Source organism: Bradyrhizobium sp. BTAi1, assembly GCF_000015165.1.
GTDB classification, from domain to species: Bacteria; Pseudomonadota; Alphaproteobacteria; order Rhizobiales; family Xanthobacteraceae; genus Bradyrhizobium; species Bradyrhizobium denitrificans.
The window spans coordinates 1,680,001-1,735,641 of the sequence record NC_009485.1 but is presented as its reverse complement, the minus strand read 5'-3'; the positions used below and the strand labels follow the sequence as shown (position 1 = coordinate 1,735,641).

The 55,641-nt window shown below is 65.4% G+C and carries 54 protein-coding genes and 1 pseudogene (2 of these 55 cut by a window edge); 30 read left to right on the top strand and 25 right to left on the bottom strand.

Features of this window, described 5'->3' with window-relative positions:
* A protein-coding gene (locus BBTA_RS07710; RefSeq protein ID WP_012041906.1) for an FAD-binding protein crosses the window boundary here: on the bottom strand, window positions 1–613 show its beginning. It extends 626 nt beyond the left edge of the window; the window shows 613 of its 1,239 coding nt (coding positions 1–613); it begins with the start codon at window positions 611–613; the stop codon falls past the left edge of the window.
* 25 nt (window positions 614–638) lie between these two features.
* Window positions 639–2,132, bottom strand: coding sequence for an FAD-linked oxidase C-terminal domain-containing protein (locus BBTA_RS07705; RefSeq protein ID WP_012041905.1), 1,494 nt, complete (start codon window positions 2,130–2,132; stop codon window positions 639–641).
* 212 nt (window positions 2,133–2,344) lie between these two features.
* Between BBTA_RS07705 and cycA the strand changes: the two genes are divergently transcribed.
* Window positions 2,345–2,740: a cytochrome c-550 CycA gene (cycA, locus tag BBTA_RS07700; protein ID WP_041750453.1), complete on the top strand. Its 396-nt coding sequence runs from the start codon at window positions 2,345–2,347 to the stop codon at window positions 2,738–2,740.
* Between the two features lie 112 nt (window positions 2,741–2,852).
* Here the strand turns inward: cycA and BBTA_RS07695 are convergent, their stop codons facing one another.
* Window positions 2,853–3,812, bottom strand: a complete 960-nt coding sequence (locus tag BBTA_RS07695; protein ID WP_012041903.1) for an alpha/beta fold hydrolase — start codon at window positions 3,810–3,812, stop codon at window positions 2,853–2,855.
* Window positions 3,813–4,064: 252 nt separating this feature from the next.
* Between BBTA_RS07695 and BBTA_RS07690 the strand changes: the two genes are divergently transcribed.
* Window positions 4,065–4,247: a hypothetical protein gene (locus BBTA_RS07690; RefSeq protein WP_012041902.1), complete on the top strand. Its 183-nt coding sequence runs from the start codon at window positions 4,065–4,067 to the stop codon at window positions 4,245–4,247.
* 34 nt (window positions 4,248–4,281) lie between these two features.
* Here BBTA_RS07690 and BBTA_RS07685 read toward each other — a convergent pair whose 3' ends face one another.
* The 3 genes from BBTA_RS07685 to ykgO all read right to left on the bottom strand — a co-directional run bounded on the left by BBTA_RS07685 (window position 4,282) and on the right by ykgO (window position 5,492).
* Window positions 4,282–4,530 carry a hypothetical protein gene (locus BBTA_RS07685; protein ID WP_012041901.1) on the bottom strand — a complete coding sequence of 83 codons (249 nt, stop codon included), beginning with the start codon at window positions 4,528–4,530 and terminating at the stop codon, window positions 4,282–4,284.
* Between the two features lie 121 nt (window positions 4,531–4,651).
* The gene (locus BBTA_RS07680; RefSeq protein ID WP_041750452.1) at window positions 4,652–5,281 is read right to left on the bottom strand and encodes a tetratricopeptide repeat protein; all 630 of its coding nucleotides are present in this window, start codon (window positions 5,279–5,281) and stop codon (window positions 4,652–4,654) included.
* A gap of 85 nt (window positions 5,282–5,366) precedes the next feature.
* Window positions 5,367–5,492 (bottom strand): type B 50S ribosomal protein L36, encoded by a 126-nt coding sequence (gene ykgO, locus BBTA_RS07675; RefSeq protein ID WP_006611362.1) that lies wholly within the window; start codon window positions 5,490–5,492, stop codon window positions 5,367–5,369.
* A 271-nt stretch (window positions 5,493–5,763) separates the two neighbouring features.
* Between ykgO and BBTA_RS07670 the strand changes: the two genes are divergently transcribed.
* The 3 genes from BBTA_RS07670 to BBTA_RS07660 all read left to right on the top strand — a co-directional run bounded on the left by BBTA_RS07670 (window position 5,764) and on the right by BBTA_RS07660 (window position 7,941).
* A complete protein-coding gene (locus BBTA_RS07670; protein ID WP_009028889.1) occupies window positions 5,764–6,648 on the top strand; it encodes a 4-hydroxyphenyl-beta-ketoacyl-CoA hydrolase in 885 nt (294 codons plus the stop codon).
* 89 nt (window positions 6,649–6,737) lie between these two features.
* Window positions 6,738–7,484, top strand: a complete 747-nt coding sequence (locus BBTA_RS07665) for a haloacid dehalogenase type II (protein WP_041751323.1) — start codon at window positions 6,738–6,740, stop codon at window positions 7,482–7,484.
* Entirely contained in the window at window positions 7,474–7,941 is a 468-nt protein-coding gene (locus BBTA_RS07660) for a YbaK/EbsC family protein (protein WP_012041898.1), read from the top strand. Before BBTA_RS07665 ends, BBTA_RS07660 begins: the two co-directional genes overlap by 11 nt.
* 23 nt (window positions 7,942–7,964) lie before the next feature.
* Here BBTA_RS07660 and BBTA_RS07655 read toward each other — a convergent pair whose 3' ends face one another.
* A complete protein-coding gene (locus BBTA_RS07655; RefSeq protein WP_012041897.1) occupies window positions 7,965–8,873 on the bottom strand; it encodes a LysR family transcriptional regulator in 909 nt (302 codons plus the stop codon).
* Window positions 8,874–9,000: 127 nt separating this feature from the next.
* Here BBTA_RS07655 and BBTA_RS07650 point away from each other — a divergent pair, with 127 nt between their 5' ends.
* The 3 genes from BBTA_RS07650 (at window position 9,001) to BBTA_RS40670 (ending at window position 10,581) form a co-directional block, all read left to right on the top strand.
* Window positions 9,001–9,699: a pirin family protein gene (locus tag BBTA_RS07650; protein WP_012041896.1), complete on the top strand. Its 699-nt coding sequence runs from the start codon at window positions 9,001–9,003 to the stop codon at window positions 9,697–9,699.
* Between the two features lie 36 nt (window positions 9,700–9,735).
* Window positions 9,736–10,335, top strand: a complete 600-nt coding sequence (wrbA, locus tag BBTA_RS07645; protein WP_012041895.1) for an NAD(P)H:quinone oxidoreductase — start codon at window positions 9,736–9,738, stop codon at window positions 10,333–10,335.
* Between the two features lie 78 nt (window positions 10,336–10,413).
* Window positions 10,414–10,581, top strand: a complete 168-nt coding sequence (locus BBTA_RS40670) for a hypothetical protein (RefSeq protein WP_012041894.1) — start codon at window positions 10,414–10,416, stop codon at window positions 10,579–10,581.
* Here the strand turns inward: BBTA_RS40670 and BBTA_RS07640 are convergent.
* From BBTA_RS07640 to BBTA_RS07620, 5 genes are all read right to left on the bottom strand, one after another.
* Window positions 10,568–11,167 carry a DUF1080 domain-containing protein gene (locus BBTA_RS07640; protein ID WP_041750451.1) on the bottom strand — a complete coding sequence of 200 codons (600 nt, stop codon included), beginning with the start codon at window positions 11,165–11,167 and terminating at the stop codon, window positions 10,568–10,570. The genes BBTA_RS40670 and BBTA_RS07640 overlap by 14 nt on opposite strands.
* 97 nt (window positions 11,168–11,264) lie before the next feature.
* Window positions 11,265–12,125: a D-amino-acid transaminase gene (locus tag BBTA_RS07635; RefSeq protein WP_012041892.1), complete on the bottom strand. Its 861-nt coding sequence runs from the start codon at window positions 12,123–12,125 to the stop codon at window positions 11,265–11,267.
* Window positions 12,126–12,248: 123 nt separating this feature from the next.
* The gene (locus BBTA_RS07630) at window positions 12,249–13,631 is read right to left on the bottom strand and encodes a M20 family metallopeptidase (RefSeq protein ID WP_012041891.1); all 1,383 of its coding nucleotides are present in this window, start codon (window positions 13,629–13,631) and stop codon (window positions 12,249–12,251) included.
* 832 nt (window positions 13,632–14,463) lie between these two features.
* Window positions 14,464–16,128 carry a thiamine pyrophosphate-binding protein gene (locus BBTA_RS07625; protein WP_012041890.1) on the bottom strand — a complete coding sequence of 555 codons (1,665 nt, stop codon included), beginning with the start codon at window positions 16,126–16,128 and terminating at the stop codon, window positions 14,464–14,466.
* Between the two features lie 147 nt (window positions 16,129–16,275).
* Entirely contained in the window at window positions 16,276–17,400 is a 1,125-nt protein-coding gene (locus tag BBTA_RS07620) for an alkene reductase (RefSeq protein ID WP_041751322.1), read from the bottom strand.
* Between the two features lie 99 nt (window positions 17,401–17,499).
* Between BBTA_RS07620 and BBTA_RS07615 the strand changes: the two genes are divergently transcribed.
* Both BBTA_RS07615 and BBTA_RS07610 read left to right on the top strand, forming a co-directional pair.
* Window positions 17,500–17,886: a winged helix-turn-helix domain-containing protein gene (locus BBTA_RS07615; RefSeq protein ID WP_012041888.1), complete on the top strand. Its 387-nt coding sequence runs from the start codon at window positions 17,500–17,502 to the stop codon at window positions 17,884–17,886.
* Between the two features lie 147 nt (window positions 17,887–18,033).
* Window positions 18,034–18,885, top strand: coding sequence for an SDR family oxidoreductase (locus BBTA_RS07610; RefSeq protein ID WP_012041887.1), 852 nt, complete (start codon window positions 18,034–18,036; stop codon window positions 18,883–18,885).
* Window positions 18,886–18,898: 13 nt separating this feature from the next.
* On the opposite strand, the gene BBTA_RS07605 is transcribed toward BBTA_RS07610, so the two are convergent.
* The 4 genes from BBTA_RS07605 to BBTA_RS07590 form a co-directional block, all read right to left on the bottom strand.
* The gene (locus tag BBTA_RS07605; RefSeq protein WP_012041886.1) at window positions 18,899–20,095 is read right to left on the bottom strand and encodes a hypothetical protein; all 1,197 of its coding nucleotides are present in this window, start codon (window positions 20,093–20,095) and stop codon (window positions 18,899–18,901) included.
* Window positions 20,095–21,099 carry a hypothetical protein gene (locus tag BBTA_RS07600; protein WP_012041885.1) on the bottom strand — a complete coding sequence of 335 codons (1,005 nt, stop codon included), beginning with the start codon at window positions 21,097–21,099 and terminating at the stop codon, window positions 20,095–20,097. The genes BBTA_RS07605 and BBTA_RS07600 overlap by 1 nt, the downstream gene beginning before the upstream one ends.
* 309 nt (window positions 21,100–21,408) lie before the next feature.
* Window positions 21,409–21,684 carry a YiaA/YiaB family inner membrane protein gene (locus BBTA_RS07595; RefSeq protein WP_012041884.1) on the bottom strand — a complete coding sequence of 92 codons (276 nt, stop codon included), beginning with the start codon at window positions 21,682–21,684 and terminating at the stop codon, window positions 21,409–21,411.
* A 52-nt stretch (window positions 21,685–21,736) separates the two neighbouring features.
* The gene (locus tag BBTA_RS07590) at window positions 21,737–22,435 is read right to left on the bottom strand and encodes a PspA/IM30 family protein (RefSeq protein ID WP_012041883.1); all 699 of its coding nucleotides are present in this window, start codon (window positions 22,433–22,435) and stop codon (window positions 21,737–21,739) included.
* Between the two features lie 101 nt (window positions 22,436–22,536).
* On the opposite strand from BBTA_RS07590, the gene BBTA_RS07585 reads away from it, so the two are divergent.
* The 5 genes from BBTA_RS07585 to BBTA_RS07565 all read left to right on the top strand — a co-directional run bounded on the left by BBTA_RS07585 (window position 22,537) and on the right by BBTA_RS07565 (window position 28,866).
* Complete coding sequence (locus tag BBTA_RS07585) at window positions 22,537–23,163, top strand: TetR/AcrR family transcriptional regulator (RefSeq protein ID WP_012041882.1); 627 nt, start codon at window positions 22,537–22,539, stop codon at window positions 23,161–23,163.
* Between the two features lie 339 nt (window positions 23,164–23,502).
* Window positions 23,503–25,143 (top strand): ABC transporter substrate-binding protein, encoded by a 1,641-nt coding sequence (locus tag BBTA_RS07580; protein WP_041750450.1) that lies wholly within the window; start codon window positions 23,503–23,505, stop codon window positions 25,141–25,143.
* A gap of 186 nt (window positions 25,144–25,329) precedes the next feature.
* Entirely contained in the window at window positions 25,330–26,472 is a 1,143-nt protein-coding gene (locus BBTA_RS07575) for a helix-turn-helix domain-containing protein (protein ID WP_012041880.1), read from the top strand.
* Window positions 26,473–26,565: 93 nt separating this feature from the next.
* Window positions 26,566–27,807 carry an acyltransferase family protein gene (locus tag BBTA_RS07570; protein ID WP_041750449.1) on the top strand — a complete coding sequence of 414 codons (1,242 nt, stop codon included), beginning with the start codon at window positions 26,566–26,568 and terminating at the stop codon, window positions 27,805–27,807.
* Between the two features lie 306 nt (window positions 27,808–28,113).
* Window positions 28,114–28,866: a Crp/Fnr family transcriptional regulator gene (locus BBTA_RS07565; RefSeq protein WP_012041878.1), complete on the top strand. Its 753-nt coding sequence runs from the start codon at window positions 28,114–28,116 to the stop codon at window positions 28,864–28,866.
* A 20-nt stretch (window positions 28,867–28,886) separates the two neighbouring features.
* Here BBTA_RS07565 and BBTA_RS07560 read toward each other — a convergent pair whose 3' ends face one another.
* Window positions 28,887–29,633 carry a Crp/Fnr family transcriptional regulator gene (locus BBTA_RS07560; RefSeq protein WP_012041877.1) on the bottom strand — a complete coding sequence of 249 codons (747 nt, stop codon included), beginning with the start codon at window positions 29,631–29,633 and terminating at the stop codon, window positions 28,887–28,889.
* Between the two features lie 176 nt (window positions 29,634–29,809).
* Window positions 29,810–30,028, bottom strand: a complete 219-nt coding sequence (locus tag BBTA_RS07555; protein WP_012041876.1) for a hypothetical protein — start codon at window positions 30,026–30,028, stop codon at window positions 29,810–29,812.
* Window positions 30,029–30,087: 59 nt separating this feature from the next.
* Between BBTA_RS07555 and BBTA_RS07550 the strand changes: the two genes are divergently transcribed.
* Window positions 30,088–31,596 carry a sensor histidine kinase gene (locus BBTA_RS07550; protein ID WP_244424387.1) on the top strand — a complete coding sequence of 503 codons (1,509 nt, stop codon included), beginning with the start codon at window positions 30,088–30,090 and terminating at the stop codon, window positions 31,594–31,596.
* Between the two features lie 139 nt (window positions 31,597–31,735).
* Complete coding sequence (locus tag BBTA_RS07545) at window positions 31,736–32,008, top strand: hypothetical protein (RefSeq protein WP_012041874.1); 273 nt, start codon at window positions 31,736–31,738, stop codon at window positions 32,006–32,008.
* 33 nt (window positions 32,009–32,041) lie between these two features.
* Here the strand turns inward: BBTA_RS07545 and galE are convergent, their stop codons facing one another.
* Window positions 32,042–33,037, bottom strand: a complete 996-nt coding sequence (gene galE / locus BBTA_RS07540; protein WP_012041873.1) for a UDP-glucose 4-epimerase GalE — start codon at window positions 33,035–33,037, stop codon at window positions 32,042–32,044.
* A gap of 292 nt (window positions 33,038–33,329) precedes the next feature.
* Here galE and BBTA_RS07535 point away from each other — a divergent pair, with 292 nt between their 5' ends.
* Genes BBTA_RS07535 through BBTA_RS39955 form a run of 3 tightly spaced genes read left to right on the top strand, consistent with a single transcriptional unit; the run spans window position 33,330 to window position 36,290 of the window.
* Window positions 33,330–34,463, top strand: a complete 1,134-nt coding sequence (locus tag BBTA_RS07535; RefSeq protein ID WP_012041872.1) for an HlyD family secretion protein — start codon at window positions 33,330–33,332, stop codon at window positions 34,461–34,463.
* Entirely contained in the window at window positions 34,450–36,087 is a 1,638-nt protein-coding gene (locus BBTA_RS07530; protein ID WP_012041871.1) for an MFS transporter, read from the top strand. Before BBTA_RS07535 ends, BBTA_RS07530 begins: the two co-directional genes overlap by 14 nt.
* A gap of 29 nt (window positions 36,088–36,116) precedes the next feature.
* Entirely contained in the window at window positions 36,117–36,290 is a 174-nt protein-coding gene (locus tag BBTA_RS39955) for a porin (RefSeq protein WP_244424386.1), read from the top strand.
* Between the two features lie 480 nt (window positions 36,291–36,770).
* Here BBTA_RS39955 and BBTA_RS07525 read toward each other — a convergent pair whose 3' ends face one another.
* Complete coding sequence (locus tag BBTA_RS07525) at window positions 36,771–38,246, bottom strand: M81 family metallopeptidase (RefSeq protein ID WP_012041870.1); 1,476 nt, start codon at window positions 38,244–38,246, stop codon at window positions 36,771–36,773.
* Between the two features lie 118 nt (window positions 38,247–38,364).
* Window positions 38,365–38,982, bottom strand: coding sequence for a TetR/AcrR family transcriptional regulator (locus BBTA_RS07520; protein WP_012041869.1), 618 nt, complete (start codon window positions 38,980–38,982; stop codon window positions 38,365–38,367).
* A gap of 189 nt (window positions 38,983–39,171) precedes the next feature.
* Between BBTA_RS07520 and BBTA_RS07515 the strand changes: the two genes are divergently transcribed.
* The 3 genes from BBTA_RS07515 (at window position 39,172) to BBTA_RS07505 (ending at window position 44,382) form a co-directional block, all read left to right on the top strand.
* Window positions 39,172–40,404 carry an efflux RND transporter periplasmic adaptor subunit gene (locus BBTA_RS07515; protein ID WP_041750447.1) on the top strand — a complete coding sequence of 411 codons (1,233 nt, stop codon included), beginning with the start codon at window positions 39,172–39,174 and terminating at the stop codon, window positions 40,402–40,404.
* Window positions 40,405–40,727: 323 nt separating this feature from the next.
* Window positions 40,728–43,910, top strand: a complete 3,183-nt coding sequence (locus BBTA_RS07510) for an efflux RND transporter permease subunit (protein WP_012041867.1) — start codon at window positions 40,728–40,730, stop codon at window positions 43,908–43,910.
* 250 nt (window positions 43,911–44,160) lie between these two features.
* Window positions 44,161–44,382: a hypothetical protein gene (locus BBTA_RS07505; protein ID WP_012041866.1), complete on the top strand. Its 222-nt coding sequence runs from the start codon at window positions 44,161–44,163 to the stop codon at window positions 44,380–44,382.
* A 77-nt stretch (window positions 44,383–44,459) separates the two neighbouring features.
* On the opposite strand, the gene BBTA_RS07500 is transcribed toward BBTA_RS07505, so the two are convergent.
* On the bottom strand, window positions 44,460–45,347 hold the full coding sequence (locus tag BBTA_RS07500) for an SDR family oxidoreductase (RefSeq protein ID WP_041750446.1): 888 nt from the start codon (window positions 45,345–45,347) through the stop codon (window positions 44,460–44,462).
* A 143-nt stretch (window positions 45,348–45,490) separates the two neighbouring features.
* On the opposite strand from BBTA_RS07500, the gene BBTA_RS07495 reads away from it, so the two are divergent.
* The 5 genes from BBTA_RS07495 to BBTA_RS07475 all read left to right on the top strand — a co-directional run bounded on the left by BBTA_RS07495 (window position 45,491) and on the right by BBTA_RS07475 (window position 50,390).
* Window positions 45,491–45,925, top strand: coding sequence for a helix-turn-helix domain-containing protein (locus BBTA_RS07495; RefSeq protein ID WP_012041864.1), 435 nt, complete (start codon window positions 45,491–45,493; stop codon window positions 45,923–45,925).
* 323 nt (window positions 45,926–46,248) lie between these two features.
* On the top strand, window positions 46,249–47,271 hold the full coding sequence (locus BBTA_RS07490; protein WP_085972683.1) for an ABC transporter substrate-binding protein: 1,023 nt from the start codon (window positions 46,249–46,251) through the stop codon (window positions 47,269–47,271).
* Between the two features lie 97 nt (window positions 47,272–47,368).
* A complete protein-coding gene (locus BBTA_RS07485) occupies window positions 47,369–48,466 on the top strand; it encodes an ABC transporter ATP-binding protein (RefSeq protein ID WP_012041862.1) in 1,098 nt (365 codons plus the stop codon).
* A 35-nt stretch (window positions 48,467–48,501) separates the two neighbouring features.
* The gene (locus BBTA_RS07480) at window positions 48,502–49,614 is read left to right on the top strand and encodes an ABC transporter permease (RefSeq protein ID WP_041751321.1); all 1,113 of its coding nucleotides are present in this window, start codon (window positions 48,502–48,504) and stop codon (window positions 49,612–49,614) included.
* Window positions 49,611–50,390 (top strand): ABC transporter permease, encoded by a 780-nt coding sequence (locus BBTA_RS07475; RefSeq protein ID WP_012041860.1) that lies wholly within the window; start codon window positions 49,611–49,613, stop codon window positions 50,388–50,390. Before BBTA_RS07480 ends, BBTA_RS07475 begins: the two co-directional genes overlap by 4 nt.
* Before the next feature lie 167 nt (window positions 50,391–50,557).
* On the opposite strand, the gene BBTA_RS07470 is transcribed toward BBTA_RS07475, so the two are convergent.
* The 3 genes and pseudogenes from BBTA_RS07470 to BBTA_RS41270 form a co-directional block, all read right to left on the bottom strand.
* Window positions 50,558–51,457: an NAD(P)-dependent oxidoreductase gene (locus tag BBTA_RS07470; RefSeq protein WP_012041859.1), complete on the bottom strand. Its 900-nt coding sequence runs from the start codon at window positions 51,455–51,457 to the stop codon at window positions 50,558–50,560.
* A 532-nt stretch (window positions 51,458–51,989) separates the two neighbouring features.
* Window positions 51,990–52,640 carry a glutathione S-transferase family protein gene (locus BBTA_RS07465; protein ID WP_012041858.1) on the bottom strand — a complete coding sequence of 217 codons (651 nt, stop codon included), beginning with the start codon at window positions 52,638–52,640 and terminating at the stop codon, window positions 51,990–51,992.
* 161 nt (window positions 52,641–52,801) lie between these two features.
* Window positions 52,802–52,931: pseudogene (locus BBTA_RS41270) on the bottom strand (IS30 family transposase); the annotation flags it as partial.
* A 557-nt stretch (window positions 52,932–53,488) separates the two neighbouring features.
* On the opposite strand from BBTA_RS41270, the gene BBTA_RS07460 reads away from it, so the two are divergent.
* Both BBTA_RS07460 and BBTA_RS07455 read left to right on the top strand, forming a co-directional pair.
* Window positions 53,489–54,766, top strand: coding sequence for a bacterial transcriptional activator domain-containing protein (locus tag BBTA_RS07460; protein ID WP_244424461.1), 1,278 nt, complete (start codon window positions 53,489–53,491; stop codon window positions 54,764–54,766).
* 202 nt (window positions 54,767–54,968) lie between these two features.
* Window positions 54,969–55,641, top strand: the 5' portion of a protein-coding gene (locus tag BBTA_RS07455) for a cytochrome P450 (protein WP_012041855.1). The gene runs 584 nt beyond the window's last position; only the first 673 of its 1,257 coding nucleotides appear in the window; the start codon lies at window positions 54,969–54,971; its stop codon lies beyond the right edge, outside the window.

The following is a 55,641-nucleotide window of genomic DNA, read 5'->3' as shown; positions in this document are numbered from 1 at the left end:
CGGCCGTCATGGCCCGGTTGGCCTTGAGGTCATCCAGCCCGCGCAGCACCAGACTGCGCTCGGATTCCGGGCGCGGCATCACCTTCAGCGTCACCTCGGTCATGACCGCGAGCGTGCCCCAGGAGCCCGCCAGCAGCTTGCAGAGGTCATAACCGGTGACGTTCTTCACCACCTTGCCGCCGGTCTTGAAGCTCTCGCCAAAGCCGGAGACCGCGTGGGCCCCGAGCAGGTGATCGCGGACCCCGCCAGCCCGGATGCGGCGTGGTCCGGCAAGCCCGACCGCGATCATGCCGCCGATCGTGCCCCTGCCAGGCAGTCCGAGCAGCGGACCGGTGTCCATCGGCTCGAAAGCGAATTGCTGGCTCTTCGAATCGATCAGCGACAGCAGGTCGGCCAGCGGCGCACCGGCCTGGACCGTGATGATCAACTCGTTCGGCTCGTAGGAGATCACCGCGTTGAGGGCGGACAGATCCAGCACGGCATTCGTCGTCGTGAGCTGGCCGATCTGCCGCTTCGACCCGTGGCCAATGATGTCGAGCGGCTGCTCGCTGGCAATCGCCGCGCGCACGACGTCCTCGACCTCGGCGGCGTTGGTGACTTTCAAATTGTTCACTGATCGATCCGTTCAGAAGCCGTCATCAGAACCTGGGCAGGTCGGGAAAGGCGAGCCGGCCGCCATGAACGTGCATGCGCCCGAGCTCGGCGCAGCGATGCAGCGTGGGGAAGACCTTGCCGGGATTGAGCAGGCCCTGGCTGTCGAAGGCGCATTTCACGCGCTGTTGCTGGTTCAGGTCGATCTCGGTGAACATGTCCGGCATCAGGTCGCGCTTCTCGATGCCGACGCCATGCTCGCCGGTCAGAACGCCGCCGAGCTCGACGCAACAGCGCAGGATGTCGGCGCCGAACGCCTCGGCGCGCTCCATTTCGCCAGGCTTATTGGCGTCGTAAAGAATGAGCGGGTGAAGATTGCCATCGCCGGCATGAAACACATTGGCGCAGCCGAGCTGGTACTTCTCCGACAGCTCGCGGATCCGCGCCAGCGCCTTCGGCAATGCGCCGCGCGGGATCGTGCCGTCCATGCAAAGATAGTCCGGCGAGATCCGGCCGACGGCCGGAAAGGCGGCCTTGCGCCCTGCCCAGAACAAGTTGCGCTCGGCCTCGGAGGTCGAGATGCGACATGTCGTCGAGCCGCAGCCATTGGCGATCGCCTCGACGCGGCCGATCAGTTCGTCGACCTCCACGCCGGGGCCATCGAGCTCGATGATCAAGAGCGCCTCCACGTCCAGCGGATAGCCGGCATGAACGAAGGCCTCGGCGGCGTGGATCGCAGGCTTGTCCATCATCTCCATGCCGCCGGGGATGATGCCGGCTCCGATGATGCGCGCCACGCATTCGCCGGCAGCTTCGACCTCGGAAAACCCGACCATCAGCGCCCGCGCCGTCTCCGGCTTCTGCAGAATCCGGACGGTCACCTCGGTGACCACGCCGAGCAGCCCCTCGGATCCCGTGATCAGCCCCATCAGATCGTAGCCGGCGTTCTCGGCGCACTTGCCTCCGATCCGCAACACCTCGCCATTGATCAGCACGATCTCGCAACCGAGCACGTTATTGGTGGTCATGCCGTATTTGAGGCAATGCACGCCGCCGGAATTCTCCGCGACATTGCCACCGATCGAGCAGGCGATCTGCGAGGACGGATCGGGCGCGTAGTAGAAGCCGGCATGCGCGACCGCCTGGCTGATGGCGAGGTTGGTGACGCCGGGCTCGGTCACGACGACGCGGTTGTCGAAGTCGATCTCGCGGATCCGCTTGAACTTGCCAAGCCCGAGCAGCACGCCGTCGGCGAGCGGCAGCGCGCCGCCCGACAGTGACGTTCCCGAGCCGCGGGGAACCACCTTGATGCCTTGCTCGTGGCAGTACTTCAGGACCTTGGCCACCTGTGCCGTGGTCTCCGGCAGCACCACGACCATCGGCGGCTGCCGATAGGCCATCAACCCGTCAGACTCGTAAGGGAGCATTTCGGCAGCGCTGTCGATGACGCCCTCTCCCGGTACGATCGCACGCAGTGCAGCAACGATCTGGTCACGCCGTGCCAACACCGCCTGATCAGCTTCCGGCATCATGATCGCCATCGCGCGCATCTCCTGAAAACGATTTGTGCCGCCATATCAATCACAACCACGGCGGTTTGGGTAGGCGGCCAAGCCGGGTTTCACTGTTTGCTGCCGCGCAAACAAGCCGACGATAATGCTGAACCGGAAGGGGACGAGCGACTTGTGTGAGGGCGGAGGCCATGCAACAAACCTCCGTACAAACCTTGTCTCGTAACCACAGAGCCTGATCCATGAAGAAACTGACTTTGACTGCGCTCGTCGTTATTGCCTCGTCGTCGGTGGCCTCTGCCGCGCTGGCGCAGGATGCCGCCGCAGGCAAGACCGCCTTTAACAAGTGCCTGCCCTGCCATGCGATCGGCGAAGGTGCGAAGAACAAGGTGGGCCCGGAACTCAACGGCCTCGACGGCCGCAAATCGGGCACTGTGCCGGACTACAACTATTCAGATGCGAACAAGAACTCGGGCATCACCTGGAACGAAGCCGTGTTCAAGGAATACATCAAGGACCCGAAGGCCAAGATCCCGGGCACCAAGATGACCTTCGCCGGCATCAAGAGCGAGAACGAGATCAACAACCTGTGGGCGTATGTGTCGTCCTTCGACAAGGACGGCAAGCAGAAGCAGTAATGGGCTGCTCCCGACCGGTTAAAGAGGATTCGAGCCCCGGCGTCCCGCCGGGGCTTTTTCTTGGGCCAGTTCCTCGGGCATTTCGTGGGCCACGTGCTTGACCAGCCCCCGGTCACGGCGTGGCCGCTTCGGCCGGCGCCACCGCCGCGACAAGGCGCTCGACCTCGCTGGCCACCAGATCGGGCACCGCATTCTGGACCATATGCCCCAGCCCGGGCAGTACGATCAGCCGCGTCTGGGAGATCGCCTGGGCAAGCGGACGGGAATGGATGGCGGTGGAGACGGTGGTGTCGGCGTCACCTGCCACGATGGTCACGGGCACCCGGATCTCGCTGTAGCGCGCCGCCTGCTCGGTCACCGACTGCTTCAGGGTGACGAGATCGCGCGCATTGGCGATGAATTCTTGCGGCCGCAACAGCAGCGGCGTTGCCGTCCGGTCCACGAAATCGTCCGGCATCTGCTGCGGCGCGAACACGCCGCGCGCCCCTGAAGCCATCAGCGCAAGGCCGAGCGGCAGGGTGATCGTGTGGGCCAGCAGCGGCCCAACCACCGGGGTCGTCACCGCCGCATTGTACTGGCCCACCCCACCGCGCCAGGGATAGGCGACCGGGGCCAGCATCACGAGCCCGGCCACCCGCTCGGGAAAGTCGAGCGCCATGCGCAAGCCGAGCGCCCCGCTCCAGGAGTGAACGACCAGGATCACCGGACCGATCCCCGCCCGGGCCAACGCCTCGTCCAGCATGCGGGCCTGCGCGGCAGGGGTGGAATCCTCGCTCCGCTCGCGCGGGCTCCAGCCGTGCCCGGGGCGGTCGACCAGCAGCACCCGATGCCGCTGCGCCAGCAGATCGCCCAGCGGCCTGCGCATCGCCTCCAGGTTTGAACTGGCGCCGTGGATCAGCAAAAGCGGCGGCCTTTGGCCGTCGCGGGGGCCGATATCCACAAGATTGATAGTTGCACCGTTAACAGGGATCGCCTGCCCTTGCGGCGGATAACGCCTTTCGACGATCGCCACACCGGCCCGCGTGGCGAGCGCCAGCGCCCCCATCGCACCCACGATTGCTATTGAAATCATTAGGTTTTTTCTGCGTGTCACCCGCTAGATACGGCGCCGCTTGGAGAGAGTTGCGCGAAGGACGGCACAATCTCACGTGCGGTCAAGCCGATTCCGTCATCATGGCGTCGTCGGCCTTTTTATAACCATGGTCGGGACTTTTCCTCGCAATCGGCCAATGGCCATGAATTACTTGCGGTCAAGTCAGGTCCCGCTGCGCACAGCAACGATGACCAGCCCTGCGTTAGTTTGTAGTTTTGGGAGGGGGTAACAATGAGTTTCCGTTCGAGCGAGGCAGCCATCGACGAGATCGTCGCCAGCTGCAATGGCGATCTCCGTGGTGCGCTGAAGGCCCTGCTGCTGGTCAACGAGCATCTCGAGGCCGAGATCGCGCAGCTTTATGCTGCCGCCGTCCAATACGGCCTGCCGGAGCGCCGCAGCACCGCTTTCCACTGACGGACCGACCCGGCTTCGCCGGATCTTGGGCCGATCAATCCTCGGACGTGATGTCCTTGTTCGGACACGCGTTAATGGTCGATCGCGCCAGCTTGGCGTCGTCCAGCGACTTGAATGGCCCGGATGCGAACCAGATGTCACCCATGATCGTGACGACTGGGTTGCTAGTCACGATTTCGCACTTGTTGGTAGCACGGTTGCCGACCACCCAGAACCTGTCCTCGGCCCAGGCGGCCGTTGCCACTGCCATCACCAGCGCTGCCGTCAGCACCGTACGGATCATTGCGCCCTCTCCTGCCGACCGGTCTCGGTCAAGCGGCAGTTAGGCTCGCGCGGGGTCAGCAGCAAGGCTGCCGATTCCGACACGGTTAATCGCACATTGAACGGGCGGGTCGATCGAACGGCTAGATATCGCGGCCTTCGACCTTTTCGGTCAGGGTCTTGACCAGGTCAGGCACCTTCTCCAGGTGAGGATTGACGTCGAGCGCCTTGCGGAAGGCATCCAGCGCCCGCTTCTCCTCGCCGAGATCCTGCATGATCATACCGAGGCCGGCCAGCGCGCCGAAATGCCGCGGCTCCCGCAGCAGCACCTGCTGGATGTCAGCGAGCGAGCGACCGTAGTCATTCTGCAGGTAATAGATTGTGGCGCGCCGGTTCCAAGCCTCGACATAATCGGGCCGGAGCTTGATGACGGAATCGAGCAGCTTCAGCGCCACCTCATTCTGCCGCGCATCCATCGCGGCCTTCGAGCGTGACATCAGCAAGGCGACGGTGTCGCTCGGGGTTTGCAGCCAGATTGCCCAGATCCGCGCTTCGACGTGCTTGGCGCTGACGTCATCCGGGGCCGCCTTGAGCGCGCCGAACAGGAAATCGAGCCCCTTGGTCTTATCGGCCCCGACCTTCGGCAGCTTGGCAGGAGCCTCGGGCGGTTTCGGCTTGACCCCCGCGCGAGGTTCAGCCTGCGCCTGCGCGAGGTGCGGCACCAAGATGACGACAGCGGCCAGCAGAGCCGCCCAGGAAGATCGTTTTGCCATGCACCAAGTCTAAACGCAGACAGCGCGTCCTGCAAAGCAGCACGCGCGTCAAAGGCCTGTGAGCAGGCGGCGCAGGCGACCGGAATCAGCCCTGGCGGGCCTTGAAGCGGCGCTGGACCTTGTTGATCACATAGACGCGGCCCTTGCGGCGAACCAGACGGTTGGCGCGATGGCGGCCACGCAGCGACTTCAGCGAGTTACGGACCTTCATGGGACATCCTGATGCGTTTGAAAGGCCGTGTTTGACAGGCCGAAAGTGGCAAATAGGAATGGATTTCCGCAAGCGACCAAGTCGCCCGGACTGGCCGGTTTCTAACCACCGGCCGGCCGGATGTCAATGATGGCAAGCCCGGCTTCAACAGCGACGGCCTACCATAGCCCAGACCGAGGCAGACAGTCCGGATGCCGATTTGGCGATTGCCAAATTTGTTATATCGTATAATCAATTTTCCAAAGCCAAGAACCAACCGCCGGGAACGCCCATGCCCAAGCTCGCTCTGCCCAAGATCGACGACGTCGTCGCCATCGACATCCACACCCATGCCGAGGAGCCCTGCGGCATGCATGCGGATGACGGCTACGACGATTTCCAGGCCCAGATGGCCGACTACTTCAAGTCGCCGCACAAGCATCCGCCGACCGTACCGGAGACGGCGGCCTATTACCGCTCCAAGAACATCGCCGCGGTGATCTTTCCGGTCGATGCCGAGCGCGAGACCGGCTTCCGCCGCTACAACAATTACGAGATGCTCGAAGTCGCCTCCGACCATCTCGATGTGCTGATCCCCTTCGTCAGCATCGATCCGCACAAGGGCAAGCTCGGCGTGCGCGAGGCGCGCAAGCTGATCGAGGAGTATGGCGTCCGCGGTTTCAAGTTCCACCCGACGATGCAGGGCTTCTACGCCAACGATCGCCTCGCTTATCCGCTCTACGAGGCCATCAATGATGGCGGCGCGATCGCGCTGTTCCACACCGGCCAGACCGGCGTCGGCTCGGGCATGCCGGGCGGCATGGGCATGCGTCTGAAATATTCCAACCCGATGTACATGGACGACGTCGCGGCCGACTTCCCCGACCTCAAGATCATTCTCGCGCACCCCTCCTTTCCCTGGCAGGAGGAGGCGCTGTCGGTCGCGACCCACAAGCCGAACGTCTATATCGACCTCTCGGGCTGGTCGCCGAAATATTTCCCGCCGATCCTGGTGCGTTACATCAACTCGATTCTGCAGGACAAGATGCTGTTCGGCTCGGACTGGCCGGTGATCACACCGGATCGCTGGCTGGCCGACTTCGCCAAGCTCGACATCCGCGAGGAGATCCGGCCGAAGGTCCTGAAGGCCAACGCGCGCAAACTGCTTGGCATCTGACAGCGCTCCTCAGCGAGGATCGTGCTATCATCCGCAGGCGCGGTGGCCATCAGCCATCGCGCCTGTTTCTTTATGACCAGGTGAGCGCCGTGCCATTCAAAGCTGTGGTCTTTGACGCCTATGGCACGCTGTACGACATCCAGTCGGTGGCGGCCGTCACCGAACAGGCCTTCCCCGGCCATGGCGACATCATCACCCAGATCTGGCGCATCAAGCAGCTCGAATACACGTGGCTGCGCTCGCTGATGCAGCGCTACGAGGATTTTGCCGTCGTCACCCGCGACTCGCTGATCTACACGCTGCGCATTCTCGGGCTTCCCGCTGATGCAGCCACGCTGGACCGCATCATCGCCAAGTACCTCGATCTGGATCCCTATCCCGACGCACGGGCCGCGCTTGCAGCGATGAAGCCTCACCGGCTTGCGACCCTCTCCAACGGCAGCCCCGCGATGCTCGGCGCGCTGGTCAAGGCCAGCGGTTTCGACACGCTGCTCGACGCCGTCATCAGCGTCGATGCGCGCCAGATCTTCAAGCCGAGCCCAGAGGCCTATGCGCTGATTGAGCAGACGCTCGGCCTGGCGCCGTCCGATGTGCTGTTCGTGTCGTCCAATCCGTGGGACGTGTGCGGCGCCAAGGCCTTTGGATTGAGCGTCGCCTGGATCGAGCGTGTCACGCCGCAGGCCATGGCTGCAGCCTGCATCAAGACCGAGTTGGTGGCGCCGCTGACCCTGTTCAAGGCGCTGCGCACCCAGATGGACGAGTTGGGTTTTGCGCCCGATTATCGTATTGCTGCGCTGTCCGACCTGCCTGAGATCGCAAGCCAGCATGAGCCTTGAATCCGTCCGCGCCTTCTTCGCCGAAAAAGCCCCCGACATCGACGTCCTCGTTTCCAGCCAGAGCTCCGCCACCGTGGCGCTCGCTGCGGAAGCCTATGGCGTGGAGCCTGCCCGCATCGCCAAGACACTCTCGCTTCGCGTCGGCGACCGCGTCATCCTGATCGTCGCCGCCGGTCACGCGCGGATGGACAACAAGAAGGTCAAGGCGCTGTTCGGCGGCAAGCCGAAGATGCTCGGCCTCGACGAGGTCGCCGACATCACCGGACACGAGGTCGGCGGCGTCTGCCCGTTCGGCTTGAAGTCCCCGCTGCCGGTGTATTGCGACGTCTCGCTGAAGGCCTTCGACATCGTCGTACCGGCCGCGGGCTCGACGCACAGCGCGGTGAAGATTACGCCGGACCGCATGGCGGAGCTGACGGGAGCCGAATGGGTCGACGTCTGCGAGGTGCAGTCCTGATCGGCTGACGTCGGCCGGCGCGATCATCGCTTCTTCCCCCTTGCGAGCTCCTTGACCAGAAACTCCGTCAGCACCTCAACCCGCGCCGGCCTCGGGCCACCGGGCGGCATCACCAGATGCATCGCGCCTTCGGGCTGACTCCAACCTTTGAGAATCACCTCGACCTCGCCCGAGGCGATCGCATCAGCGATGATGAAATCAGGCAGGTCGGCGATCCCAAGACCCGCGATCACCGCTGGCAGCACCGCCTCGCCATTGTTGACGCGCAGCTGTCCCGCTGGCCGCACACTGGCCTGCTCGCCGGCCGCGTTGCTGTAGTGCCAGACGCCGGCGGTGGAGAGATAGGCGTAGCCGAAGCATTTGTGCTCGGCGAGATGCATCGGATGCGTCGGCCGTCCGTGCCGCTTCAGATAAGACGGCGCCGCCACCGTATAGCGCGGCATCGGACAGAGCCGGCGCGCGACCAGTGACGAGTCCGGCAGCCGCGCGATGCGCAGCGCGAGATCGAATCCCTCTCCGATCAGATCGACGGTCGCGTCGCTCATATGCAGGTCGATCGACACCTCCGGATATTGCTCGAGAAAGGCCGGCAGCAGCGGTGCGATCTTCTTCACACCGAAGGTCATCGGCACCGCGAAACGCACCAGCCCGCGCGGCGTCAGCGACTGCGCCAGCGCCTCAGTCTCCGCCGCCTCGCCATCGGCGAGCAGCTGCGCGGCCCGCTCCGACAGGCGCTGCCCGGCATCGGTCAGCGCCAGCCGGCGCGAGGTGCGGTTGAACAACCGGGTGCCCAGCCGCTCCTCCAGCCGGCTCACGGCCTTCGACACCGACGCCTTGGACAGGCTCAGCTCCTGGGCGGCGCCGGCGAAGGAGCGCAGTTCGACGACCTTGGCGAAGATCGCCATCGCCTCGAAATCGGGAAGTCGCGCCATCGGCATGGTCTCATTTTTAGAAACAATAGGTTTCAATAGTTTCTATTTATATACCCAGCCTCCCAGCCTATTCCAAGGCCCAACAGCACGGCGGCGCGCGGCCGGCGTACGACAACGGAGCAAACCCATGATCGAACTGAAGCCCTTTGCGGCGCTGGGCGGCGCCGACCACGGCTGGCTGAAGGCCAAGCACCATTTCTCGTTCGCGAACTATTACGACCCCAGCAATATGGGCCACGGCGCGCTGCGGGTGTGGAACGACGACGAGATCGCGCCGAACACCGGCTTCCCGGCGCATCCCCATCGCAACATGGAGATCATCACCTATGTCCGCGAAGGCGCGATCACCCATCAGGACAGCCTCGGCAACAAGGGCCGTACCGAAGCCGGCGACGTCCAGGTGATGAGTGCGGGCAGCGGCATCCGCCACTCCGAATACAATCTCGAGCCGACCACGACGCGCATTTTCCAGATCTGGATCGAGCCCGCCACCGATGGCGGCCAGCCGACCTGGGGCGCCAAGCCGTTTCCGAAGTCCGACCGCTCCGGCAAGCTCGTGACGCTCGCCTCGGGCTTCGCGGACGACACCGACGCCCTGCCGATCCGCGCCCAGGCGCGCGTGCTCGGCACCACGCTGAAGGCCGGCGAAACCGCCGAATACGCGGCCGACAGGGCGCGGCACCTCTATCTCGTGCCGGCCGCCGGCAGCGTCGAAGTCAATGGCGTGCGCGTCAACGCCCGTGACGGCGCCGCTATCCGCGACGAGGCCACGCTGAAGATCACCGCGCTCGAGGATTCCGAGCTCGTGCTGGTCGACGCCGCCTAACCATTTCTGCTCACCCTCATCCCCACGGAGACTGCCATGACCAAAGTTCTCGTTCTCTACTACTCCGCCTACGGCCACATCGAAGCGATGGCCAATGCGGTCGCCGAAGGCGCCCGCGAGGCCGGCGCCACCGTCGACGTCAAGCGCGTGCCGGAGCTGGTGCCCGACGATGTCGCCAAGGCATCGCACTACAAGCTCGACCAGGCCGCCCCGATCGCCAAGATCGAGGAGCTCGCCAACTACGACGCGATCATCGTCGGCACCGGCACGCGCTTCGGCCGCATGGCCTCGCAGATGGCGAACTTCCTCGACCAGGCCGGCGGCCTCTGGGCCAGGGGCGCGCTGAACGGCAAGGTCGGCGGCGCGTTCACCTCGACCGCGACCCAGCATGGCGGCCAGGAGACCACGCTGTTCACGATCATCACCAACCTCTTGCATTTCGGCATGACCATCGTCGGCCTCAATTACGGCTTCGCCGGCCAGATGAAGCTCGATGAGGTCACCGGCGGCTCGCCCTATGGCGCGACCACCATCACCGGCGGTGACGGCAGCCGCCTGCCGAGCGAGAACGAGCTGGCGGGGGCGCGCTATCAGGGCCGCGTGATCGCCGAAACCGCCAAAAAGCTGCATGGCTGATGCGACTGGGGCGGCACTTCCGCAAACGAAGTGCCGCCCCATCTCGCAAATATCGGAAAGTAGGAAAGGGAGTCCGCAATGCCCGCCATGCTCGAACTGATGACGCTGGCCCGTCTGGCCCGCCATCCGCTGCAGATGATGGCGCGCCGCTGGTACTGCAAGAGCCTCTACCGGGCGAGCCGCGGCCAACGCCGCTGCCCGGAATGCTCGGCCGGGACAGCGGCCACGGCCGCTACAGCGGCTTGATCTGCACCTTCTTGAACTTCACGACGCCCGAGCCGTATTGCAGGGCGATCGGCCCCGCCGCATGCTTGCTGTCGTCGACATCGGCGGTCTTCTCGCCGTTGAGGATCACGGTCAGCCGGGTGCCCTTGGCAGTGATCTCGTAGGTATTCCACTTGCCGCCCGCTTTCGGCATCGGATCGACCTTCGCCACGTCGACGATCGCGCCGGTGCCGTATTTCGGATCGGGCCGCTTGTCGAAGATGTTGACCTCGTAGCAGATGTTGGAGTCGATCTTGTCCGACTGGTCGCAGCGGATGAAGATGCCGCTGTTGGCGGCGTCGTCGACCCAGAACTCGGCCTTGATCTGGAAATCCTTGTAGCTGGTCTTGGTGACCAGATAGGACGGATCCTTGCCGTCGAGCTTGTCGGCCGAGAGCGCGCCGTCCTTGGCTGCCCAATTGGCCTTGCCGACCTCGGTGAACTCGACCTTCTTGTCGCCGTCGACCAGCGTCACCCAGCCGTCATCGGCCGACGCCGTCCCGATCCCATTCAACGCGGCGCCCGTCATGACCAGTCCGGCCGCAAGCACGCCCCAGCGATAACGCATCGAAACTCCTCCCTGACATTTTCTGTTGCTTGGCCACGATAGCAAAGCGCCGGACAATGCAAACGAGTTTCGATGCTGCACCTGCTCTGTCGCTGAACTACACCGCCGTCGCCCGGGCAAAATCGACATAGATCTCGCGCAGCCGCGTCGCGACGGGCCCGACCTTGCCGTCGCCGACCGGCTTGCCGTCGATCGAGACCACCGGCTGCACGAACGAGCTCGCGCTGGTGATGAAGGCCTCCTTGGCCGCGAGCGCTTCCGCGACCGTGAACAGCCGCTCCTCGACCTTGAGCTGGCGCTCCTCGGCGAGCTTCACCACCGCCTTGCGGGTACAGCCCGGCAGGATGGCGTTCGAGTTCGGCCGCGTCACGATCACGTCATCCCGGGTCAGGATGAAGGCCGTGGACGAGCCGCCCTCGGTGACGTGACCGTCCTCGACCATCCAAGCCTCGCTCGCGCCGGCGGCGGCAGCCGCCTGCTTGGCCAAGACCTGCGCCAGCAGCGCCACGCTCTTGATGTCGCGCCGCTCCCAGCGGATGTCAGGCACGGTGATGACGGCGATGCCCGCTTTCGCCGAGGGCGCATCGACGATGGTCTTGGCCGTCACGAACATCACCAAGGTCGGCCTGACGTCGCCCTTCGGAAACGGGAAGTCGCGGCCCTTGTCGGCGCCGCGCGTGACCTGCAGATAGACCATGCCCTGGTCGAGCTGGTTGCGCGCAACCAGCTCCTTTTGCAGTTCCTCGATGCGCGCGAGGCTCTCGGGCAATGCCAGCCCGATCTCGCCGACCGAGCGCTCCAGACGGGCGAGATGCGATGCGCTGTCGACGAGCTTGCCGTCGAGCACCGCCGCCACCTCATAGATGCCGTCGGCAAACAGGAAGCCGCGATCGAGGATCGAGACCTTGGCCTCGGACAGGGGCACGAAGGCGCCGTTGACGTAAGCGATGGGCTCCAAGGAAGCATTCTCCTATTGGGTACGACGTCTGCAGAACGAGGTGCTGCAGGATCGTCTCTGGTTCACCTCGCGGTTGGCGAAGAACATCTCACCTGCAGCGAGCGCTCGTGCGCCCATCCCAGCTCACAACGGCTTCCGCAACTCGCCGAGATCCCAGAACAGTCCGGCCATCAGCCCGAGCGCCTCTTCCGTCACATCCAGCAGGATATGCTCGTCCGGCGCATGCTGCGAGCAGCCGGGATAAGAGTGCGGCACCCACATCGTCGGCATCTTCAGCACGTCGGCAAACACGTCGTTGGGCAACGATCCGCCGAAGTTCGGCAGCACCGCGGGCGCCTTGCCGGTGCTCATGCGAATCGAATCGGCGGCCCATGTGATCCAGGGGCTGTCGATGTCGGCGCGCGAGGCCATGAAGCCCTGCGCCTTGCTGACCTCGATCATCGGGAAGCCGTGCGCGGCGAGATGGGTCTTCACATCGTCGACGATGCTGTCGACCTTGGTGCCGACCACGAAGCGCAGTTGCAGCACGGCGCTCGCGCGGCCGGGAATCGCATTCGCCGGCTTGTCGATATTGCCCGAGGAGATCGCCAGCACCTCGAGCGTGTTCCAGGCGTACAGCCGCTCCGCGGGGGAGAGGCCCTCCTCGCCCCAATTGTCCGACAGCGCCGGCTCGTCGGCGGTCGGCTCGACCTTCACGTCGGCGAGGATGGCGCGGATCGCATTGGTGAGGCGCGGCGGCTTCAGCGAGTCGAGCTTGATGCGGCCATGGCCGTCAACCAGCGTCGCAATCGCATTGGCGAGGATGGTGGCGGGATTGGCGAGCACCCCGCCCCAATTGCCGGAGTGATTGCCGCCCTCGCGCAGATTGACGTCGAGATGCAGCCGGATGCCGCCGCGGCAACCGAGAAAGATGGTGGGGCGCGACGTCGACAGCCGCGGGCCGTCCGAGCCGATGAAGACGTCGGCCTTCAAGGCGTCGCGATGCAGGTCGGCCACCTTGGCGAGATCGGGCGAACCGATCTCCTCGCCCATCTCGATGATGAACTTCGCATTGAAGCCGAGCTTGCCGCCGCGGGCCTCGCGCACCGCGCGCAGCGCCGCCATGTTGATGCTGTGCTGGCCCTTGTTGTCGGCGGTGCCGCGGCCATAGAGGCGGTTGCCCGCGGGCGTCACCGCCCATGGATCGCGCCCGTCGCGCCATTCGTCGGCCATGCCATCGACGGTGTCGCCATGGCCATAGCTCAGCACGGTGGGCGCGCTGTCGCTCTCGTGATAGGTCGCAATCAGGAACGGCGCGCGGCCGCTCGGTGAGGGCACGAGTTCGGAGGTGAAACCGAGTGCGGTGAAGGACGGCGTCAGCTCGTCGGTCAGATAGGCCGCGAGTTCGGCCTTGCGATCGGGATTGAGGCTTTCGGTCCGATACGCGACCCGGCGGCCAAGCTCGGCCAGAAAGTCACCGCTCGTCAGGGCCTGACGGGCTCGGGCAATTGCATCAATCCTGGTCATGGCGTTTTTCCAGTCACAACAACGCCGGGGTCATATCGGGATCATGTCGCGAGCGGAAGAGGCTCGCTTTGAATTCAGTGATATCAGCCACGTCCCGGATTCCGGAACCTCGCAGAGATCGATCATGCGCGGGTGTCGACATATATGCGATGACTCTCGCGGCGCGCTGGGCGTCCGAGGCCTGCCGGTGCGGTGCCCTCGCAACGACGGAGGGCGCGGGGAATGCCGGGTGAAGGCCTCACCCATGGCCCGCAAGCTATAGACAAAAAAGCAGGCGGCAGTCACCACAGGTGCAGCCGGACTCCGGCATTCCCCGCGCGACGGTGTTCACGTGTATAGCGCGCTCTTGGGGACCGGCTTGATAGCCACCGTCGCCAGCGGGATCATCACCCGCCGACTTGGCGCCAGCATCGGGGCGCCGGGATCAGACGCCTTTACGTCCGCCACCTGCCGTTCGTCGGCGCGGGTCTCCCCACGCTGCGGCACGTCAGCGGCCATCGCTCCCCGCGCCGCGTGTCGTCACGATCGCGATGCGCCCCTCCGTATCGAGGCGGGATTTCGGAAACAGAGCGCGTCTTCGGATATTCGAAAATTGTTCCTGGGCCGTTCCTCGTGAGGACCTCATTCCGGGACATCCAAGGGCGGGACCGCGAAGCCGTTCTGCACTTGGATGAGCCCGGAATCCATAACCACGGACCGTCACGAGGAAACACGGCAGGTCATGCCCAGTTCGCATCACGACATCCGCCTGTGAGTATGGATTCCGGGCTCACGCGGGTCGTAGACCCGCGTGCCCCGGAATGACGACGGCGGGGAGGAAACGGCGTTCCCTTCAATTCACCGCATTGCTCACCATTACCTCGATCAGCTTGGCGCCGGGCCGCCGGAATGCGTCCGTGAGCACAGGCTGCAGCTCACTGGGATCGCTGATGCGCAGTGCCTCGCAGCCGAGCGAGCGAGCCAGCCCGGCAAAATCCACCGCCGGGTCAGCGAAATCCATGCCGATGTAGTTGTCATCGCCGTGGAACGACAACAGCCGCTGCTTGATGATGCGGTAGCCGCCATTATTGACGATGACCACCGAGAGCGGCAGCTTGTGATGGGCCGCGGTCCACAGCGCCTGGATCGAATACATCGCACTGCCGTCGCCGGAATAGCACACCACCGGACGGTCGGGATTGGCGAGGCTGACGCCGACCGCGGCCGGCAGGCCCCAGCCGATGCCGCCCGAGGCGAGGCCGTGATAATTGTAGCGGTCGCGATAGGGAAACAGCGCCGTCATGTAGCGTGCCGAGGTCAGGCCCTCGTCGACCAGGATGCCGTGCTCCGGCATGGCCTGCGCGACCTGCAAGGCCAGATAGTCGGGATCGATCGGCATCCGCTCGCGCGCCGTCTCGATCTGCGCCGCGAGCGTGCGGCGGCGCGCGCTCCAGTTCTTCGATGCCAGCTCAGCGGTGCGCGCCTGCGCCGTGGCCTGCAGGGCCGCACCGCCGCGCTCGCGTAGCAGCGGCGTCAGTTGCAGCAGCGTCTCGCGGACATCGGCCTTGATCGCGATCTCCGCGCCAAAATTCTTGCCCAGTTCCCAATCGACGAGGCCGATCTGCACGATCGCCAGGCCGTCGGGCAGCGGTTCGATCTCGCTGTGCACGGACATCCGCAACGGATCAGCACCGAGCACGATCATGAGGTCATGCGGCGCCAGGAGATCCCGCACCTGCTTCTGGATGCGCGACAGCGAGCCGATATAGCAGGGATGCTCGGAGAGAAAATGCGCGCCATAGGGCGCAGATTGCTGATGCACCGGCGCGCCCAGCGCGGACGCAAAATCCGCCGCGGCTTGCAGCGCGTCGCTCTTGACGATCTCGTCGCCGGTGATGATCACCGGCCGCTGCGCCCGCAGGATGCGCTGTGCCAGCGCCTGCAAAGCATCAGCGGACGGCCGCACCCGCGCATCGACCCGCGTGCTGCGGCCGAGGTCGATACCGGCCTCGGCGTTGAGGATATCGCCGGGCAGCGAAATGAACACCGGCCCGGTCGGCGGCGTGGTCGCGACCTTGGCGGCGCGCCTGACGATGCGCGGCAGATCCTCGAGCCTCGTCACCTCGACCGCCCATTTCACCAGCGGCTCGGCCATGCGCACCAGCGGGCCATAGAGCAGCGGCTCCATCAGGCCATGGCCCTGCTCCTGCTGGCCGGCGGTGAGGATCATCGGCGTGCCGGTGAACTGCGCGTTGTAGAGCGATCCCATCGCATTGCCGAGGCCGGGCGCGACATGGACGTTGCAGGCGACCAGCCGTCCCGAGGCGCGGCTGAAGCCGTCGGCCATCGCCACCACCAGGCTCTCCTGCATCGCCATGACGTAGGTCAGATCCGGATGGTCCTTGAGCGCGTGCATGATCGGCAATTCGGTGGTGCCGGGATTGCCGAACAGATGCGTGATGCCCTCGTCCTTGAGCAGCGCCAGGAAGGCCGAGCGTCCGGTGGTGCGGTTCTTCATGATGAGGTTTCCTCCGGGCGCGGTCTTGATTGTTAACGTGAGCTCTCTCCCCGTCATGGCGAGCGAAGCGAAGCAATCCAGGGCGGCGCACGCGACTCTGGATTGCTTCGTCGCTACGCTCCTCGCAATGACGGCACAGCGAGCGAGCTATGCCGTTACCGTCGCGTCATACACTGGATAATCCGTGTAGCCCTTCTCCTCGCCGCCATAGAAGGTCGGGCGGTGATAGGGCGTCAGCGGCCAGCCGTGCTGCAGACGTGTCGGCAGATCCGGATTCGAGATGAAATAGCGACCGAAGGCGATCGCATCGGCATGGCCCGCCTTGATCGCCGCTTCCGCCGGCTCGCCGGTGAAGCCGCCGGCGCCGATCAGCACGCCCTTCCAGACCGGCCGGAACAGCTGAATCGCCGACGGCACGTTCTGCCAGTTGACGTCGGCGCGGCCGGCGCCGGAGGAGCGCGGCTCGATCAGGTGCAGATAGGCGATGCCGAGCTTGTTGAGGGCCTCGATCGCGTAAGTGTAGAGCGGCATCGGCTCGGCCTCGCCGGAGCCGTTGGCGATGCCATAGGGCGACAGCCGCACACCGACCTTGCCGGCACCGCAGGCATCGATCACGGCTTCCGTCACCTCGAGCAGGAAGCGGCAACGGTTTTCGATCGAGCCGCCATAGCGATCGGTACGCTGGTTGCTGCGGGTCTGCAGGAACTGCTCGATCAGATAGCCGTTCGCACCATGCACCTCGACGCCGTCGAAGCCCGCCGCCATCGCGTTGCGTGCCGCCTGGCCATAGGCGGCGACCAGGCCGGGGATCTCCTCGGTCGCGAGTGCGCGCGGCGTCTCGTAGGCGGCGGCCTTGCCGTCCGCGGTCATCGCCTTGAGATCGTCGCCGATTGCGATCGCCGAGGGCGCCACCGGCAGCGCGCCGCCGGGCTGGAACGAGGAATGCGAGACACGGCCGACATGCCAGAGCTGCAGGAAAATGAGTCCGCCCTTGGCGTGGACCGCGTCCACGATCTGTTTCCACCCCGCAACCTGCGCCGCGCTGTAGATGCCCGGCACATTCGGGCTGCCCGTGCCGGTCGGCAGCACTGGCGACGCCTCGGCGATGATCAGCCCGCCCGGCGTGGCGCGTTGCGCGTAATAGTCGACGTTGAGCTGCCGCGGCGCCAGCGTCGCTCTGTCGGCGCGCATGCGGGTCAGCGGCGCCATCACGACGCGATGCTTGAGGTGATAGGGACCGATCGTGAGCGGCGAAAACAGCGCAGGCAGCATTTCTCCCCCGGAGTCGTTGTGATTGTCGATTGCGGTCATCTTGTTCGCAAAACACGATGGTGGCAATGTCCGCCCGACTTCTGTGCGAGCAGACCCTCCATGCCGAAACCGAACGCCCTTCCCTCCCTCAGCCTGCGCATCGACCTCGATGACGGCAGCCGCATCGGGCCGGGCAAGATCGCGCTGTTGGAGCATATCGAGAAGCACGGCTCGATCTCGGCGGCCGGCCGCGCCATGGACATGTCCTACAAGCGCGCCTGGGACCTCGTCGACGAGATCAACCGGGTGTGCCGGCAGCCGGCGGTGGCGCGGCAGACCGGCGGCAAGAATGGCGGCGGCGCGGCGCTGACCGCGTTCGGCGCGCAGCTGGTCGAACGGTACCGCCGCATCGAGCGCGATGCGGCCTCCGCGGTCAGGAAGGATCTCGCGGCGCTGCGCAGCGACATCGCAAGACCGAGAAAGACCCGCGGCAAGGCCGCGTCGTAACCGTTCCACCCCGATCGCGCGCGGACGCAACCGGACCGATGCGCTCCGCGTTGCAGCCGCGAACACCTGTCATGCCCTGGGCCGCATGATCTTGCGGCCGCGTCCAAACGTCTTAGACCATCCCTGTGTCCTGCCGGAGAACCGCTTGTGCCCCATCCCGCCTTGTCTGCCGACCACACCGCCGTCGTCACCGGAGGCGCCTCCGGCATCGGCCTTGCCGCCGCGGGGCGCTTCGCCGCTCTCGGCATGAACGTCTGCATCGCCGATGTCGACGATGCCCGACTGCACGCGGCGGCCGCGAAGCTCGCCCCTTTGGCCAAACGCGGCGAGGCCATCATGACCGCCAAGGTGGATGTCAGCCGGCGCGACAGCGTGGTCGATCTCGAAGCCAAGGTACGGCAGCGGTTCGGCGCGGTCGACGTGCTGATGAACAATGCCGGCATCCAGCCGGGCAGCAAGATGTTCGGCCCGGAGGACAATTGGCAGCGCATCCTCGGCGTCAATCTCTGGGGCATCATCCACGGCTCGCAGGTGTTCGCGCCTGATATGATCGCGCAAGGGACGCCCGCGCTGATCATCAACACGGGCTCCAAGCAGGGCATCACCACGCCGCCGGGCGATCCCGCCTACAATGTCTCCAAGGCCGGTGTGAAGGCGTTCACCGAGGCGCTGCAGCACGAATTGCGCAACACGCCGAACTGCAAGGTCACGGCGCATCTGTTCATCCCCGGCTTCGTGTTCACCCCGCTCACCGCCAATGGCCGGGTCGAGAAGCCCGCCGGCGCGTGGACGCCGGAGCAGACGGTCGACGTCATGCTGGACCGCGTCTCGGCCGGGGACTTCTACGTGCTGTGCCCGGACAATGACGTGCCGCGCGCGCTCGATGAGCGGCGTATCCTGTGGGCTGCCGGCGACATCGTCGAGAACCGGCCGCCACTGTCGCGGTGGCATGCCGATTACGCGGATGCATTCGCGGCCTTCGTCAAGCAATCGTCCTGAGACGGTGTGCCGATCAGGACGCCTCCGGCGCCTGCACCAGCAGGCGCCGCACCAGCGCCAGCGCGGTCTCCGTGGCCGGATCGGCTGAGATCACGGACACCGCCAGCACGATGAGGTCGACCGGATCATGCGACAGCACGATCACATGCGTCGCATGGCGCGCTGTCATCAGCGCCACCATGCGCTCGACAGCGGGATCGGTCGCAGCCAGCCCCCAGGGCGCGTCAGCCCGGCGCAGCACGCGCCGCGCGGCGAGAAAGTCGCGTAGCAGCGGCGGATCATAGGCCGCGAGGTCCGCCTCCCGATAGCGTCGCGCGCTCTCGAAGATCGGCTGGCGCGCGAGCTCGACGATCAGCGCGTCGCGCGTGGTGGCGGCCGATGCGCCGATGGAATCGAGCACGCCCGGCTGCCGGGCCTCCAACACCGCGCGCAACGCGTCGCCCATCAGGCCGATCGCAAGCACGCCCGCCACCGCCACTGCGCAATGGCGCATGAGCTGGGCCGCATCGACATCCGCCGACAAGGCGGCTGCGGCGGCGCCGAGCAAGGCCGCCCCGACGATCCGCAGCACGGTGAGCAGCACGCCTTGGCGCTGCGTCTCGTCATTCGCACCGGCGATCAGGATCGCGGTGACCGCGAGCAGCGCGCCGAGCGCGCCGAGCCGCACCGGCATGTCCGGCGCCAGCACGCGGAAATCGGTGATGATGAAGGGAATGACGAGGACCGCGCCGAAGGCGACGCGGTCGATGGCGCGGTTCTCCCAGGCGAGCAGGTCGGCGCGACCGCGTCCGATCAGCAACACCGCGCAGACGGCAAAGCCGGCGAGCTGAAATGCCGAGAGCATGGCGGTGTGGACATTTTCGAGCTCGACCGGGCCAAGCGCCCCGGCCAGTGCGAGCACCCCGCCGCCGACCAAAGCGGCCACCTTGAGCCGGCGATGCGCATGCCGGCGCAGCAGGCCTTCCGTGACGATGAGCGCGCCGAGCGGGATCAGCGCCGCCGGAATCAGCGAGATGCGGTCGAGCGTGCTGTTGTCCGTCCACCAGGCGATGCCGCGCAACAGGAACAGGGACGCCACCAGCGCCAGCAGCGCGACGAGACGGGCCGTCTGCGGTCCCCTGGGGTCGCGCCGGTGCAGCATCACGGCGGCCACCGCAAGCCCGATGGCGCCGCACAGATTGACGACGGAATCGGCGACGACGCTCGGCATCATGATGCGGTCCCGCCCGACGGGAGGCGCGGACGCAGCGTGCCGAACGGACGCTTGTCGTCGAACCAATGCAGCAGCGGCAGGATCATCCGCTGCAGCGCCAGCACGGCCGACGCCGCCAGCAGGGCCGGCAGCGAGCCGGAGGGAATTTCGCGCAGGAGATAGCGGCGGGCGGCGGCGAGATCGATGCGCCCGAGCTGCAGCAGATCGTCGCCCCTGGCGTAGTCCAGCTCGCGCGCGCAATAGCCGTTGTAGAGATCGTCGCGGTGCTTGGGCGCATCGTCGAAGGTCTTCTTCAACGCATCCGAACCGCCAGTATAGGCATTGGTGATGACGAAGCGCGTCTCGTCGAAGCCGGCGTCTTCACCGACGCCGAACACCGCCCGGTGCGCCCGCATGATGCCGCGCGCGAGCTGAAGATGCGCGAAGCTCTGCCGCGCCTGCGGCAGCGGCGAGGGATAGACGTCGGAGAAGGTCTCGCAGACCATGCCGGCCACCGCCGGCACCTGCGTGACGTTCGAGATCCATTTCGGGCGCAGGCCGTCACGGATGAACAGCAGCAACGTGGTGAGGCCGTAGAGCACGCCGGACAGCCCTTTGCCCCGCGCCTGCGGATCGACCATGACCAGCCCGAGATGGATCACCTCCTGGGTGTCGCCGTCGCGCGCGACCTGCATCACCGCCAGCGCATTGAAGGCGATCGGCTGGCCGCTGGTCGCATCGGACACCAGCGTCACGATCGACCGGGCGAGCGCCTCGCGCCGACCGGAGAATAATCCATAGGTCAGATCGCCGGCAGGCAGCGTCTTGCCGGCCACAATGCGGAGGTCGGCAACGAGCGCGGCCAGCGCCGCGTCGTCCAAGGTCGTGCCCGGGCTCTCGACGATCCGCGTGCGCAGATCCGCATGCGTCCGCAGCGACAGGTCCATCGCCTCCTGTCCCAGCGCTGTCACCCAGAAGCCGATATTGCGTCTGATACGCCTGGCTGCTGCGACGATGCTCATTCCTTCATCCCACCAGCTCGACACGATGCGCTCGCCGGCATTGCGCCCTGCACGACTAGCCTGCCGCCGTTAATTCGTGATCATGACGCGGGACGGAGCGTCGGCAAGGTAAATGCCGCTTGAACGGGCGCGCGCCCCTAGAACGACATGGATGCCCGGGCCTTCCCGCCGCAGCGGCCTCGGCCGCGCCGGCGGGACTGAGCCCGGGCATCAGGACCAATCATTGAAGGCCGTCTCTCTGCAGCAGGCCATGTGTCGCGTGATGCGAGCGTCCTGCTGCAGGCCGCTAAGGAGAAGAGGGCCGGCGGCTCACGCCGCCTTCGACACCTCCATCAGCAGGCGCTCGGCGCGGGCGTCCTCAATGCGGTTGACGAGCTTGCTGCTCTCGTGGCGGTCGCGCAGCGTCTTGGTCAGAGTGACGCAGGTCTGCACCAGCATGACGATGCCCATCGTCAAATAGCCCTTCATCCAGAGATCGATCGGCATGAAGAACACGCCGAGTGCGACGAGGAAGGCGGACGCAGAGAACGAGACGTAAGAGAAAGTGACGAAGGCACCGCTATGGGGCTGGGCGTTCTGGTTCATGATCGGCTCCTATTGATGAGAGAGATGGTTGGATCGGTTGGTTGGGACGTAATCAGTTGGCCGGAGCGGTGCGGCCGGCCTTCAGCCGCGCCAGCACGTCATCGGCGGTGGTCTTGATGCGCGGGCCAAAGCCCTGTTCGGCAAGCTTTTCGGCCGTGGTGATCGGCCCCGTCGCGGCGTCCAGCTCCATCAGCGCCTCGTCAGCGGCCTGTGCCTCCATCTGCCGCTCGCGCAGCCGCTTCAAGGTCGCTTCGGCTTCCGGCAGCGTACATTCATAGGGCCGCGCCGCCTCGATGCCGCCGCGGCGCAGATTGCGCACGGCCTCTGCGGCACGCGCGATGCGCCGGCCCCGATCAAGCTCGGCGATGCGCGCCTCGGCGCCCGCCACATGCTTCTTCAGCCGGGTGATCTCGGTGGCGAACAGCGCCCGTGCCGTCTTGGCTGCATCGCGCTCGGCCTCCAGACCCGCGATCGCCTGCGCCGCCTCGCGGGCCAGATCCTCGCGACCGCCATCGAGCGCGGCGGTGGCGCGCACCTCGAGATCGGCAATCCGCGTCAAGGTCGCTTCGAGGCGCCTGCCCTCCTGCTGGTCCTGCGCAATCGCCAGCGCCAGCGCCCGCTTGCTGCGCTCGACGGCAGCGGCGGCGTCACGCATCTGCTGATCCAGGATCACCAGCGCGGTCCGATCCTGCAGCTCCTCTTCCGCCACGGCGACGGTGCCCCGAAACAGCGTCAGAACAGTCTTGAACATTGTGAACTCCCTGCTATGAGCATCGCTCATGAGATTGTTCTAGCGCAATCATGAGCACCGCTCAAGAACTATTTGAGCGGCGCTCAGAGAAATGGTGAACGATGTCTAAAACCTTGGAACGACGCGCCAAGCAGCGCGAAGCCCTGATCGAGGCGGCCGAGCGGGCGATCGCCGCGAAGGGCCTGTCCGGCCTGAAGACGCGTGATCTGGCCCAGGAGATCGGCGTCGCCAACGGCGCCGTCTACAACCTCGTCGCCGATGTCGACGAGCTGGTGCTGATGGTCGGCTCGCGCACCCTGGCCCGTCTCGACGCCGAGCTGTCGGCGGCCGAGAGCGCCGGCTCGCCTGGCCCGGAGGCCGCTTTGGTGCGCATCGCAGTCGCCTATTGTGATTTCGCCGCCCACAATCTCGAATTATGGCGCGCGCTGTTCGAGCATCGCATGGCGGCCGAGAAGACCCTTCCCGATTGGGCGATCGCGGATCAGATGCATCTGTTCCGCCACATTCACCAGCCGCTCGCGGCGCTGTTTCCGCAGCAATCATTCGACGAGATCAGCGTGATGGCGCGCAGCCTGTTCTCGGCCGTCCATGGCATGGTCGCACTCGGGCTGGAGCAGAAGCTGATTGCCGTGCCGCTCGCTTTGCTCCGCGAGCAGATCGCGACCATGGTGAAGGCGATGGTCTCCGGCCTGGTGGCCAATTCTGCCGAGCAGCGATCATCCCCTTAAGATGACGGTCTGACACAATCCGACGTCACGTCCGTCTGCCCCGACATATTGATGTCCCAACAGGGCACAGGCTTCATCCGAGTTCGGCCAAACTCGACGAAGACGACAAACTACTGCCGCATTGGCTCGTGAGGATTATGATTATGGCTCGCACGAGCGATCGTGCGGGATCCTGACGACGATCAACAACTAGCAGCGATCGGCGATGTGAGGGCGGAAGGATATGCGCAACTCAGCGCAGGGCCGCCGCTTCATGGGCCTGCAGCATCGGTGATGCGCAACCCGCGATCCAACAACAAACTCCAGTGACGGCAGGACGCACGACCCAAGGGGGAATTCGTGAGACATTTGCACGCGCAGAACAATGACCAGGAAGATCCGCCGTTTCCGCCAAACTTCGACGATGCACGGCCCCCTTTGCGCGATCAAAACTGGCGCAGCGAGCACGAGCGACCGCGGCCGTCGGAGTTCATTTCGCGCCTGGGCATGCAGGAGGTTCCCTCGCCGCCACGCGAGCGGCGATCCATCGGCTGGATCAGCCTGCTGGCCATTCTCGCCTTTGCGGCAGCCGCCGGTTATGCCGCGACCAAGCTGCCGGCCCATTGGGTCGGAGTGATCACCGCCGACAGTCGCGCGGCTTCCTCGGTCACCGCTGCGGTCCCGCCAGCGCCGGCCCCATTGCCGCCAGCCGCCGCACCATCGCCGGATGTTCCGGCAACGGGGACGACCGCAAGCGTCGCTCCTGCGCCGGCCGCAGATGCGAGCACGCGGCTGCGCGAGGAGGACCATCGGCCCAAATTCGATTCACGGGTGGCCAACGCCGTCCCGGCTCCGCGGGAGGCGGCGACTCAGTCATCGGTGCAGGGCGTGACCGACACCGAGATTCGCTTCGGCATGGCGGCGCCATTCTCCGGTCCGGCCAGGGAGATGGGCCATCAGCTCAAGCTGGGGGTCGACCTCGCCTTCGCTCAGGCCAATGACGAGGGCGGCGTGCATGGCCGACAGCTCAAGCTCGTCACCGCCGACGACGCCTACGAGCCGAACCGTACGCTGAACGCGATGAAGGAGCTCTATGAGCAGCAGAAAGTGTTCGGCTTCGTGGAGAATTACGGCAGTCCGACCGCGCTGATCTCCGTCCCTTTCGCGCTTGAACGTCATGCGCTCTATTTCGGCGCCTTCAGCGGTGCGCCCTCGTTGCGGCGCGACCCGCCCGACCGCTACGTCTTCAACTACCGGGCAGGCTATGCCGAGGAAGCCGACGCCATCGTGCACTATCTGGTCAGGAACCGGCGCCTGCGTCCGCAGGACATCGGCGTTCTCACCCAGCAGGACGCCTATGGCGAGGCCGGCTGGGAGGGCGTCACCAAGGCGATGCGCACGCTGCGCGGCGGCGTCCCCGGCGAAGTGTTTCGGATGAGCTACAATCGCAACACCGTCAATGTCGACGAAGCCATTGCGCAATTGCGCCGGCAGCGCCCGGCCATCAAGGCCGTCGTGCTGGTCGCCACGTTCCGCGCGGCGGCGAAGTTCATCGAGAAGACCCGCGACCTCTATCCCGACATGATCTATGCCACGATCTCGGGCGTGGGCAGCACGGGCCTCGCCAGCGAGCTGATGGTGCTCGGGCCGCATTACGCGGACGGTGTCATCTGCACGCAGGTCACGCCGGCGGTGGACGGCTACGCCACGGTCACGATGAAATACAAGAACGCGCTCGCCAAGTACTTCCCGGGAGAGCCGGCGGACTATTCCTCGCTCGAGGCCTATCTCACCGCGAGCATCCTGATCGAAGGGCTGCGGCGCGCCGGCCCCGCCCTCGATACCGAATCGCTGGTGAACGTGCTGGAGAGCATGCAGAACTACGAACTCGGGCTCGGTCCGAAAGTGAGCTTCGGCCCATCCGACCATCAGGCTCTGCACAAGGTCTGGGGCACCCAGCTCGACAAGTCCGGCCAGTATCACGCCATCGATCTGGAGTGAGCGGGGGCCGATCCCTCCGTGATCGAGCAAGCATGATCGATCAACCGACGCTGGGCGCGACTGCTACAGATGATCCTGCGCTTGCCGCATCGGAATACGATGTCGGCCGCCGCAGACATCCAGCGGGGCTTGTTGGCCGCACGCTCAGGATGCAGTATCTCTCTGCTGAAGCGGGGCTCGCATCACGTGCACGACATCGGTCTCACGGCGCTGGATCTCGGGCTGCGTGGTGCGGCCAGCGGCCTGTTCACGATGATGGTGCTCGTTCTGATCAGGCTCCGCCCGGCCAATCCCCATGCCGTGCTCGGCCTGGTGATGTCGGCCGGCGGCGCCGGCTTTGCGATCGCGACCGCGCCGTTCATTCCGACCTCCACATTCTGGTGGACGCTGCCGCTGCTGTCGGCGCAGCCGGTCGTGTTCTGGCTATGGGCACGCGCCGCCTTCGACGACGATTTCGCGCTCCGGCCCTGGCATGGCGCGGTCTGGCTCGCCGTGGTCGTGCTGGGCTTCACAGCCTCGCTGAGCTGGCCGATATGGCCGGCTGTGACCAAGGCCTGCGCCAAGGGCCTGTCGGTCCTCGCGCTCGCGTTCGCGCTGCTCGCCATCCTCCAGACGGTGACGACCTGGCGCGACGATCTGGTCGCGCGACGACGGCTGCTGCGCATGGCAGTCGTGATCCTGAATCTCGGCTTCATTACCTTCGTCGCCGGCCCCGCCCTGCTGCCGCTGCCCGGCGCCGTGCTCGGCGCGGCGGCCAATAGCGGCGGCCTCGGCAGCTTCATCGTCGCATTCACGCTGTGCATCCTGGCAATGCTGGCGAGTTGGAACCTGTTCGGCGCCAACGCGGTTGCGGCATTGCCGACGCCAGCAGTGGTGGCAGCCAGCGTGGTCGATCCGCCGCAGGACACAGAGCCTGGATTGAGCGAGCGGCCGGCGGTCGCGCCGCTGCTGCTGCGCCGGCTCGATCATCTCATGCGGGTGGAGCGCATCTATCGGCAGGAGGGACTGTCGATCGGCGGGCTGGCCGCCCAGCTCAACGTGCCTGAATATCGGTTGCGGCAGGCGATCAATGAGGGGCTCGGCCATCGCAACTTCAGCGCGTTTCTGAATCGCTACCGGCTCGACGACGCCAAGGCGGCATTGTCGGATCCAGGCCAGCGCGACGTGCCGATCCTGACGATCGCGATCGACGCCGGCTTCCAGTCGATCGGTCCATTCAACCGCGCCTTCAAGGCCGCCACGGCGATGACGCCGAGCGAATTTCGCCGGCAGGCCCTCGTGGCGACGGCCACGGAGACCGAGAATCGCAGAATTCGGCAAGCCGATTGAAGAAATCGGCTGACCGAATTCGTGATCCGGCACGCCGGACGCAGCCCGCGCAGGCACAGAGCAAGGCATCGCCTCTCCTGCGTCGAGGACCCAATGACCACCGCGAACGCCCCCTCCGAACGCCTGCACGCCCTCGATGCCGTCCGAGCCTTTGCCCTCCTGCTCGGCATCGTCCTGCATGCCGCGATGTCGTTCCTGCCGTCTCCCACACGATTCTGGTTCATCGAGGACACCCATCAGAGCCTGGTCCTGAGCGGCGTCACCTTCGCCATCCACGTGTTTCGGATGACCACCTTCTTTCTAATGGCCGGCTTCTTCGCCCGCATGAGCTTTCACCGGCGCGGAACGCCGGGGTTCATCAAGGATCGCCTGCTTAGAATCGCGCTGCCGCTGGTGGTGGCGTGGCCGATCGTGTTTGCGCCGATGGCCGTGTCGGTGATCTGGGCAAGCCAGTTTCCGCATGGCGGACCGCTGCCCGGCGCGGCCGGCTGGCCGCCGGTCCTGCCGCGCTTTCCGCTGACCCATCTGTGGTTTCTCTACGTGCTGATCGAGCTCTATGCCGCCGCGCTGCTGCTGCGCACCGGCGTGGTCACGATCGACCGCGCCGGCCGGATTCGCATGGCTATCGATCGGCTGTTCGCGGCGATCATGACAAGCCGGCTTGCGCCCGCAATCCTTGCTCTGCCGATCGGGCTTGCGATCAGCCTCGATCCGAAATGGGTCGGCTGGATCGGGATCCGTACGCCGGACCAATCGCTGATCACCAACGGTCAGGCCTGGATCGCCTATGGCAGCGCCCTTGCCGTGGGCTGGCTGCTGCACCGGCAGATCGGGCTGCTGCGCCAGCTGGAACGGCGCTGCCTGCTCAACACCGCCATGGCGATTGGCCTGATCGCGCTGAGCTACGGGTTGGCATTCGCCGTGTCGATGGTCGCGACGCATGTCGTCGCGGCGCCGGTCAGTCTCCCCATGATCAGGCTTGCCGGCGCCATCGCCTATGCGCTGGCGATCTGGACGACGAGCTTCGCCGCGATCGGCTTGGCGCTGCGCTTCATGGCCGGCTTCAGCCGCACGCGGCGCTACCTCGCCGACGCATCCTATTGGCTCTATCTCATCCATATGCCGATCGTGATGGCGCTGCAGTTGGCGGTCTCGCAGTTCGACTGGCCGTGGCCGGCCAAATACGCGCTGATCCTGCTGGTTGCGATGCCGCCGATGCTGGCGAGCTATCACCTGCTGGTGCGCGGCACGATCATCGGCTGGCTCCTGAACGGCCGGCGTCCCCAGCCCGACGGCGCACCGCGCAACGCCGCAGCAGGGCCAGCATCGGGTTGAGCCGTGTCCCGGATCTCCGACGTCCGCCGCGGCCCTTGAAACGTCTAAGTCACAAGCTCAGGGTCGAACTCTATCGCCGCGAAGCGTTGTCGCCGACCGGCTTTTCCGGATAGCGTGCATTAACTAAGTGGTCCCCCCGCCCGATCACCGGAACCCTAAACTACCGCGTGTACCAGCGCCGGGATAGTATCGCCGCGCTATCAAGTGGTCGACAAAGGCGCTATAATTACATTCACGCCTGCGCCACTCCGACGCCGCGGTCCGGCCTTGGAGTCACCAGCACTCGCGTTTCACCCGGGAGAACGCATGGCGAAACAACTCATTGCAAAATCGCCGACGGCCGCAAAGCCGTCGACCAAGCCAAAACTCACTTTCGATCCGTCGGTATTTCTGAAAACCGATGGCCCAGGCCGCACAGTCGGGAAGTATCGCAAGGACCAGCCGATCTTTTCGCAAGGCGCCGCAGCGGATGTGCTGTTCTACATCGTCTCCGGCACGGTCAAGATCGTCGTCCATTCCGAGCAGGGCAAGGAGGCGGTCATTGCGCTGCTCGGACAGGACGACTTCTTCGGCGAGGGGTGCCTGGCCGGCCAGTCTCACCGGCTCTCGGCAGCGACGGCCATCACGGACAGCGAAATCCTGCGGATCACCAAGCCCGTCGCGCTGAAGACCCTGCGGGAGCAGCCGGCGTTTTCCGAGGTGTTCGTGTCGCACATTCTCGCCCGCACGATCCGCGTCGAGGCCGATCTCATCGATCAGTTGTTCAATTCGAGCGAGAAGCGCCTCGCGCGGGCCCTGCTGCTATTGGCCAATTTCGGCAATGACGGCAAGCCGCAGCGGGTCATCGCGAAGGTCAGCCAGGAGATGCTGGCCGACATGATCGGTACCACGCGCTCGCGCGTTAGTCATTTCATGAACAAGTTCCGCAAGATGGGCTTCATCGACTACAACGGCCACCTCGTGATCCACAGTTCGCTGCTGAACGTCGTTCTGCACGACCAACCGCATATTGCGGGCGTGAAGTCGGTGGAAGGCAAAGGTGCGCTGAAGGGCTTATGATTCATCCAGCGCCACAATCATCATAGCAACTGATTCCGTACTGCCGACGCCGGTGGTTTCAGGAAGGCATCGAAACGTTGCTTGACGATGGCATAGCATTCGCACGACGCCTGCTCGAGACCGCGCCGGTCTAACACCTGGATCGTGCCGCGACGATAGCTGATCAGTCCGGCCGCCTGCATGGATTGCGCGGCAAGCGTCACGGACTTGCGATTGGCTCCGAGAATCTGCGACAGGAACTCGTGTGTGTAAGGAAGCACCGCGCCTTCGGCCCGGTCGTGCATCATCAGCAGCCATCGGCAGATGCGCTCTTCTGTCGCATGCATGGCGTTACAGGCGACCGTCTGCTGAACCTGGGACAGCAGCGTCTCCGAATAGCTGACAAAGAGATTGCGCACGTGCTCGCTGTCGTCGAACTCGTGCTGCAGGAGCTCGATCGGACACCGGACGGTATGGCCCTCGAGCTGCACGATGCAGCGGTTAAACGAGGTCCGACTGTACATGGCGGCGAACAGGCCGAACGCCCCTTCGCGACCGATATTGGCGGTCTCGATGGCATCGCCGTTCTCCAGCACGGTCAACAGCGACAGCACCGATCCTCTTGGGAAATAGGCATGCCGGAGCGGTCCACCGGCCTCGCAGACCGCGGCGCCGAGCTTGAAGTCGACGGGCTCGAGGTGTGGATCGATACGGCGACGGCTCTCCGGCGCCAGGGCATCGAGCAGCTGATTGCTCCGGAGATCGCGGTCGGTTTGCGCTTTGATCATTCCAACGTTGCCAGACAGCCAGGAAGGGACGGAGACCACGGCGCCGAGGCGGCACCGCACGTCGATCCCCCTGTTTGAGCGCTCTCGTCCGGCAGATCTGAGCACAATTGCTCACAAGCCGACGATCGCAACCGGTATTCTATTCTCGATTCGCGCCTTCCACCTCCGTGTCGATATTATTGCGCCGGATCGTCGGAGCCGTCGCCCGGTGTTCCGGCCGCCCGGTCGGTCCAGAAGGCGGCCATACGCAGGCAATGCGTCTGCAACTCCGGATCGAGCGAATCACGCGCAAGCTGCGTGAATTCCGCCGCCAGGCGCAGGCATTCCCGGCTGAAATTGAGGTCGTTGACGGATCTGGACAGGAATGCCCCCCTTCGACGGGTTCCATCTGTCACATGGCTCGCCGCTCGCTGTCGGTGGGCCACACCACCGAGCAGCGCAAAATCGTGCCTCGATGATCGGCCGCGACACATCCGTCCGCACGGACGACCAGCACCCGCTCCCCTGCTTCGGCGCGGGGTTCCACAAAATTCGGGGCTTGTCCGCTTTTGCTCAGACTCCACAAGACGCCGCCAACAGAATGCGCGCACGCTGTCAAAGCGTAATCGCCAGCCAGCAACGAGGGATCTCTGAATCGGGGTGCGTTCCTTTTGGGAGACTACGCGTGTTGAAACATTCGAGCCAAAGCTCCGCCTTTCCGGTTTTTCTCGAGCGCGCAGGCGGTCGCAACGAACTCCGCGACGACAGGCTCACGAAGCAATCCGTGCTCGCCGAACTCGCCCGCATCGCGTTACAGACCCGCGACATCCACATCCTTCTTCAGCGCGTCATCGCGCTCTGCGCCAGGGGCCTCGACGCACCGTTCGCAACGGCGATGGAATTCATGACGGCCGATCAGAGACTGTTGGTGCGTGCGGGACACGGTTGGCCGGGCTCGATCAAACAGGTCGCGTTCGTCGTGGATAGCAGGTCATCGGCTGGACGCGCCTTCGAGACAGGTGACGTCATCATCAGCAATCGCGCCTCCCTCGATGGCCGCTTCGAGACCCCTCAGCTTCCGGTCGATCGCAGCATCAAGAGATCAATCAGCGTCCGGATCGAACGCGGTGGACAAGGTGGCGGCTATTTCGGCGTGCTCCAGGTCGGCAGTCCGGACCCCGGCCGCTTCGATGAGGCTGACGCCGCCTTTCTCACCCGAGCAGCCGACATCGTCGGGATCGCCATCGAGCGCCTGCACGAGGAAGCCCGGCTTCGGGAAGCCCTGGATCATCAGGCCATGCTGACGCGCGAAATGAGCCATCGCGTCAAGAACAGCCTCGCCTCCGTCGTTGCCATGCTCCGCGTCCAAGCGTTCGGGGCCGGCTCGGTCGAAGCCAAACAGGCCCTCGGCGAGGCAGGATCACGCGTGGCGGCCATCGCCCAGGTTCATGACCATCTGTCGCGGGCGTCCCGGATCGGCTCCATCGACGTCGACGTGTTCCTCACCGACTTCTGCAAGCGGCTGCAACTTGTGGCAGGAGCGCATGTCCTGCGCTGCGACGCCGACCCGATCCGGCTTCCCGCCGATCTTGCCGTGCCTCTCGGCCTGCTGATCAATGAGCTGGTCAGCAACGCCGTGAAACACGCCTACCCTGGCCAGGACGGGCCGATCGATATCTCCGCCCGTGACGTCGGCGGTTGCCTGCAGCTCAGCGTGGCCGATCAGGGTGTCGGACTGCCTGCTGGTTTTGATATCGATCAGACACGCACGAGCCTCGGATTCCGGATGATCAACGGGATGGTCCAGCAGCTCCACGGCTGTCTCAAGGTCAGCGCGAACCAGCCGACCGGCACGCGCGTGCTGTTCGAACTACCGATCGTCCACCAGGCCGCCGCTGGTGCTCCGGCGGAACCCATCACCGCGGAGGCATCGTCGGAAGATCCCACGCTCCTGGCACCGTCGCGGGGACAGTCCAATGTCTAGCGTCGACCTCAGCAATTCCACCTGGAAGGAGACCACAGCGCCGCGCGCCGTTGTGCGCGACATGGTCACGCCGTAGCGCCCGCGCGCCGGCGCCTCGGCATTTACCGGGCGGAAAGAGTTGCTGACGTTGAATGCGAACATGGCACAGTTGCGCATGGAAGTTCGCGATTCGGCCGGCACCAACCTGCCGGGCTATGGCGACGCATTCTTCGACCTCAGGCTCCCCGGCGACCATTGCCGCGTGGCGCAGAACCTGCTCCGGATGATTCGCGGCGACGATGTCCGCTCGCCGGTCCACAGCATCCATTTCTTCCGCGATGGCGCCGAGATCGGCCGCTGGTCTGTCGACGACGAGCACGCGGAGATGGGCTTCATGGACAAGCGCGCGCATACGCCGCCAGCGGCGGCGTAAGGCCGCGCCAGCCGGCGCTCAGCTCGCCACCGCTCACGCGATGCGCGGATGCGCCTTCTGGTGCCAGGCCCAGGCCGAGCGGATGATATGGCCGAGATCGGATCGGCGGGGTTTGAAGCCGAGCTCCTGCTCGGCGCGACGCGGGTCGGCCACCAGCACCGGCGGATCGCCGGGACGGCGCTCGCGATACACCAGCGGCACCTGCTCGCCGGTCTCGTTGCGGATCGCATCAACGATCTCACGCACCGAATAGCCGCTGCCGGTCCCGAGATTATAGGCGCCGCCGCGATGCCCCTCCATCAGGCGTCCGATGGCCGCGATATGGGCCGCCGCCAGATCATCGACATGGATGTAGTCGCGCACCGCGGTGCCGTCCGGCGTCTCGTAATCGGTGCCGAAGATCGCGAAATCGGGCACATGGCCGAGGATCGCCATCAGCGCGCGCGGAATGAGATGCGTCTCGGGGTCGCGCAGCTCGCCGATCGCGCCTGAGGCGTCGGCGCCGCAGGCATTGAAATAGCGCAGGGCAATCGCCGAGAAGCCATAGGCGGCGCGATAGTCCGACAGGATCTGCTCGATCATGTATTTGGAGCGGCCATAGGGATTCACCGTCGGCCCCGCCGCGCTTTCCGGAATCGGCTCGCGCCCGGCATTGCCGTAGACCGCGCCGGTCGAGGAAAACACCAAGCGGGTGCAGCCCGCCTCGCGCATGCCCTGCAGCAGGCCGAGCGTGCCGGCGACGTTGTTGAGGTAATATTTCTGCGGGTCGGCGACCGATTCCCCGACGGCGCTGGATGCCGCGAAATGCATCACAGCCTGGACGTCGTATTGGCGGATCGTGCTGGCGACCTTGATGCTGTCGGCGATGTCGCCCACCACCAGCGGCCCCCATTGCACGAAGCTGCGGTGCCCCAACGTCAGATTGTCGTAACAGATCGGCGTAAAGCCTGCGTCTGCGACCGCCTTGCTGCAATGAGCCCCGATATAGCCGGCCCCGCCGGCGATCAGGATCGCGCCCTTCGTACCCATAACTCTTTGTATCCTTAATCGAGGCGCGGAAAACCTGCCGGCCCCGCGAAATGCCGGACAGTAGAACAGCCGCTCGCCAGCACCAAGTACAGGTTGCGCGTGTCGTTAATCTGCAAGCCCGGATCGGCTTGATCAAACGTCCAATCGCCCGCCGCGCGCACGGGTTCCAATCGCGCAGGCTGGGCTGTTTGAACTTTCCGCGCATGCCTCCCAGCCGCGCGTAAAGGTGGCACGCGGCGCAGAATGGGCTACCACTAGCGGGACGAGCATTGGACGGCGCGGGAGGCATGTCGTGAGCGAAACATCGAGCAATGTTGACGCGGCATCGCGCACGGCATCGACACCACCGTCCTCTGCCGCGCCGACGGCAGGCCTATGGGCGCGTCTGGCCATTCCGCTGCTCGCCGTGATCGTCGCGCTGGCCTTCGTGGCGCTGGCGACCTTGCGCTGGAACGCCTGGACCGGCACTGCCACGACCCAGACCACCAACGACGCCTATGTCAGGGCCGACCTCACCCAGTTGTCGAGCCGCGTCGCCGGCGAAGTGCTTAAGGTCGCGGTCAGCGACTTCCAGCGGGTCAAGGCCGGCGACCTGCTGATTCAGATCGATCCGGCCGATTACGAGGCCCAGGTGTCGCAGGCCGAAGCCACCGTGGAAGCGGCGCAGGCGGCGCTCGACAATCTGAGCAATCAGATCGAGCTGCAATATGCGACGATTGCGCAAGCCGAGGCGCAGCAGGTGTCGGCCGGCGCCGCCGAGGTGCAGGCGCGGCAGGAGGAGGAGCGCCAGCAATCGCTGTCGCAGAGCGAGGCCGGCACCCGGCAGCGGCTGGAGCAGGCCACCGCCGCCTATGCCAAGGCGCAGGCCGACGTCCGCGCGAGCCGCGCAGTGATTGCCGCGCAGCGCCATCAACTTGAGGTGCTGACGGGCACCAAGAAGCAGCGCGGCGCCGACCTCGCCGGCGCCAAGGCCGCGCTCGCCGCCGCCCGCCTCAAGCTCGGCTATACCAGGATCACCGCGCCGTTCGACGGCGTCGTCGGACAGCGCCAGGTGCAGGCCGGCGACTACGTCAATGTCGGCAGCAGCCTGATCGCGGTGGTTCCGCTGCCGCAGGTCTTCATCGTCGCGAACTACAAGGAGACGCAGCTCACGCATGTGGCGCCGGGCCAGCCGGTCGACATCACCGTCGACACGTTCCCGGGCGAGCAGATGCATGGCCGCGTCGAACGCATCGCGCCGGCCTCCGGCTCGCAATTCGCGTTGCTGCCGCCCGACAACGCGACCGGCAATTTCACCAAGGTCGTGCAGCGCATTCCTGTGCGCATCGCCCTCGATCCGAACCAGCCGCTGTTGGCGCGGCTGCTGCCGGGCATGTCGGTCGTGACCCATATCCACACCGCTGGCCGCACCGATGGCGCCAAGTGAGAATGCAGGCGAGGCGGACCGCGGGCCGCTGTCGCGCGGCGGGCTCGCGGCGCACCCGTTGTTCGCGGTCGGGGCCGTCCTGCTCGGCTCGTTCCTCGCCAATTTCGACAGCCGGCTGACCTCTGTCGGCCTGCCCGATCTGCGCGGCGCGTTCTCGCTCGGCTTCGACGAGGGCGCCTGGCTGTCGACGGCCGCGATCGGCTCGCAGATCCTGATCGCGCCGGCGGTGGCCTGGCTCGCGACCGTGTTCGGCCTGCGCCGCGTGCTCGGCGTCCCCAGCCTGGTCTATGCCGCGCTCTCCCTGATCATCCCGTTCGTGCGCGACTATCCGACCCTGATCGTGCTCGCGATCCTGCACGGCATGCTGCTCGGCACCTTCGTGCCGGCGACCCTGATGATCATCTTCCGCAACCTGCCGATCCGCTGGTGGCTGCCGGCCATCTCGATCTATGCGATCCGCGTCGGTTTCGCGCTGGACACATCAACCTCGCTGGTCGGCTTCTATGTCGAGCATCTCGGTTGGCAATGGCTGTATTGGCAGAGTGTCGTGCTGGCGCCGCTGATGGCGCTGATGGTGTATCTCGGCACACCCGCCGAGCCGGTCAACCGCACGCTGCTGCGCAACGCCGATTGGGGCGGCATGCTGCTGCTCGGCAGCGCGGTTTCGATGATCTATGCCGGGCTCGACCAGGGCAACCGGCTCGACTGGCTGCAATCCGGCACCGTGGTGGCGCTGCTCGGCGGCGGCGCCGTGCTGTTCGTGCTGTTTCTCGTCAACGAGGCGCTCTCCCCGCAGCCATGGGCGCATTTCAACGTGCTGTTCTCGCGCAATATCGGCCTGTCGCTGGCCGTGATTCTCTTGTACACGCTCACCAGCCTGTCGAACGCCTCGCTGGTCCCCAATTTTCTCGCCACGATCACGCAGCTCCGTCCCGAGCAGAGCGGCTCGCTGCTGCTGGTCTACGGCGCGCTGCCGCTGATCGTGCTGGTGCCGCTGTCGATCTGGATGTTGCGCCATCTCGATCCGCGCATCGTGGTCGTGCTTGGCCTCGGCGCCTTTGCCGCCGCCAATCTGCTCGGCACGCAGCTCACCCATGCCTGGGCACGCGAGGACTTCATCGTCATCGTGCTGTTGCAGTCGTTCGGCCAGGCCTTCACCCTGCTGCCGATCATCATCCTCGCGCTGTCGAACTCCGACCCGGCGCGCGCCACGTCGTTTGCGGCCTACATCCAGATCATGCGGCTCGGCGGCGCCGAGATCGGCGTTGCGCTGATGGGAACCTGGCTACGGGTGCGCGAGCAGGTGCATTCGGCCTATCTCGGCCTCAACATCCAGAGCGGTGATGTCGACGTCGCCCGCGCGCTGCAGCGGCTGACCGGCTATTTCGCGAGCCACGGGACAGGACTGGCCAAGGCCCGCGCGGTCGGCACCCTTGCCGCGCAGGTTCAGCGCGAGGCCAATGTGCTCGCTTATCTCGATGCGTTCTGGCTCTGCTTCTGGCTGGCGATCGCCGCGCTGGTGCTGACCGCCCTTATCACACGCGCGCCGCCCGGTCCGTTCTCACCGACGCCGTTGGGCCTCAGGACGAATTGGCTGCGGCGCTTCCGGGTGAAATTTACATAGATAAGTTCCAAGGCCGTGAGTCCTCTCAGGTGATTGCCGCGCGCATCGCCGCTGACCGACAGAATATCCACACCGCTGGCCTCAATTGGTATGTCAGCGGCGACATCCGTTTCATGGTCGCACGGCAGGCGCGCGCGACGAGCGCGGTCAACACCGGCCCGAAGTTCGACGCGGTCGGCTTCCGCACTCAGGTGGCGTTCTGAAGCCCGCTTGCGTCCGTGGCACGACAAGCCTCGCCGACAAAAGGCCCAGCACAAGCCGGGCCTTTGCGTTTACGAATGGCGGGCCGCAGCCATCGTGGCAGCGCGTACGTCCGCTGGATGTAGTGAGCGCTCGCCGCGACGTACGACATCTGGCCGTGAACGAAACGGGCATCATGAGTCGCAGCCGATTCGGACGCGGTTCGTTCCGGCCGCGTTCCGGACGTTAACGTCGCAATCCGCAGCGTTGCACGATGGGACATCGTCCCATGAGCGCTGCGGCAGGCCGTCTTAACCCTTTGGCGACCGGGCCAGACGCAGCTTTCCCTCGCAACGTCTGGATATCGTAGGTCGCAACGGTATGCCGCGACATCTAGCCGTGAACAAACGCCATACCGTGATGCGCAGCTGATTCGGGCGCGGTTCGTTCCAGTCGCGTTCCGAACGTTAACGTCACGGTGGGCAGCGTCGCACTGTGGGACATCATGCGCGTGTGGGTTGCGGCAGCTCATCGAGCGGCCATTTCGGACGCTTGATCTTTCGGTATGGCAACGTCGTCACGTCGCGCGCGACCACGCCGGGCGCATCGACCATGATGATGTCGGCCGCGATCGGCGCAAAGGCGGCGCGAAAATGCTGCGCGGACTTCACCACGACGAGCTTGCGCGTCGCCGGATCGCAGCCGAGCTGGGTCAAAAAGTCTCTGCCGAAGGCCTGGCAGCGGAATGTCGTGATGACGACCTCGACGCCAGCGGTCGCGATCAGCGCGCAATCACCGAGCTTGGCCGGCGTGCCGGCGAGCCCCGTCATCACCATGTTCTCCTTCAGCGCCTTGATCTCCCAGGTCGCATCCACGGGATCACCGGACAGCGGTCCGATCTTGCCGCCGATGCGCAGTGGCAGTTTTGCGCCGATGCCGGCATCGAAGGCGATGCGCACCGCGATCGGGTCCCACATCGGGCCGACGCAGACGTTCTCGATCTTTCGTTCGAGCACGCGGCGCAGGATGAAGGTGGAATCGCCGGGCGCGCCGCCGCCGGGATTGTCGCTGGCATCGCCGAGCACGATGGTGCCGTCTTTGGCCAAGGCCTGGTCGAGCGCGGCGTCGACGCCCGGCATGCGTTCGGTGACGGCCTCGCGCATGCCGATCAGCTCGTCGGCGAGCTTCCGTGCCAGCGCCTGCGCCCTCGCGCCATCGGGATCGACGGCGGCATCGCTATAGACCAGCACCTTGGTGCCCATCGCAGGCGTGTCGCCCCAGCCGAAGCCGTGCACGATCGACACCGAGACGATGCCGTCCTTGCCTTCCAGCGCGGTGAGGCGGTCGACGAAGCTGCGCACCGGCTCGCGCGTCGTGTGCAGCGTCACGATCATGTCGGTATCGACCAGCGCCGATCGCAGCTTGAGCCGCTTCTCGGCCAGCTCTGTGCAGAGCTTCACCAGGTCCTGCGCGCGCTCGAGGATGTCGGTGTGCGGATATTCCTTCCAGCAGATCAGGAGATCCGCGCTCTTGACCATCAGCTCGCTCATATGGACATGCGGATCGAGCGTGGCGCCGATCACGACATCAGGGCCTGCGATCTCGCGGATGCGCGACAGCAGCTCGCCCTCGCAATCGTCATAGCCGTCGGCGATCATTGCGCCGTGCAGGCCGATCAGCGCCATGTCGATCGGCAGCGCCGCCCTGAGATCGGCAAGGATCTGGTCGCGCAGCGTCTCGAAGGCCGCGCGGGTGACAAGCCCGTTCGGGACCGCGGCAGCCACGAGGCCCTCGATCAGCGTCCAGCCTTTCGACGGCCCGACCTGCCGCGCCGCCCACAGCGGCCCGCCATGCATCTGCATCTTGTCCGGATGCTGCCCGGCCGGGAAATACGCGCGCTCATGGAAGGTGGCGAGCCCCGTCGGCATCGGCGCAAAGGTGTTGGTCTCGGTGGCGAGGGCGGCGGAGAAGACACGCATGAAGAATGGCTCTTGGTTCGCGCAATGACGATGAATGCGGCCGCAGGGGATCGCATCGCGTCCAGGAGCACAAGACAGCGCGACGGCAGAGCGCCCGTCGCCCAGCGCATGAGATCAATCAGTTCGCGGCGATGGGGGCGCGTACCGACTGCTCCTCCACCGACCTGATCGCCACTTCGGCCACCTGCGCCAGGGCCTCGCGGTCGGCGCCGGAGGACGCCATCACGCTCATGCCGGTGATGACGGCGGAGACGTAGCGGGCGAGCGCGGCGGGATCGGCGGCTTCGGCCAGATCGCCTTCGGCCTTCGCCCGTTCGAATCGGTGCCGGAGCTGCTCCTCGGTCTGGGCGCGGCGGGCAGCAAGCTCGAACGGCACGTTCGCCGAGCCGGAGCCGCAGGCGAGGCCGCCCTGCACGAGCAGGCAGCCGGGCGGATTGGACGGATCGGTCTGCTTCTCGGCCACGCCCATCAGCATCCGCGCGGTGACCTCGCGGGCGGTCGGCGCGCTCAGCACCTCTTCCATCCAGGCCTCGCGGCGCGCGGTGTAGCGATCGAGCGCGGCCTTGAGCAGGGCCTCCTTGCTGCCGAACGCGGCATAGAGGCTGGGCGGGTTGATGCCCATGGCCTCGGTGAGCTGGGCGATGGTCGCGCCCTCATAGCCATGCCGCCAGAACACCTCCATCGCCTGGTCCAGCGCGGTGTCACGATCGAATGTCCTCGGACGTCCGATGGCCATTTGCAAAACTCCTGTTCCCGTCGCCGCCCCACCAGATTTTTATCTATTTGCGATTCCTAGCCATTTCTTTGATCTGTCGCAGTCGCCAAAGTTCCATCTAGGATTTTCGTAGCATCCGATACATAAGTCTCTTGCGAACGAGTTGCCAGCGCCACATTTGTAGCGAGCACTACAATATGGAGCGCGCCAATGCCCTCGTCCGAAATTCGTTCCCCTGGCCGTCTAAAGCGGTGGCTGAGCACCGTCGCCGCAGCCGGCATGGTGATCGCCGCCGGCTCCTATGCCGGGTCGCATTACTTCAACATGAGCCCTGCGCCACAGGCCGCCCGCGCCGCCGCGCCGGAGCAGGCGGTCGCCGTGACAGTCGCCGTGGTCGAGCCACGCAAGGCGAGCCTGTGGGACGAGTTCTCCGGCCGGCTGGAAGCGGTCGAACGCGTCGAGGTCCGGCCGCGCGTCGCCGGCGCCATCCTCTCCGCCAATTTCACCGAAGGGTCGCTGGTGAAGGCCGGCGACGTCCTGTTCAAGATCGATCCCGCGCCCTACGCCGCCGAGGTCGACCGTGCCCAGGCGCAGCTCGAGGCCGCGCGCGCCCGCGCCGCCTTCGCCGCCAATGAGCTCGAGCGCGGCGCGCAACTGGTCGGCAATTCGATCGTGACGAAGCGCGATTACGACCAGCGCGACAACGGCAACCGCGAGGCGATCGCCAACGTCAAGGCAGCCGAAGCGAGCCTGCAGACCGCGAAGCTCAATCTCGACTACACGCAGGTGCGCGCTCCCGTCGACGGCCGGGTCGGACGCATCGAGGTCACCGTCGGCAATCTCGTCGCCGCGGGCTCGGCGTCGCCGGTGCTGACCTCGCTGGTGTCCGTCAACCCGATCTATGCGAGCTTCGACGCCACCGAAGAACTGGTCCTGCGCGCCTTGAGCGCGATCTCCGACGGCTCAGGCAAACGCGGCAATCTCGATCGCATCCCCGTCGAAATGACGACGTCGGGCGGCATCACGGCCTCCGGTCACATCCAGCTGATCGACAACCAGGTCCAGGGCCAAACCGGCACCATCCGCGTCCGCGCCGTATTCAAGAACGAGGACGGCCGGCTGATTCCCGGTCAGTTCGCCCGCGTCCGCATGGGCCAGCCGCAGCAGCAATCCCTCGTGCTGCTCGACGAGCGCGCCATCGGCACCGACCAGGACAAGAAGTTCGTGATGGTGGTCGGCGACGACGAGCGCGCGGTGTACCGCCCGGTGACGCTCGGCGGCAGCGTCGACGGCCTGCGCATCATCTCGGCCGGCCTGAAGCCCGGCGAGCGCGTGGTCGTCAACGGCCTGCAGCGCGTACGGCCGGGGGCGTTGCTGAAGACGCAGGTCGCCGCAATGGGCGCGCGCGATGGCGCCGACGCGACGCAACTGGCGCAGCGCTGATCATGATCGGCCGACACGGTCACCGCGCGCGCCATGCCCACCCTGCCCTGGAGGGGGAGGGTCGACGCGCGCACAGCGCGCGGCAGGGTGGGGTGACAGCGGTAGTTGGACGAAACGCACTCGCATCATCCCAGCTCTTGCATGACGCGGCTTGGACACGATTGAGCACCGCATGCGCGGAGGGTCTGCCACCCCACCCCGTCTCGCATGTCGCTTCGCTCATGCGAGCCGACCCTCCCCCTCCAGGGGAGGGTGAACACCGCGCATGCCGAACCTACCCGTCAGACCACAACCACTGACATCTCCCGACCACGGGGCCTCCCATGAACCTCTCCAAATTCTTCATCGACCGGCCGATCTTCGCAGGCGTGCTGTCGACCCTCATATTTCTCGGCGGCCTCATCGCGCTGTTTGCGATGCCGATCTCGGAATATCCCGACGTGGTGCCGCCCTCGGTGGTGGTGCGCGCGACCTATCCCGGCGCCAATCCGAAGGTGATCGCCGAGACGGTGGCGACGCCGATCGAGGAGCAGATCAACGGCGTCGAGAACATGCTCTATATGAGCAGCCAGGCGACCACCGACGGCGCCATGACGCTCACGGTCACCTTCAAGCTCGGCACCGACCCGGACAAGGCGACGCAGCTGGTGCAAAACCGGGTGCAGCAGGCCGAGCCGCGGCTGCCCAATGTCGTGCGCCAGCTCGGCGTCATCACCAAGAAGAGCTCGCCCGACCTGACCATGGTCGTGCATCTGATCTCGCCGAACGGCCGCTACGACACGACGTATCTGCGCAACTATGCGGTGCTCAACGTCAAGGACCGGCTGGCGCGCATCGACGGCGTCGGCGACGTGCAGCTGTTCGGCGCCGGTGACTATTCGATGCGGGTGTGGGTCGATCCGCAGAAGGCCGCCGAGCACGGCCTGTCCGCCTCCGATATCGTCAAGGCGATCCAGGCGCAGAATGTCGAGGCCGCTGCCGGCGTGGTCGGCGCCTCGCCGAGCGTCAAGGGCCTCGACCTGCAGCTCTCGGTCAATGCCGAGGGCCGGCTGTCGAACGAGGACCAGTTCGCCGACATCGTCGTCAAGACCGGCGCGCATGGCGAGATCACGCGGCTGCGCGACGTCGCCCGCATCGAGCTCGGCGCCTCGGAATATGGCCTGCGCTCGCTGCTCGACAACAAGCAGGCGGTGGCGATCCCGATCTTCCAGGCGCCCGGCTCCAACGCGCTGCAGATCTCCGACAATGTCCGCGCCACCATGGCGGAGATCGCGAAGACGATGCCGGAGGGCGTCGAGTATCACATCGTCTACGACCCGACGCAGTTCGTGCGCTCCTCGATCGAGGCCGTCGTGCACACGCTGTTCGAGGCGATCGTACTGGTCGTGATCGTCGTGATCCTGTTCCTGCAGACCTGGCGCGCCTCGATCATCCCGCTGCTGGCGGTGCCGGTCTCGATCGTCGGCACCTTCGCGGTGATGCACCTGTTCGGCTTCTCGATCAACGCGCTCAGCCTGTTCGGCCTGGTGCTCGCAATCGGCATCGTCGTCGACGACGCCATCGTCGTGGTCGAGAATGTCGAGCGCAACATCGAAAGCGGATTGTCGCCGCGCGATGCCACCTATCAGGCGATGCGCGAGGTATCGGGTCCGATCATCGCGATCGCATTGGTGCTGGTCGCCGTGTTCGTGCCGCTCGCCTTCATCTCCGGTCTGACCGGGCAGTTCTACAAGCAGTTCGCGCTGACGATCGCGATCTCGACCGTGATCTCGGCCGTCAACTCGCTGACCCTGTCGCCGGCGCTGTCGGCGCTGCTGCTCAAGGGCCATCATGATCCGAAGGACCGCCTCACCCGCTTCCTCGACCGCGCGCTGGGCTGGTTCTTCCGCGGCTTCAACCGCACCTTTGTCCGCGCCTCCGACAATTACAGCGGCAGCGTCTCCAAGGTGATCACCGGCAAGGCCGCGGTGATGATCCTCTATGTCTTGCTGATCGGAGCCACCGGCCTGCTGTTCAAGCAGGTGCCGGGCGGCTTCGTGCCGGGCCAAGACAAGCAATATCTGGTCGGCTTCGCCCGCCTGCCGGACGGCGCCACGCTCGATCGCTCCGAGGAGGTGATCCGCAAGATGAGCGACATCGCGCTGACTCAGCCCGGCGTCGAGAGCTCGATCGCCTTCCCGGGCCTGTCGATCTCCGGCTTCACCAACTCCTCTAATGCCGGCATCGTGTTCTCCGGGCTGAAGCCGTTCGACGAGCGCAAGGACCCGTCGCTCTCGGGCGGCGCGATCGCCCTGCAGCTCAACAAGAAATACGCGGGGATTCAGGATGCGTTCATCGCGATGTTCCCGCCGCCACCCGTCAATGGCCTGGGCACGATCGGCGGCTTCAAGCTGCAGATCGAGGATCGCGCCGGCCGCGGCTACGAGGCGCTGAACGACGTCACCGCCGCCTTCATGGGCGCCCTGCAGAAATCACCGGAGATCGCCGGTGCGTTCTCGAGCTTCCAGGTCAACGTGCCGCAGCTGTTCGCCGACATCGACCGCACCAAGGCGCTGCAGCTCGGCGTTCCCGTCACCGAGGTGTTCAACACGCTGCAGATCTACCTCGGCTCCTACTACGTGAACGACTTCAACAAGTTCGGCCGCACCTATTCGGTGCGCGTGCAGGCCGACGCGCCGTTCCGTGCCCGCGCCGACGACATCCGCCAGCTCAAGGTCCGTTCTTCGTCCGGTGAGATGGTGCCGCTGTCGGCGCTACTCAACGTCCGGCAAAGCGCCGGGCCTGAGCGCGCCATCCGCTACAACGGCTTCCTGTCATCGGACATCAACGCCGCTGCGGCCCCCGGCTTCTCCTCCGGCCAGGCGCAGGCGGCGGCCGAGAAGATCGCAGCAGAAGTGCTGCCTCCTGGATTTGCCTTCGAATGGACCGACCTGACCTATCAGGAGTTCATCGCCGGCAATTCCGGACTCTGGGTGTTCCCGCTCGCGATCCTCCTGGTGTTCCTGGTGCTGGCCGCATTGTACGAGAGCCTGACCCTGCCGCTGGCGATCCTGATGATCGTGCCGATGGCGCTGCTGGCAGCGATGGCCGGCGTCTACATCTCGAAGGGCGACAACAACATCTTCACCCAGATCGGCCTGATCGTGCTCGTCGGCCTCTCCGCCAAGAACGCGATCCTGATCGTCGAATTCGCGCGCGAGCTCGAATTCGCCGGACGCTCGCCGCTGCGGGCCGCGATCGAGGCCAGCCGTCTCAGGCTGCGGCCGATCCTGATGACGTCGATGGCCTTCATCATGGGCGTGCTGCCGCTGGTGCTCTCGACCGGCGCGGGCTCGGAGATGCGCCGCGCGATGGGGGTGGCCGTGTTCTCCGGCATGATCGGCGTCACCGTCTTCGGCCTGTTCCTGACGCCCGTTTTCTACGTGCTGCTGCGGACGCTGACCGGCATGAAGCCCCTCACCCAGCATGGCGGCCACGGCACCGTTGCCGCCCAGCCCGCGGAGTAAACGGCGATGTGAACGCGCGTGATGTCGGATCCGGACAACGCGATCGTCTCTTGATCCGTATGGGCAAGGGACGGTTGGCGTCCTCATCACGCACCACCAATGATCCGGCCCACGATCACATCTGATCGACTGTGAACCGGATCACAGACCAGCGCAGCGAAATGGAGGACGCCAACTCCAGCACGTTGCGCCGACCCGGCGGCCTGTCCCGCACCAGGCCGCCGGGTCATCTGACCGAAGGAGTTGCAACATGGATTTTTTGAATCAAATGGTCGCAGCCAGGTTGATGAAGACCGCCGAGGGATTTCAGCGCATCGGCGCACACGCTGCCTTTCGTCGGCTGCCGGGCCCGCATGGCGCTGCTGCGAGCCAGCGCCCGGCGGTGGGCCTGGTCGTCGACAATTCCGCAGGACACGATACCGCGCTGTCGCAGATCTGCCCGGAGCGCGATGGCTGCAGCGCCGGTCTCTAGACCGGCGCTGATCTCATGCGATGCCAACAAGCGGCTCGTGGCGTTTCACAGAGCCTGCCACGGTTCGCCCGACGGCCTCAGGCGAAGGCGCCCTTGGTCTTTTCGACCCAATCAGCAAAGCTCTGCGGCGCGACACCGGTGATCGCCTGATAATCGCCGGTCACTTCGGCCACGCGGCCTTGCGCGGTGTTGGTGTCGAACGACGCAAAGATTTCGGCCAGCGGCTGCGGCAGTCCCGCGCCGACCATGCCCTGGATCAATCCCGGCAGCGGCACCTGCACGACCTCGATCGGCTTGCCGGTGGCCGCGGACAGGATGCGCGCGATCTCGGCCTTGGTCAGCGCCTGTCCACCGCTCAGCGTGAACGCCCTCTTGCCGCTGAAATTGCCGGCGAGCACCACCGCCGCGGCCCGCGCGAGGTCGTCCCGCGCGATGTCGGCTGACGCGCCGCCCTCGTCCGCGGTGAACCAGCGGCCGGAGCCGAGGATCTGGGGCAGCGACATCAACAGGTTCTCGAAGTACCAGTGATTGCGCAGCACGGTCCAGCCGGCGAGCTTGCTGTCGCGCAGCGCAGCCTCGGTGCGAGCGTGGTCGGGCGCGATCAACAACGGTGAGTTGTCGGGCTTCGGCATCGACGTGTAGACGACATGGCCGACACCGGCCTGCTCGGCCGCCGCGATGGCGCGGCCATGCTGTTCGGCGCGATAACCGGGACGATCGAGCCTGTCCGTACTGATCAGCAGCATGCGGCCAACGCCGGCAAAGGCGGCAGGCAGCGATTGCGGATCGTCGAAATCGGCCGCGCGGACCTGGACGCCCTGGGCAGCCAGATCCTTCAACTGCTCTGGCTTGCGCGTCGCGGCGATGATGCTGCCGGCCGGCACCTTCAAGGTGGTCAGCAGGTGGCGGATTACGGCGCGGCCGAGCTGGCCAGCGGCACCGGTCACGAGGAGAGTGTCGGACATTGTTAACCTTCGTCGAGGGGCTATGGGGTGGAAAACGCTGGCGAGCTGCCGCGCAGCGGGCTAAAGTCTCTTTCCGAGACCTGCTCTACATTAAGAACCATCAGAGCCTGCCGAAAGAAGGCAGTTTTCTGGGAGATAGGCACATGAAGGGAACTACCTCGGCCACAGCGCCGTCGGACGTGCCCGCACCGGCCGGGGGCGTGCGCGCCTGGAAGGAGAAGTTCGTCTCGATCGAGGACTGCCCGATCCGCACCGTCATCAACCAGATCGGCGACAAATGGAGCGTGCTGATCCTCGCCGTGCTCGGCACACGCCCGCACCGCTTCGGCGAGTTGCGACGCGAGATCGATGACATCTCGCAACGCATGCTGACGCAGACCCTGCGCGACCTGCAGCGCGACGGCCTGATCGCCCGCCGCGTCATCCCAACCGTGCCGCCGAGCGTCGAATACAGCGTCACTGCGCTCGGGCAGAGCCTGCTCGAGCCGATGTCGCGCCTGATCGGCTGGGCCGAGCAGCATCAGGCCGAGATCAAGCGGTCGCGGCAGCGCTTTGACGCGAGCGTTGCGCCGGATTGACCATTGTAGCGCGCGTGATGGCGTGCGCACGGCACAAGCTCACACGCGCCTTGTTTGCATGCCGCGGCGCAGGACCATGTTGCATGGACCTGCGATGCCTGCGTTGCTGCGATGCCGCTCGATGGAGCGCTAACGCCAAAATAGCATCAGCTTGCGGTGAAAACTCGCGCTTGCCAGGGCCAGGAACAGCCGATAGCCTTTTTGTACCTTCAAAGCGCGACGGATGAGCGAGCATGTTGCCTCTGCGGACCACCTCCACGAATGCAATGTCGAACAAGACGGAGCTGGCCGCATCACGCGCGCCGGTGAGCGTCGCGAAGACAATGGTGGTGGCCGCCGCAGCGTTGCTCGGTGTCATCACTGCGGCGCAGGCGCGCGATCTCACTGTCGTGTCGTGGGGCGGCAACTATCAGGATGCACAGCGCAAGATCTACTTCCAGCCGTTTGCCGCCAAGCTCGGCGCCACCGTGCTCGACGAGAGCTGGGACGGCGGCTATGGCGTGCTGCAGGCCAAGGTGAAGGCCGGCGTGCCGAACTGGGATGCGGTGCAGGTCGAGGCCGAGGAGCTCGAGCTTGGCTGCAGCGACGGTATCTATGAGAAGATCGACTGGCAGAAGATCGGCGGCAAGGACGGCTTCATCCCGGCCGGAGTCAGCGATTGCGGCGTCGGCGCCATCGTCTGGTCGACGGGGCTGGCCTATGACGGCGACAAGATCAAGGATGCGCCGAAGAGCTGGGCGGATTTCTGGGACACGGCGAAATATCCGGGCAAGCGCGGCCTGCGCAAGGGCGCCAAGTATACGCTCGAATTCGCGCTGATGGCCGATGGCGTGCCTGCGACCGACGTCTACAAGGTGCTGAAGACCAAGGACGGCGTCGACCGTGCCTTCAAGAAGCTCGATGCGCTGAAGGCCGACATCATCTGGTGGGAGGCCGGCGCACAACCGCTGCAGCTGTTGTCATCGGGGCAGGTGGCGATGACCTCAGTCTATAACGGCCGCATCAGCAACATCAACCGCACCGAGGGCAAGCATTTCGGCTTTGTCTTCCCGAACAGCATCTACGCGGTCGACAGCTGGGTGGTGCTGAAGGGCTCGCCCAACAAGGATGCCGCGATGAACTTCATCGCCTTTGCGAGCCAGGCGGAGAACCAGGCCAAGCTGCCCGAATACATCGCCTACGGCCTGCCGAACATCGCTGCCGCCAGACTGGTGCCGGAGAAATTTGCCGCGGAGCTGCCGACCACGCCGGACAATCTGAAGCAGGCGATCGCGCTCGATGTCGGCTTCTGGACCGACAATTCGGAAGAGCTGTCGAAGCGCTTCAACGCCTGGCTGGCACGCTGAGCCCGCGGCCTCATCGATCGGATGCGCGATCTTCGGCTCGCGCGTCCGCCCTCCTCGTACATGAGTCCCGGCGTGATCAGCGCCCAAAGCCGTCGTCATGGACACCCCCTTCATCTCGTTCCGACAGGTGGTCAAGCGCTTCGCGGCGCTGACCGTGGTCGACCATCTCGATCTCGACATCGCGCGCGGCGAGTTCATCGCTTTGCTCGGCCCCTCCGGTTCGGGCAAGACGACGCTGCTGATGATGTTGGCCGGCTTCGAGCAGCCGACCAGCGGCACCATCGCAGTCGATGGCCGCCGCGTCGACGGGCTGCCGCCGCACAAGCGCGACATGGGCGTGGTGTTCCAGAACTACGCGCTGTTCCCGCATATGAGCGTCCGCGACAACATCGCCTTTCCGCTGAAGATGCGGAACACGCCCAAATCCGAGATCGCGACGCGCGTCGCGCGCGTGCTCGACATGGTCAAGCTCTCGGCCATGGCCGAGCGCAAGCCGGCGCAATTGTCCGGCGGCCAGCAGCAGCGCGTCGCCTTGGCCCGCGCGCTGGTGTTCGAGCCGCAGGTCGTGCTGATGGACGAGCCGCTTGGCGCGCTCGACAAGAAGCTGCGCGAGCAGATGCAGCTCGACATCCGCGACCTGCATCGCCGGCTCGGCCTCACCATCGTGTTCGTCACCCACGACCAGGACGAGGCGCTGACGATGTCCGACCGCATCGCCGTGTTCAACCACGGCAGGATCGAGCAGATCGGGCCGCCGCGCGAGATCTACGCATGGCCGCGCTCGCCCTTCGTCGCCGAGTTCATCGGCGAGACCAATCTGCTGGCGTGCAAGGTCGACGCCCAGGCCGGCGAGGCGATGCATCTGATCACGGATTCAGGCCTCGCATTGTTGGCGCATGCCGGCGCGGGCCGCATCGCAGGCGACAAGGTGCGGGTCTCGATCCGCCCCGAGGCGATCCGGATCAACGATCACGCGGCTGCGACGGCGAACCGCCTGACCGCGCGCATCATAGATGCCGTGTATTTCGGCGATCACATGCGCCTCGTCGCGACCGTCGGCGCGCAGCGCATGATCATCAAGGGCGACCGCATGAGCGGTGCGGCGGAGGTCGGCAGCGAGGTTGCATTGTCCTTTGCGGCGTCGGATGTCTGGGTGGTGGGATCATGCAACGACCAGCCCTCCGCCAGCGCCTGACGGCGGTCCTGCTGCTGGCGCCGCTGCTGGCGTTCATGCTGTCGTTCTTCGTCGCGCCCTTGGTGACGATGATGAAATCGGCGGTGTCGGATCCGGTGGCGACCGAGGCGCTGCCGCGCACCGCCGCGGCGCTGGCCGGCTGGGACCGCGCGAACGTGCCGCCCGCACCGGCGCAGTCCGCCTTCGCCGCGGACATCCGCGCACTGCGCAACGACGAGCAGTTCGGCGATCTCGTGCGCCGCCTGAACAGCACGCAATCCGGCTTCCGCAGCCTGCTCGGCAAGACGCGCCGCGCGCTCGATGGCACTGGCGCTGTCGATCTCGCCGCGATCGACCCGCGCTGGAGCGAGACCTCCTGGTGGGCGACCATCGCCGACGCCGTCGCCTCGCCCTGGACCGACAAGAACCTGCTCGCCGCCGTCGACCTTGAGCGCAATACCGCGGGCAACATTGCAGCGATGCCGGAGGGCGCCTCGGCCAACCGCCTGATCATGATCCGGACCTTTGTGACCGCGGCGCTGGTGACCTTGGCCTGCATCCTGATCGGCCTGCCCTACGCGATGGTCGCCGCCTCCGTCGAAGGCTGGCGCCGGCAGATTCTGCTCGGCGCGGTGCTGCTGCCGCTCTGGACGTCGCTGCTGGTGCGAACCGCCGCCTGGTACATCGTGCTGCAGGACAATGGCCTGATCAACGCGGCGCTGAAGGGGCTCGGCCTGACATCCACGCCGATCCCGCTGATGTTCAACCGGCTCGGCGTGATCATCGCGATGACGCATGTGCTGCTGCCGTTCATGGTGCTGCCGATCTTCAGCGTGCTGATCGCGATCCCACGCAATCTGATGCCGGCCGCGGCCTCGCTCGGCGCGCACCCCCTGCGCGCCTTCCTCCACGTGCTGCTGCCGCTGTCGATGCGCGGTGTCGTCTCCGGCGCGCTGCTCGTGTTCATGGCCGCGCTCGGCTACTACATCACGCCGGCGCTGATCGGCGGCGCCAACGACCAGATGATCAGCTCCGTCATCGCCTATTACGCGACGGCGGCGGCAAACTGGGGCATGGCTGGTGCACTCGGCCTGGTGCTGCTCGCCATGACCATCCTGCTCTATGCCGTCTACATCCGGCTGACCGCGGCCGAGGAGCGCAGCGCATGACGCCACTGCCCATCCTCAAACTCGTGTTCGCGGCGCTCGTGATCCTGTTCCTGCTTGGCCCGCTGATCGCGGTGCTGCCGCTGTCGCTGACCGACAGCGTGTTCCTGAACTATCCAATCCCGGGCTATTCGACGCGCTGGTTCCGCGAGCTGGTTACCGCCGATTCCTGGCGGCTGTCGATCGTCAACAGCCTGCTGATCGGCGCCGGCACCACGACGCTGGCCACCCTGCTCGGCACGCTCGCCGCCCTCGGCCTGCGCGGCAGGCGGGCGTCGCTGGTGTTCTCCACACTACGTACCGTCTTCCTGCTGCCGATGGTCGTCCCGGCCGTGGTGCTCGGCGTCGGAATGCAGCTGATGTTTTCGCGCTACGGGCTGACCAACACTTATCTCGGCGTCATCATCGCCCACACGGTCGTGGCCGTGCCGTTCGTGCTGGTCAACGTCTCCTCGGCCCTGCAGGGCGTCGATGTCAGGCTGGAACAAGCGGCGGCGAGCCTCGGCGCCGCGCCTGCGACCGTGCTGTTCGCCGTGACCCTGCCGATCGCCCTGCCCGGCATCATCTCGGGCGCGCTGTTCGCCTTCGCCACCTCGCTCGACGAGGTGGTGCTGACGCTGTTCGTCGCCGGGCCCAATCAGCGTACGCTCGCGCGGCAAATGTTCGCCACCATCCGCGAGAACATCAGCCCGGCGATCGTCTCGGCCGCGGCGGTGTTCATCGTCGGCACGATCGTGCTGTCGCTCGCGATGCTCGCGGTCCGGCGACGGCTGGCGTGAGCGCGAGACGCGCGCACCTGCCCTTTGGGTGACTCGTCCTACCCGGGCTTGCCCCGGGCATCCACGTCTTTCGCTCCACGCATCATGACGCGGACAGCCGTGGGACGAGCCCGGCCATGACGTCGTGGAGAGAGCCGGCCTCCCCCCTGACGTCAGATCCGCTCGCCCTATCCCGCCTTCACATATTGCCGCCAATCATGCTCCTCCTTGAACCCGAGCACCTCCCGCGTCTTCCGGTTTGACAGCGGCGCCTCGCGTTCGCCGAGCTCGCGCGTGATTGGCACGTTGGGACAATAACGCCGCAGCAATTCGCGGGTCGGGATCGTGGCGGTGACGGTGTCGTTCACGGCATTGAACACCTGGAAGCCGAGCCCATCCTTCTGGATCGCCAGATGCACGATCTCGCCGAGGTCGCGGGCGTCGATGTAGGACCACGCATTGCGCTTGCGCGACGGCGGATCGGCCAGGAAGCGCGGGAACATGTCGTATTCGTGCGGCTCGATGACATTGCCGATCCGCAAACAGTAGATGTCGATGCCGTAGCGCATCGCGAAGGCGCGCGCGGTCTTTTCATTGACTACCTTGGACAGCCCGTAGGAATCCATCGGGTCGGTGTCGTAGTCCTCCTCGAGCGGGAAGCTCTTGAAGTCCTTGTCGCCCTCCGCAAAGCAGACACCATAGGTGGTCTCGCTGGAGGCGATGATGATCTTGCGCACGCCGAGCTTCGCTGCGGCCTCGATGACGTTGTAGGTGCTGAGGGTGTTGACGCGGAAGGTCTCGTTGTCGGGCGCGATCAGCACGCGCGGGATGGCCGCGAAATGCACCACGGCATCCGGCGCCTGGGCAGGCCGGCCGGCATTGAAGCCCGCGAAGCCGTCATGCGTGGTCAGGGCGTTGAAGGCCTGGCCGCTGTCCGTCAGATCGGCGATCAGCGTGTTGATGCCGGGCTGATCGAGCGGCTTGAGATCGACATTGAGCAGCTCGTAGCCCTTGCTCTTCAGATGCGGCAGCACGTGCCGGCCCGCCTTGCCGGTCCCCCCGGTGAACACCACACGCTTGGCTGTCATTTGTTCTCTTGTCCCTACTGATGCGTGAAGACGACCTTTCTATCAGCTCCCGCCAACGCCGCTCCAGAGGAACTTTCACCTGAGGCGCAGATCAGCGAATGCTCACATGGGTGGTTGGGCCAGAACGGCATGGAACCTCTGATCGGCTGGCCAGAGACGAATACAACAGATTGCGGGCTGGTCTCGCGGAACCCCGTCGAGGCAATCGAGCGTAACCCTGCATCAGCTCGACGCCGGCTCTCAAATGAACCTTTGTGCTTGCCGTCCTGACCCACCTCAGGCGGGGCAAAGCAGAGGTCGCGAATGACGGCTATGGCCAGAGTACTTTCCCGGGCGCTGTCTGGGTCACCGCTTGGCGTCAAGGACGAGTTGCTCAGACATCTGTTGCTGATCTGTGCCGCCACTTTGTTCATCACAATGATGGCACTGACCTATGGGATCGATCTGAGCCCCGGCTTGTTCTGATCGTCGCCGCCTCCGAAGGCTCTGAGCTTCTCGTTCGAGGGACGGTGAGACCGGCATCCGTCTGGCTTCAGAACTCAAGTCGGCCGTAGAGGTCGTCGAACGGGATGCAAACGTGCGTACGGTACGCTGGCCTGGCCAATAGTCGCTCATACCAGCGTTCAACATTCGGCAAGGCCGGGCGCGGCAGATCCAGATTGAAATAGCGGTAGAGATGCGTGCCGATCGGAATGTCGGCGAGCGAAAGGTTGTCGCCCAACAAGAACAGTCTGCCTTCCAGCTGGCGCTCGACGCGTTGCAAATAGCTGACAGTCTGATCAAGGGCGGCATTCACCGCAATCATGTTGCGCTTCGATTCCGGCGTCCTGTACCAGCCCCAGAACACCCCGCCCAGAAAGGCGGGCTGCAGCGCCGATTGAGACCAGTCCATCCACTGATCCGCCACCGCTCGCTCTGCCGGGTCGATACGCCAGAACGCGCTGCCATCAGCATATTTTGCAGCAAGATATCTCAAGATCGCCTGCGATTCCCAGACGACGACCCCGGAATCATCGAGCACCGGAACGCGACCGTGCGGATTCATCGCCAAGACGTCCGGCCTGTCGAGACCGCCAAATGCCCCTCCAAGCTGGACATGACGGTGGTCAAAGCCAAGTTCGCCAACCAGCCACATCACCTTCTGCACATTGAACGATGATGTTCGGCCAAAAACCGTGATCATGGACGTGCCCTTTGCTCGACGCTCAGCTCACAAACCGCATTTGCCGGGAAAGCGCCAGCGACATGCGTTCGAAGCATCCCTGGCCGTGCTGAGGTCCGCAAGCGAATAAAGCTCGATTGTCGGTGGCCGCGCCCCAAACGGCATTGGAGTCTGCGCTGGGATGAACGGTTCGGTCTGCCGTTGGGCAGCCTCTGCGACTGCAAATATCTCGTCAACGTCGTAGATGCTCAGGTCGGTTCTTTTGGGGAGGTATTGCCGCAGCCGCCCGTTCGTGTTTTCGTGCGTACGGCGCATGGACTACGACACCGAGGATGTCTGCGCCATCGTGCGCAATGTGTTTCAGGGACGCGTCGATTTTCACGATGGCGACGAGGACATCGCGCCGGAAATATCCGTCCACCTTGCACCCGGTCATACCGCGAGTCTGCAGTTCGTCCGCGTTGCACCCGCGACGGCTGGCTGGTCCTCGCGTCAGACGCATACCACTCGCACCGCCATCTCGATTGGAAGATGCTCTCGTGATGCGTCTCGATCAGTTGCGAAACGAAGCCTTGCATCGATCCGACAGCAGCTCCTAGACTACCTCACTTTGCTGACTCCAACGAGGCTGTCGCGGGTGAGCGCCCATGGCCGAAAACAATTCTATCAACCTCGCGCTGTTCGCGACGCAGCAAAAGCTACTCTTTGCGGACTTTTTCAAGCGTTATCAGGCTGTTTCGCAACCCTGCCGGATCTTCGTGATCGCGGCGGACGCAAACGCGGTCCCGCGCGCCGAAAAGCTAGCAAAGCGTATCAATAAGAGTGGACTTGTCGAGGGCAAGAGCTTTGTCGAGACGGCCTTGTTGCGGGTGCCAATCTCGTTTCGCGACGTCGCAAGCCGGATCGAGAAGTGGGTGGCGCCGACGCGGAAACAAGGCCCTGCCCTGCTCGTCGTGGACATGAGCTGGGGTCTCGAAACCAACTCGGCAACCGCCAATTTCGAAGGCTGGCCTGCGCTCGCGGAAGCGCTCGCCCAGCAGTCCGAACTCTCGATCGCCTCGCTATACAACCGCCGGCTGCTGATCGACGAGCAGTTGCTCGTCGCCTTGCGTGGCCATCCGCAGATCCTCACCAGCAGCGGGTTGGTGGACAATCCGCATTGGCTCCCGTCACGACTCCAGACGCGCGGCGCGCTACGCGAGCAAGTCGATTTCTGGCTCGGCACGATCGCGCCGGAGCTGCGAATCGGCACCTCGGCGGCGGCGCTGCATGCCGCCGAAGGCGCCGACCCGATGTGGCTGTTGCGCCGCTCGGCGGAAGAGCCGGTCACGGTTCATCTCGACAGCCGCGACCGCTGGAAGATCCGCTGCTTCGGCCGGCTGCGGATCTATCGCAATGATGGCAGCCAGGTGGACTGGGACCCGCCGGGCGGCGCGACGCGCAAGACCAAGACGCTGTTCGCCTATCTGCTGCAGAAGGGCGGCCATGGCGCCGGCACCGACGAGCTCGCCGATCTGCTCTGGCCGAACGCCGACGACATCGAAGCCGCACGCAACCGCCTCTACCATACCGTGCGCTATCTGCGCTTGGCGCTGGGCCAGTCGGACGGCCGCGACGGCGGACGAAACTACGTGCGGCGCGAGGGCTCACGCTACGTGCTGGTGCCGCCGGAACGCAGCTGGCTCGACATATCGACCTTCGAGCAACTCTGCCGCCAGTCCCAAGGACACATCAAGGCCGGCGCCAGCGACGAGGCGCTGATCTGTCTGCAGGCGGCCGACCGTCTCTACACCGGGGACCTGTTCGAAGACATCCCCATCGAATATGCCGATGACGGGGAGCGCGACTGGTGCTGGAGCAAGCGTTATTGGCTGCGTGACATGTTCTTCAAGGTGCAGCGCGACGCGGCGCGGATCTATCTCGAACGCAGCGACTACTCGGCCGCGCTCGCGCATTGCCAGAAGGCGCTCGCGATCGATCCGCTGTGCGAGATGGCGCATGCCGAGGCGATGCAGGTGTTCAAGGCGCAAGGACGGCGCGAGGCGATCGACCGCCAGTTCAAGCTCTATCTCGATTCCCTGAAGCATTTCGACGACCGTCCGAAGAGCACCTCGCTTCAAGAGTTGCATCGCAAGCTCACGGCGTGAGTGCAGATTTCGACATATGCAAAATCGCAGGCCGGCCCGCGCCGGCGTTCCGGCCGAACGGGCCGTGGCTGCCATTCGCCAACCGATTTGACGATTTCTTCATATCTGCCATATGGTTATCGGCTAAAGAAAACCCAAAGATCGCCGCCTAGGATGAGCCCATAACAACGGTCGCCGTGAGGGCGGCGAATGGGAGGACGACATGCCAGGTTCGGCTGCTCAGCTGGCGCGATGCCCCTATCACGACGCCGCAACGGACTTCGATCCGTTCGAGATGCGCGATCCGTTCCCGTTCTATGAATGGGCACGCGCCGAGGCTCCGGTCTTCTTTTCCGACGAGCTGAAATATTTCGTGGTCGCGCGCCACGCCGACATCAAGGCGGTGTTCGACGACTGGCGCACCTTCTCCTCGGAAAACGCCCAGGCGCCGCTGCGCCCGATGTGCGAGGAAGGCAGGCGCATCATGCGCGAGGGCGGCTTCACCGCCTATTCGGGCCTCTCGGCCCGCGTGCCGCCCGATCACACCCGCATCCGCAAGCTGGTGCAGGGCTGCTTCGGACCGCGCCGCTTCAGGGCGATCGAGCCGGAGATCAAGGCCATCGTCAACCGGGCGATCGATACGTTCGCCGAGCGTGGCCATGCCGACTTCTTCCGTGAATTCGCCTATGACGTGCCGGCGCTGGTGCTGTTCAAGCTGGTCGGCATTCCCAACATCGATGTGCCGCGCGTGAAATCCTGGGCGGTGAGCCGTGCGCTCCTGACCTGGGGCGACCTCAGCGACGACGAGCAGATCGTGCACGCCCGCAACATGGTCGAGTATTGGAACTACTGCCGCGCGCTGGTGCGCCAGCGCCACGACGATCCGACCGACGATC

What these genes read in the sequence shown, in the direction of transcription:
- BBTA_RS07695 (WP_012041903.1), bottom strand. Translation starts at nt 3,812, where the DNA reads ATGATTTCAATAGCAATCGTGGGTGCGATGGGGGCGCTGGCGCTCGCC.
- BBTA_RS07680 (WP_041750452.1), bottom strand. Translation starts at nt 5,281, where the DNA reads ATGGCAAAACGATCTTCCTGGGCGGCTCTGCTGGCCGCTGTCGTCATC.
- BBTA_RS07640 (WP_041750451.1), bottom strand. Translation starts at nt 11,167, where the DNA reads ATGCGTTATCGCTGGGGCGTGCTTGCGGCCGGACTGGTCATGACGGGC.
- BBTA_RS07600 (WP_012041885.1), bottom strand. Translation starts at nt 21,099, where the DNA reads ATGAGCATCGTCGCAGCAGCCAGGCGTATCAGACGCAATATCGGCTTC.
- BBTA_RS07485 (WP_012041862.1), top strand. Translation starts at nt 47,369, where the DNA reads ATGGACACCCCCTTCATCTCGTTCCGACAGGTGGTCAAGCGCTTCGCG.
- BBTA_RS40670 (WP_012041894.1), top strand. Translation starts at nt 10,414, where the DNA reads ATGCCCGCCATGCTCGAACTGATGACGCTGGCCCGTCTGGCCCGCCAT.
- BBTA_RS07545 (WP_012041874.1), top strand. Translation starts at nt 31,736, where the DNA reads ATGGCACAGTTGCGCATGGAAGTTCGCGATTCGGCCGGCACCAACCTG.
- BBTA_RS07615 (WP_012041888.1), top strand. Translation starts at nt 17,500, where the DNA reads ATGCCGAAACCGAACGCCCTTCCCTCCCTCAGCCTGCGCATCGACCTC.
- BBTA_RS07565 (WP_012041878.1), top strand. Translation starts at nt 28,114, where the DNA reads ATGGCGAAACAACTCATTGCAAAATCGCCGACGGCCGCAAAGCCGTCG.
- BBTA_RS07495 (WP_012041864.1), top strand. Translation starts at nt 45,491, where the DNA reads ATGAAGGGAACTACCTCGGCCACAGCGCCGTCGGACGTGCCCGCACCG.
- BBTA_RS07690 (WP_012041902.1), top strand. Translation starts at nt 4,065, where the DNA reads ATGAGTTTCCGTTCGAGCGAGGCAGCCATCGACGAGATCGTCGCCAGC.
- BBTA_RS07660 (WP_012041898.1), top strand. Translation starts at nt 7,474, where the DNA reads ATGAGCCTTGAATCCGTCCGCGCCTTCTTCGCCGAAAAAGCCCCCGAC.
- BBTA_RS07620 (WP_041751322.1), bottom strand. Translation starts at nt 17,400, where the DNA reads ATGCTGCCTGCGCTGTTTTCGCCGCTCACGATCGGTCCCTATCACCTC.
- BBTA_RS07595 (WP_012041884.1), bottom strand. Translation starts at nt 21,684, where the DNA reads ATGAACCAGAACGCCCAGCCCCATAGCGGTGCCTTCGTCACTTTCTCT.
- BBTA_RS07515 (WP_041750447.1), top strand. Translation starts at nt 39,172, where the DNA reads ATGCCCTCGTCCGAAATTCGTTCCCCTGGCCGTCTAAAGCGGTGGCTG.
- BBTA_RS07500 (WP_041750446.1), bottom strand. Translation starts at nt 45,347, where the DNA reads ATGTCCGACACTCTCCTCGTGACCGGTGCCGCTGGCCAGCTCGGCCGC.
- BBTA_RS07625 (WP_012041890.1), bottom strand. Translation starts at nt 16,128, where the DNA reads ATGAAGAACCGCACCACCGGACGCTCGGCCTTCCTGGCGCTGCTCAAG.
- BBTA_RS07655 (WP_012041897.1), bottom strand. Translation starts at nt 8,873, where the DNA reads ATGGCGCGACTTCCCGATTTCGAGGCGATGGCGATCTTCGCCAAGGTC.
- BBTA_RS07550 (WP_244424387.1), top strand. Translation starts at nt 30,088, where the DNA reads ATGATCGGCCGCGACACATCCGTCCGCACGGACGACCAGCACCCGCTC.
- BBTA_RS07520 (WP_012041869.1), bottom strand. Translation starts at nt 38,982, where the DNA reads ATGGCCATCGGACGTCCGAGGACATTCGATCGTGACACCGCGCTGGAC.
- BBTA_RS07570 (WP_041750449.1), top strand. Translation starts at nt 26,566, where the DNA reads ATGACCACCGCGAACGCCCCCTCCGAACGCCTGCACGCCCTCGATGCC.
- BBTA_RS07510 (WP_012041867.1), top strand. Translation starts at nt 40,728, where the DNA reads ATGAACCTCTCCAAATTCTTCATCGACCGGCCGATCTTCGCAGGCGTG.
- ykgO (WP_006611362.1), bottom strand. Translation starts at nt 5,492, where the DNA reads ATGAAGGTCCGTAACTCGCTGAAGTCGCTGCGTGGCCGCCATCGCGCC.
- BBTA_RS07530 (WP_012041871.1), top strand. Translation starts at nt 34,450, where the DNA reads ATGGCGCCAAGTGAGAATGCAGGCGAGGCGGACCGCGGGCCGCTGTCG.
- wrbA (WP_012041895.1), top strand. Translation starts at nt 9,736, where the DNA reads ATGACCAAAGTTCTCGTTCTCTACTACTCCGCCTACGGCCACATCGAA.
- BBTA_RS07685 (WP_012041901.1), bottom strand. Translation starts at nt 4,530, where the DNA reads ATGATCCGTACGGTGCTGACGGCAGCGCTGGTGATGGCAGTGGCAACG.
- BBTA_RS07560 (WP_012041877.1), bottom strand. Translation starts at nt 29,633, where the DNA reads ATGATCAAAGCGCAAACCGACCGCGATCTCCGGAGCAATCAGCTGCTC.
- BBTA_RS07590 (WP_012041883.1), bottom strand. Translation starts at nt 22,435, where the DNA reads ATGTTCAAGACTGTTCTGACGCTGTTTCGGGGCACCGTCGCCGTGGCG.
- BBTA_RS07470 (WP_012041859.1), bottom strand. Translation starts at nt 51,457, where the DNA reads ATGACAGCCAAGCGTGTGGTGTTCACCGGGGGGACCGGCAAGGCGGGC.
- BBTA_RS07480 (WP_041751321.1), top strand. Translation starts at nt 48,502, where the DNA reads ATGCTGTCGTTCTTCGTCGCGCCCTTGGTGACGATGATGAAATCGGCG.
- BBTA_RS07475 (WP_012041860.1), top strand. Translation starts at nt 49,611, where the DNA reads ATGACGCCACTGCCCATCCTCAAACTCGTGTTCGCGGCGCTCGTGATC.
- BBTA_RS07465 (WP_012041858.1), bottom strand. Translation starts at nt 52,640, where the DNA reads ATGATCACGGTTTTTGGCCGAACATCATCGTTCAATGTGCAGAAGGTG.
- BBTA_RS07630 (WP_012041891.1), bottom strand. Translation starts at nt 13,631, where the DNA reads ATGACCAGGATTGATGCAATTGCCCGAGCCCGTCAGGCCCTGACGAGC.
- galE (WP_012041873.1), bottom strand. Translation starts at nt 33,037, where the DNA reads ATGGGTACGAAGGGCGCGATCCTGATCGCCGGCGGGGCCGGCTATATC.
- BBTA_RS07585 (WP_012041882.1), top strand. Translation starts at nt 22,537, where the DNA reads ATGTCTAAAACCTTGGAACGACGCGCCAAGCAGCGCGAAGCCCTGATC.
- BBTA_RS07490 (WP_085972683.1), top strand. Translation starts at nt 46,249, where the DNA reads ATGGTGGTGGCCGCCGCAGCGTTGCTCGGTGTCATCACTGCGGCGCAG.
- BBTA_RS07505 (WP_012041866.1), top strand. Translation starts at nt 44,161, where the DNA reads ATGGATTTTTTGAATCAAATGGTCGCAGCCAGGTTGATGAAGACCGCC.
- BBTA_RS07525 (WP_012041870.1), bottom strand. Translation starts at nt 38,246, where the DNA reads ATGCGTGTCTTCTCCGCCGCCCTCGCCACCGAGACCAACACCTTTGCG.
- BBTA_RS07650 (WP_012041896.1), top strand. Translation starts at nt 9,001, where the DNA reads ATGATCGAACTGAAGCCCTTTGCGGCGCTGGGCGGCGCCGACCACGGC.
- BBTA_RS07605 (WP_012041886.1), bottom strand. Translation starts at nt 20,095, where the DNA reads ATGCCGAGCGTCGTCGCCGATTCCGTCGTCAATCTGTGCGGCGCCATC.
- cycA (WP_041750453.1), top strand. Translation starts at nt 2,345, where the DNA reads ATGAAGAAACTGACTTTGACTGCGCTCGTCGTTATTGCCTCGTCGTCG.
- BBTA_RS07670 (WP_009028889.1), top strand. Translation starts at nt 5,764, where the DNA reads ATGCCCAAGCTCGCTCTGCCCAAGATCGACGACGTCGTCGCCATCGAC.
- BBTA_RS07705 (WP_012041905.1), bottom strand. Translation starts at nt 2,132, where the DNA reads ATGGCGATCATGATGCCGGAAGCTGATCAGGCGGTGTTGGCACGGCGT.